General features: G+C 44.2%; 51 protein-coding genes, 1 tRNA gene and 1 riboswitch (1 of these 53 running past the window's edge). Of the genes, 19 read left to right on the top strand and 33 right to left on the bottom strand.

Annotated features, from left to right (window positions below):
* The 9 genes from ABHV44_RS13170 to ABHV44_RS13130 all read right to left on the bottom strand — a co-directional run.
* Window positions 1-80, bottom strand: the start of a protein-coding gene (locus ABHV44_RS13170; protein ID WP_459075166.1) for a hypothetical protein. Its footprint begins 478 nt before the window's first position; the window shows 80 of its 558 coding nt (coding positions 1-80); it begins with the start codon at window positions 78-80; its stop codon lies off the left edge, out of view.
* A 392-nt stretch (window positions 81-472) separates the two neighbouring features.
* On the bottom strand, window positions 473-829 hold the full coding sequence (locus ABHV44_RS13165) for a DUF3127 domain-containing protein (RefSeq protein ID WP_459075165.1): 357 nt from the start codon (window positions 827-829) through the stop codon (window positions 473-475).
* 12 nt (window positions 830-841) lie between these two features.
* Window positions 842-1738, bottom strand: a complete 897-nt coding sequence (locus ABHV44_RS13160) for a flavin reductase family protein (protein WP_459075164.1) — start codon at window positions 1736-1738, stop codon at window positions 842-844.
* A 61-nt stretch (window positions 1739-1799) separates the two neighbouring features.
* Window positions 1800-2291, bottom strand: a complete 492-nt coding sequence (gene purE / locus ABHV44_RS13155; RefSeq protein WP_459075163.1) for a 5-(carboxyamino)imidazole ribonucleotide mutase — start codon at window positions 2289-2291, stop codon at window positions 1800-1802.
* A 63-nt stretch (window positions 2292-2354) separates the two neighbouring features.
* The gene (locus tag ABHV44_RS13150) at window positions 2355-2798 is read right to left on the bottom strand and encodes a tetratricopeptide repeat protein (RefSeq protein WP_459075162.1); all 444 of its coding nucleotides are present in this window, start codon (window positions 2796-2798) and stop codon (window positions 2355-2357) included.
* Between the two features lie 237 nt (window positions 2799-3035).
* The gene (locus ABHV44_RS13145; protein WP_459075161.1) at window positions 3036-4316 is read right to left on the bottom strand and encodes a NupC/NupG family nucleoside CNT transporter; all 1281 of its coding nucleotides are present in this window, start codon (window positions 4314-4316) and stop codon (window positions 3036-3038) included.
* 65 nt (window positions 4317-4381) lie between these two features.
* A complete protein-coding gene (locus tag ABHV44_RS13140; protein ID WP_459075160.1) occupies window positions 4382-4975 on the bottom strand; it encodes a bifunctional nuclease family protein in 594 nt (197 codons plus the stop codon).
* A 78-nt stretch (window positions 4976-5053) separates the two neighbouring features.
* On the bottom strand, window positions 5054-6016 hold the full coding sequence (locus tag ABHV44_RS13135; RefSeq protein WP_459075159.1) for an electron transfer flavoprotein subunit alpha/FixB family protein: 963 nt from the start codon (window positions 6014-6016) through the stop codon (window positions 5054-5056).
* A 48-nt stretch (window positions 6017-6064) separates the two neighbouring features.
* Complete coding sequence (locus tag ABHV44_RS13130; protein ID WP_459075158.1) at window positions 6065-6808, bottom strand: electron transfer flavoprotein subunit beta/FixA family protein; 744 nt, start codon at window positions 6806-6808, stop codon at window positions 6065-6067.
* Between the two features lie 352 nt (window positions 6809-7160).
* On the opposite strand from ABHV44_RS13130, the gene ABHV44_RS13125 reads away from it, so the two are divergent.
* A complete protein-coding gene (locus tag ABHV44_RS13125) occupies window positions 7161-8162 on the top strand; it encodes a pyruvate dehydrogenase complex E1 component subunit beta (RefSeq protein WP_459075228.1) in 1002 nt (333 codons plus the stop codon).
* A gap of 81 nt (window positions 8163-8243) precedes the next feature.
* Here ABHV44_RS13125 and ABHV44_RS13120 read toward each other — a convergent pair whose 3' ends face one another.
* The 5 genes from ABHV44_RS13120 to ABHV44_RS13100 form a co-directional block, all read right to left on the bottom strand.
* Window positions 8244-9416: an MFS transporter gene (locus ABHV44_RS13120; protein ID WP_459075157.1), complete on the bottom strand. Its 1173-nt coding sequence runs from the start codon at window positions 9414-9416 to the stop codon at window positions 8244-8246.
* A 241-nt stretch (window positions 9417-9657) separates the two neighbouring features.
* Window positions 9658-10212 carry a hypothetical protein gene (locus tag ABHV44_RS13115; RefSeq protein WP_459075156.1) on the bottom strand — a complete coding sequence of 185 codons (555 nt, stop codon included), beginning with the start codon at window positions 10210-10212 and terminating at the stop codon, window positions 9658-9660.
* Window positions 10209-11474, bottom strand: coding sequence for an MFS transporter (locus tag ABHV44_RS13110; protein WP_459075155.1), 1266 nt, complete (start codon window positions 11472-11474; stop codon window positions 10209-10211). The genes ABHV44_RS13115 and ABHV44_RS13110 overlap by 4 nt, the downstream gene beginning before the upstream one ends.
* Window positions 11475-11521: 47 nt before the next feature.
* Window positions 11522-11974 (bottom strand): hypothetical protein, encoded by a 453-nt coding sequence (locus ABHV44_RS13105; protein WP_459075154.1) that lies wholly within the window; start codon window positions 11972-11974, stop codon window positions 11522-11524.
* A gap of 157 nt (window positions 11975-12131) precedes the next feature.
* The gene (locus ABHV44_RS13100; protein WP_459075153.1) at window positions 12132-12842 is read right to left on the bottom strand and encodes a hypothetical protein; all 711 of its coding nucleotides are present in this window, start codon (window positions 12840-12842) and stop codon (window positions 12132-12134) included.
* A 304-nt stretch (window positions 12843-13146) separates the two neighbouring features.
* Between ABHV44_RS13100 and ABHV44_RS13095 the strand changes: the two genes are divergently transcribed.
* Together ABHV44_RS13095 and ABHV44_RS13090 are read left to right on the top strand one after the other, a co-directional pair.
* Window positions 13147-15372, top strand: coding sequence for a sodium-translocating pyrophosphatase (locus tag ABHV44_RS13095; RefSeq protein WP_459075152.1), 2226 nt, complete (start codon window positions 13147-13149; stop codon window positions 15370-15372).
* Window positions 15373-15423: 51 nt separating this feature from the next.
* The gene (locus tag ABHV44_RS13090) at window positions 15424-16098 is read left to right on the top strand and encodes a YceI family protein (protein ID WP_459075151.1); all 675 of its coding nucleotides are present in this window, start codon (window positions 15424-15426) and stop codon (window positions 16096-16098) included.
* 146 nt (window positions 16099-16244) lie between these two features.
* Here the strand turns inward: ABHV44_RS13090 and ABHV44_RS13085 are convergent, their stop codons facing one another.
* The 4 genes from ABHV44_RS13085 to ABHV44_RS13070 all read right to left on the bottom strand — a co-directional run bounded on the left by ABHV44_RS13085 (window position 16245) and on the right by ABHV44_RS13070 (window position 19525).
* Window positions 16245-16862: a deoxynucleoside kinase gene (locus ABHV44_RS13085; RefSeq protein ID WP_459075150.1), complete on the bottom strand. Its 618-nt coding sequence runs from the start codon at window positions 16860-16862 to the stop codon at window positions 16245-16247.
* Window positions 16863-16940: 78 nt separating this feature from the next.
* Window positions 16941-17717 carry a hypothetical protein gene (locus ABHV44_RS13080; protein ID WP_459075149.1) on the bottom strand — a complete coding sequence of 259 codons (777 nt, stop codon included), beginning with the start codon at window positions 17715-17717 and terminating at the stop codon, window positions 16941-16943.
* On the bottom strand, window positions 17717-19243 hold the full coding sequence (locus ABHV44_RS13075) for a GH3 auxin-responsive promoter family protein (protein ID WP_459075148.1): 1527 nt from the start codon (window positions 19241-19243) through the stop codon (window positions 17717-17719). The genes ABHV44_RS13080 and ABHV44_RS13075 overlap by 1 nt, the downstream gene beginning before the upstream one ends.
* Window positions 19244-19449: 206 nt before the next feature.
* Window positions 19450-19525 (bottom strand) — tRNA-Met (locus tag ABHV44_RS13070).
* Between the two features lie 165 nt (window positions 19526-19690).
* Here ABHV44_RS13070 and era point away from each other — a divergent pair.
* Window positions 19691-20572 (top strand): GTPase Era, encoded by an 882-nt coding sequence (era, locus tag ABHV44_RS13065; RefSeq protein ID WP_459075147.1) that lies wholly within the window; start codon window positions 19691-19693, stop codon window positions 20570-20572.
* The gene (gene ispE / locus ABHV44_RS13060; RefSeq protein ID WP_459075146.1) at window positions 20569-21447 is read left to right on the top strand and encodes a 4-(cytidine 5'-diphospho)-2-C-methyl-D-erythritol kinase; all 879 of its coding nucleotides are present in this window, start codon (window positions 20569-20571) and stop codon (window positions 21445-21447) included. The genes era and ispE overlap by 4 nt, the downstream gene beginning before the upstream one ends.
* A 186-nt stretch (window positions 21448-21633) precedes the next feature.
* On the opposite strand, the gene ABHV44_RS13055 is transcribed toward ispE, so the two are convergent.
* Together ABHV44_RS13055 and tgt are read right to left on the bottom strand one after the other, a co-directional pair.
* The gene (locus tag ABHV44_RS13055; protein ID WP_459075145.1) at window positions 21634-22716 is read right to left on the bottom strand and encodes an LptF/LptG family permease; all 1083 of its coding nucleotides are present in this window, start codon (window positions 22714-22716) and stop codon (window positions 21634-21636) included.
* Window positions 22717-22727: 11 nt separating this feature from the next.
* Window positions 22728-23858 carry a tRNA guanosine(34) transglycosylase Tgt gene (gene tgt, locus ABHV44_RS13050; protein ID WP_459075144.1) on the bottom strand — a complete coding sequence of 377 codons (1131 nt, stop codon included), beginning with the start codon at window positions 23856-23858 and terminating at the stop codon, window positions 22728-22730.
* Between the two features lie 89 nt (window positions 23859-23947).
* Here tgt and ABHV44_RS13045 point away from each other — a divergent pair, with 89 nt between their 5' ends.
* Entirely contained in the window at window positions 23948-24646 is a 699-nt protein-coding gene (locus ABHV44_RS13045; RefSeq protein WP_459075143.1) for a DUF554 domain-containing protein, read from the top strand.
* Here ABHV44_RS13045 and ABHV44_RS13040 read toward each other — a convergent pair.
* The 4 genes from ABHV44_RS13040 to ABHV44_RS13025 are packed head-to-tail and all read right to left on the bottom strand — an operon-like array spanning window position 24606 to window position 28021.
* Complete coding sequence (locus tag ABHV44_RS13040) at window positions 24606-25556, bottom strand: endonuclease/exonuclease/phosphatase family protein (RefSeq protein WP_459075142.1); 951 nt, start codon at window positions 25554-25556, stop codon at window positions 24606-24608. The genes ABHV44_RS13045 and ABHV44_RS13040 overlap by 41 nt on opposite strands.
* A complete protein-coding gene (locus tag ABHV44_RS13035; RefSeq protein ID WP_459075141.1) occupies window positions 25549-27042 on the bottom strand; it encodes a DUF4153 domain-containing protein in 1494 nt (497 codons plus the stop codon). The genes ABHV44_RS13040 and ABHV44_RS13035 overlap by 8 nt, the downstream gene beginning before the upstream one ends.
* Before the next feature lie 44 nt (window positions 27043-27086).
* Entirely contained in the window at window positions 27087-27386 is a 300-nt protein-coding gene (locus tag ABHV44_RS13030) for a winged helix-turn-helix domain-containing protein (RefSeq protein ID WP_459075140.1), read from the bottom strand.
* Window positions 27383-28021 carry a hypothetical protein gene (locus ABHV44_RS13025; RefSeq protein WP_459075139.1) on the bottom strand — a complete coding sequence of 213 codons (639 nt, stop codon included), beginning with the start codon at window positions 28019-28021 and terminating at the stop codon, window positions 27383-27385. Before ABHV44_RS13025 ends, ABHV44_RS13030 begins: the two co-directional genes overlap by 4 nt.
* Window positions 28022-28249: 228 nt before the next feature.
* Between ABHV44_RS13025 and ABHV44_RS13020 the strand changes: the two genes are divergently transcribed.
* A complete protein-coding gene (locus ABHV44_RS13020) occupies window positions 28250-28696 on the top strand; it encodes an Hsp20/alpha crystallin family protein (protein WP_459075138.1) in 447 nt (148 codons plus the stop codon).
* A 240-nt stretch (window positions 28697-28936) separates the two neighbouring features.
* Here ABHV44_RS13020 and ABHV44_RS13015 read toward each other — a convergent pair whose 3' ends face one another.
* Window positions 28937-29581, bottom strand: coding sequence for a hypothetical protein (locus ABHV44_RS13015; protein WP_459075137.1), 645 nt, complete (start codon window positions 29579-29581; stop codon window positions 28937-28939).
* 142 nt (window positions 29582-29723) lie between these two features.
* Between ABHV44_RS13015 and ABHV44_RS13010 the strand changes: the two genes are divergently transcribed.
* The 7 genes from ABHV44_RS13010 to ABHV44_RS12980 all read left to right on the top strand — a co-directional run bounded on the left by ABHV44_RS13010 (window position 29724) and on the right by ABHV44_RS12980 (window position 40260).
* Window positions 29724-30740 (top strand): helix-turn-helix transcriptional regulator, encoded by a 1017-nt coding sequence (locus ABHV44_RS13010; RefSeq protein ID WP_459075136.1) that lies wholly within the window; start codon window positions 29724-29726, stop codon window positions 30738-30740.
* A gap of 95 nt (window positions 30741-30835) precedes the next feature.
* The gene (locus tag ABHV44_RS13005; RefSeq protein WP_459075135.1) at window positions 30836-31069 is read left to right on the top strand and encodes a hypothetical protein; all 234 of its coding nucleotides are present in this window, start codon (window positions 30836-30838) and stop codon (window positions 31067-31069) included.
* A 311-nt stretch (window positions 31070-31380) separates the two neighbouring features.
* Entirely contained in the window at window positions 31381-31959 is a 579-nt protein-coding gene (locus ABHV44_RS13000) for a SiaB family protein kinase (protein WP_459075134.1), read from the top strand.
* Window positions 31960-32109: 150 nt separating this feature from the next.
* The gene (locus ABHV44_RS12995) at window positions 32110-35379 is read left to right on the top strand and encodes a hypothetical protein (protein WP_459075133.1); all 3270 of its coding nucleotides are present in this window, start codon (window positions 32110-32112) and stop codon (window positions 35377-35379) included.
* Between the two features lie 12 nt (window positions 35380-35391).
* The gene (locus ABHV44_RS12990; RefSeq protein ID WP_459075132.1) at window positions 35392-37347 is read left to right on the top strand and encodes a transglutaminase-like domain-containing protein; all 1956 of its coding nucleotides are present in this window, start codon (window positions 35392-35394) and stop codon (window positions 37345-37347) included.
* A complete protein-coding gene (locus tag ABHV44_RS12985) occupies window positions 37344-39308 on the top strand; it encodes a hypothetical protein (protein WP_459075131.1) in 1965 nt (654 codons plus the stop codon). The genes ABHV44_RS12990 and ABHV44_RS12985 overlap by 4 nt, the downstream gene beginning before the upstream one ends.
* A 4-nt stretch (window positions 39309-39312) precedes the next feature.
* A complete protein-coding gene (locus ABHV44_RS12980; protein WP_459075130.1) occupies window positions 39313-40260 on the top strand; it encodes a tetratricopeptide repeat protein in 948 nt (315 codons plus the stop codon).
* A gap of 37 nt (window positions 40261-40297) precedes the next feature.
* On the opposite strand, the gene ABHV44_RS12975 is transcribed toward ABHV44_RS12980, so the two are convergent.
* Together ABHV44_RS12975 and dnaB are read right to left on the bottom strand one after the other, a co-directional pair.
* Window positions 40298-41557, bottom strand: a complete 1260-nt coding sequence (locus ABHV44_RS12975) for an asparagine synthetase B (RefSeq protein WP_459075227.1) — start codon at window positions 41555-41557, stop codon at window positions 40298-40300.
* A 199-nt stretch (window positions 41558-41756) separates the two neighbouring features.
* Window positions 41757-43346 (bottom strand): replicative DNA helicase, encoded by a 1590-nt coding sequence (dnaB, locus tag ABHV44_RS12970; protein ID WP_459075129.1) that lies wholly within the window; start codon window positions 43344-43346, stop codon window positions 41757-41759.
* Window positions 43347-43527: 181 nt separating this feature from the next.
* Between dnaB and ABHV44_RS12965 the strand changes: the two genes are divergently transcribed.
* Window positions 43528-44850 carry an Ig-like domain-containing protein gene (locus tag ABHV44_RS12965; RefSeq protein ID WP_459075128.1) on the top strand — a complete coding sequence of 441 codons (1323 nt, stop codon included), beginning with the start codon at window positions 43528-43530 and terminating at the stop codon, window positions 44848-44850.
* Window positions 44851-44929: 79 nt separating this feature from the next.
* Here the strand turns inward: ABHV44_RS12965 and ABHV44_RS12960 are convergent, their stop codons facing one another.
* Entirely contained in the window at window positions 44930-45364 is a 435-nt protein-coding gene (locus ABHV44_RS12960) for a TonB family protein (RefSeq protein WP_459075127.1), read from the bottom strand.
* A 53-nt stretch (window positions 45365-45417) separates the two neighbouring features.
* A complete protein-coding gene (gene metK / locus ABHV44_RS12955; protein WP_459075126.1) occupies window positions 45418-46671 on the bottom strand; it encodes a methionine adenosyltransferase in 1254 nt (417 codons plus the stop codon).
* Window positions 46672-46948: 277 nt separating this feature from the next.
* Here metK and ABHV44_RS12950 point away from each other — a divergent pair, with 277 nt between their 5' ends.
* Window positions 46949-47134, top strand: a complete 186-nt coding sequence (locus ABHV44_RS12950; protein WP_459075125.1) for a hypothetical protein — start codon at window positions 46949-46951, stop codon at window positions 47132-47134.
* Between the two features lie 56 nt (window positions 47135-47190).
* On the opposite strand, the gene ABHV44_RS12945 is transcribed toward ABHV44_RS12950, so the two are convergent.
* A complete protein-coding gene (locus ABHV44_RS12945; protein ID WP_459075124.1) occupies window positions 47191-48078 on the bottom strand; it encodes a T9SS type A sorting domain-containing protein in 888 nt (295 codons plus the stop codon).
* A 19-nt stretch (window positions 48079-48097) separates the two neighbouring features.
* A complete protein-coding gene (locus tag ABHV44_RS12940; RefSeq protein ID WP_459075123.1) occupies window positions 48098-49039 on the bottom strand; it encodes a T9SS type A sorting domain-containing protein in 942 nt (313 codons plus the stop codon).
* Window positions 49040-49198: 159 nt separating this feature from the next.
* Window positions 49199-49306, top strand: a riboswitch (SAM riboswitch).
* A gap of 91 nt (window positions 49307-49397) precedes the next feature.
* Between ABHV44_RS12940 and ABHV44_RS12935 the strand changes: the two genes are divergently transcribed.
* Genes ABHV44_RS12935 through metF form a run of 3 tightly spaced genes read left to right on the top strand, consistent with a single transcriptional unit; the run spans window position 49398 to window position 54075 of the window.
* On the top strand, window positions 49398-50414 hold the full coding sequence (locus ABHV44_RS12935) for a homocysteine S-methyltransferase family protein (protein WP_459075122.1): 1017 nt from the start codon (window positions 49398-49400) through the stop codon (window positions 50412-50414).
* 12 nt (window positions 50415-50426) lie between these two features.
* Window positions 50427-53099: a methionine synthase gene (gene metH, locus ABHV44_RS12930; RefSeq protein ID WP_459075121.1), complete on the top strand. Its 2673-nt coding sequence runs from the start codon at window positions 50427-50429 to the stop codon at window positions 53097-53099.
* 22 nt (window positions 53100-53121) lie between these two features.
* Window positions 53122-54075, top strand: coding sequence for a methylenetetrahydrofolate reductase [NAD(P)H] (gene metF, locus ABHV44_RS12925; RefSeq protein WP_459075120.1), 954 nt, complete (start codon window positions 53122-53124; stop codon window positions 54073-54075).
* Here metF and ABHV44_RS12920 read toward each other — a convergent pair.
* Window positions 54072-56189, bottom strand: a complete 2118-nt coding sequence (locus tag ABHV44_RS12920; RefSeq protein ID WP_459075119.1) for a hypothetical protein — start codon at window positions 56187-56189, stop codon at window positions 54072-54074. The two genes, metF and ABHV44_RS12920, sit on opposite strands and share 4 nt — an antisense overlap.
* 45 nt (window positions 56190-56234) lie before the next feature.
* Window positions 56235-57542 (bottom strand): ribosome biogenesis GTPase Der, encoded by a 1308-nt coding sequence (gene der / locus ABHV44_RS12915; RefSeq protein WP_459075118.1) that lies wholly within the window; start codon window positions 57540-57542, stop codon window positions 56235-56237.
* Window positions 57543-57671: the final 129 nt, after the last annotated feature.

Here is a 57671-nt window from a genome sequence, read left to right as displayed (position 1 = left end):
TGATCTTTTTTGCAACTTGAAAAGGCAGCAAAAACTCCAAAAAGTAGGAATAGCTTGAAATGTGTGTGGATGTTTTTCATAATTAGTGTGTTAAAGTTCTCTCAATGTATGAAAATGTGTGGATCTGCTCGTGCTTCTATCAATGTTAACAATTGAAGAATGACGTCATTGTCCATTTTTCATACACTCTTATTTTTGAGTTTACTCACATAGAAATGGGTTGCAAATCCTGCGGAACACCAACCAACCAACAACTCTTCCACTCAGAAAACAAAAACCCCAGCCGGAGTTTCCAACTGGGGTTTCAATGTTTTAAGTTATGCTCTACCACTACACAAAAGTGGCTGAGTTAGAAAGTTCGAGAGCAAGGCTTGTGAAAGCACACATTGTGCAGTTTACGCTAGTAAATGAGCAAATTTGGGCTTGAGTGTAACGCAGCTCTAGAGCTTTCTAGACTTCTAGACAGCCACCTTTAGAAAGGTAAGTCGTCCTCGTCCTCGCTATTGAGATCCACCGGCTCGGTAGAAGGCATCGGAGGAGTTTCCGGTGGGCCATCAGGTCCGGCACTTTGCCCTGCTGCCTCGAGTTTCCAGGCTACGAGGTTGTTGAAGTATTTCCCGTTCCACTCGCGTCCGCGAATGTCAAACATCACTTTGAGGCGGTCACCTTCCTTGTAATCTTTAATGAGCTCAGCTTTTTCTTTGAGCAGTTCAAACTTGATATCGTTGGGATACTGTTCTTCAGTTGTAATCACAAATTCGCGCTTGTAAAATCCGCTGTCGAATTTCTCTTCGTCCATGATCGCTTTGATCTTTCCGGTAATGTCCATATCGTCTCTCTTTTATCCGTTATTAAAAGTCAATAATGTTTTCCAGGCTTCTTCCACTTTCTCCTGCTCCAGCAGTTCGTGGGCCTTTTTGTGAAGTTTTACTTCCAGCTCGGCAGCGCGATCTTCGTATTCCACAAAAAGATCTGCCAGCTCCATGAGCTTGTAGTCGTTCACCTCTGTTTCGTCAGGAAGACCTTCCACGTTTCCGAGTTTGCCAAGATCGTTTCCTGTCAGGTAGCGACTGTTTCGAATATCGGAAGGAATTTGGTCAATCCCAATTCCAAGTCTCGAAATGGGCTTTGCCACTTCGAAGAGCGCTTCGCCATGAGCCCGGGTGTAGTAGTTTCCTCCGTTGCGGCCAACCAGGTCGATTTTCGTCTGGTCGATTTTTCCATCCGCATCGAGGACGTCTTCGTTGATGTGCATTCTTACCACTTCGCAAATGACGAGGTTTCCGGCACCTCCGCCATCTCCGAGTTCTTTTACTTCAATCACTTTGCACTCAAGCTGCACTGGAGATTCTTTTACTCTCAGCGGTTTCACCACTTCCGATTCTATCGGAGTGAATCCAGCCTTGATAAATTCGCTTACACCTTCGGGATAGTCCGTGCTGGCCAGCGACATTTGCTGCACCATGTCGTAGTTCACCACGTTGATCACGACCTCGGGAACTTTTTTGACGTTCTCGTAGGTGTGCTTGGTGGTGTTGTCCCTTCCTCTTCTCGCTGGAGAAAAAATGGCAATCGGAGGGTTGGCGCTAAACACGTTGAAGAAACTAAAAGGCGCCAGGTTTGGCCGACCTTGTTCGTCAACGGTACTCGCAAAGGCGATTGGCCTCGGACCAACTGAGCCCAGCAACAAGCCGTGCAGTTTGGGCGTTTCGAGTTCTTTAGGATCTACTGTGAGCATTGATTTTCCTTTTTTGGGAGAGCAAAGTTAACGAATTGACAGGGGGCTCAAAGAATAGTTTTCAACGCTTTTCCACGTCCGGGATGCTGCTCATCACCTTGTCCTTGAGGCGCTCTTTAAACTCCACAATTCGCTGTAGCAAATCGCTGTCTCCAGCGGCTACAATCTGCGCTGCCAGGATACCGGCATTCTTTGCACCATCGAGCGCTACAGTGGCCACGGGCACTCCCGAGGGCATTTGCAAAATCGACAGCACGCTGTCCCACCCATCGATGGAGTTGCTCGATTTGATCGGCACTCCGATAACAGGAAGTGGAGTCACTGAAGCTGTCATCCCCGGAAGGTGAGCTGCGCCTCCCGCTCCGGCAACGATCACTTTGATTCCGCGAGAGGAAGCATTTTTGGCGTAGTCCATCATCCGCTCTGGTGTGCGGTGAGCTGAGACTACGGTCATTTCGTATTCGACTTCGAGTTCTTTTAGTACTTCGGCAGCCTGTTCCATAACCGGAAGATCCGATTTGCTGCCCATGATGATTCCTACTTTGGTGCTCATTGTTTCTATAGGTTTTTACTATACTGCATTAAAATGCAGTTTAGGTTTCGTTCGGCAACGTCACTATTTACAATATTTTTCGATATAACTTTCTCCGTGTTTCCCTGCCCTTGACCAATCCTCACAGGCTTTATCCATCTCTCCATTTTGCTTAAAAGAAATCCCTCTGTTTTTGTATCTCATTAATTTGCCCTTTTCGTCTTTTGAATAGTCAATCGATCTTTGCAAATCTTTAAAGCCGCCTTCAATGTCAATATTTGAATGTATTTTTATTAAACCTCGTTCATGCAAAATAATAGCATTTTTCGGTTCTATTTGGTCTGCTTTATTTAGAAGTTCAATTGCCTTTTCAAATCCTTCTGATCCTTTGGCGTCTTCCACTTGAGCCTCTTGATACAGTTCTAGAGCCTGTGGACTTTTTATCGCATCAGCTGTCTTGTGCCCGAAAATTACACCGCATGAATTTAATCCAAGGATAATTAGCAAACCTGAGAACACTTTTTTCATCTTACATCTGGTTTTTAAGCTGCCTAACACTTTCAAAAAAAAGCCTCAACTTTTGTTCTATAACTTTTTGGCTTGAACCAAAAAGTAAGAAAAAGTTCAAGGCTGTGACCTCTACTCAAAATTTTGCTTTGTCTCAACTAACTTCGACCGAGTGATCCTGTCGGCTTCTCGGTCTGCGTAAGTCTCGACTTTGAAAAATTTTTGCGCGAGCTCAAGGCCGATCCCGATCTACCTCAATTATAGAAGCATCCCAACGATGCAAGCGGTGAAAAGACAGGCAAGTGTACCGCCAATCAGTGCTCTCACTCCGAGTTTTGAAAGTAAGCCTTTTCGGTTTGGAATCAGCGATCCGATTCCTCCAATTTGAATTCCGATCGATGCAAAGTTGGCGAATCCGCAAAGTACGTACGTTGCGATGATCACCGATTTTTTATCGGCAAAGACCTCAGCCGTTTTCATGTCGCGGAGACTCGTGTAGGCCACAAATTCGTTCAACACTGTTTTCTCTCCCAGTAGCTGCCCAACCAAAAAGACATCTTCAGAGGCCACACCGATCACCCAGGCGACTGGTGCAAACAGGTATCCCATCATCATCTGAAACGAAAGCTTCTCGTAGCGGGTGTGCTCTGCAATCACTTCGTTTAGGGCAGTCCAGTCTCCGAGTTTGAAAAGAATGTAGTTGGCAAGAGCCATCAGCGCGATGAACACCAGGAGCATCCCGGCTACGTTCACAGCGAGTTTGATTCCTTCTGTGGTTCCGTTTACAATCGCTTCGAGGACGTTTACTCCGAGTTTGTCTTTCGGCACTTCGAAATTCTGAGTAAATTTTTCTGTCTCTGGAATCAGGATTTTACCCGCAACAATGGCTGCCGGAGCCGACATCACCGATGCAATCAGTAAGTGCTTTGCAAAGAGCAATTCTTGCTCGGGGTCTCCTCCTCCTAGAAATTGAATGTAAGATGCCAGGACACTACCTGCAATTGTCGCCATTCCACCAGTCATCAGAGTCATGATTTCCGACTTCGACATTTTTCCGAGGTAAGGCTTCACTAAAAGTGGCGATTCGGTTTGTCCCAAAAAAATGTTTCCGGCTGCTGCCATACTTTCCGCACCTGAGATTTTCATGACTTTTCGCATCACCCAGGCGATGGCCTGTACAATTTTTTGCAGCACACCGAGGTAATAAAAAAGACTGGTGAGAGCACTGAAAAAGATGATCGTGGGCAGAACTGTCACCACGAAGTTTATGAGAGCCGAGTCGATTTGACCATCGGTAAAGCTGGCGAAAAGAAACTCAGAACCTTTAGCAGTGAAACTCGTGACTTTGACAAAGACTTTGCCGACAAAATCGAAAGCGTATTCGACAAAAGGAACCTTGAGAATGAGGATTGCCAGAATAACCTGAATAGCCAACCCTTTAAAGACTAGCGGCCAGTTTATAGCTCTGCGATTCACTGAAAAAAGCCAGGCAATTCCCAGCAGGACGAGCATACCGAATAGTCCTCTGATGATGTCCATCAACTAAGGTTTAAAGAGTTGAAATTGGCGGGCAAGATAAAGAAATTTCAATGGGCCGATTCTTTCTATTGCTGGTCGCGTCTGCGATTGATTTCATCTCGCAGTTTTGAAGCTTTTTCGTAATCTTCTTTTTGAATGGCGTTGTCGAGTTGCTTCTCCAGATCATCGATAGACATTTCCGAAGGGCTTTCTTCTTCGGTGAGTTCTTCGATGTCGATTTCCGGCTCCTCGCCCATTCCGGCTTCGGCCTCTTCGGCATTCACTCCGGCAGTGTCGAGAATAAAATCGTAGCAGTAAATCGGGCAGCCAAAGCGAACGGCAATGGCCACTGCATCCGAAGTTCTCGCATCGATTTCCGCCTTGCGGCCATCTTGCACTGCAATAATTTTTGAGAAGAAGATTCCTTCGATCAGGTTGTAGACAATAATTTCTTCAACCTCGATGGTGAAAGCCTGGGAAAAACTCTTGAACAGATCGTGAGTGAGCGGTCTGCTCGGAGTCATTTTTTCCAGCTCAATGGCTATGGCCTGTGCTTCGTGTCCACCAATAACGATTGGCAGCTTTCGAGAGCCGTCAAGCTCGCTGAGCACTAAGGCGTAAGCTCCGCTGGTAGATCCACTCGGAGCGATGTCGGAAATTTCAAGCTCTATCTTCTTCATACAAAAATGTGGGAAGCCTCGCGGCTCCCCAATTTTGACACAATTTAAAAATAAAAGACCTTTTCCTGTTATACAGGTTTAGTTGTCGGCATTAAACTTTTTGAGTGCTTCGGTAAGCTTTGGCACAACGTCAAAAGCATCACCCACAATTCCGTAGTCAGCCGCTTTAAAGAATGGTGCTTCTGGATCTGTGTTAATCACAACAATTGTCTTACTACCGTTTACTCCGGCAAGGTGCTGGATAGCTCCAGAAATACCAATGGCGATGTAGAGGTTTGGACGAATGGTCACACCTGTTTGTCCCACGTGTTCGTGGTGAGGTCTCCACTCCATGTCGGCTACCGGACGAGAGCACGCAGTGGCCGCTCCGATAGTGTTCGCAAGCTCTTCGATCATGCCCCAGTTTTCTGGTCCCTTGAGACCGCGACCGGCAGACACAACGAGCTCGGCTTCCGGAAGTGGAATTCCGTCTTCAGCATCCATTGTTTCAACTTCTTTCACTTTTACCGTGGCTTCACCAGTATCGGCACTGTAGCTTTCAACTTCGGCTGTGGCATCCGATACTTCCGCCTGAATAGAGTTAGGAAGAAGTGTGATCACCTTCTTGTCTGAAGTAATTGAAACGTTGGCCATGGCTTTACCAGAGAAAACGTTTTTCTTCACCACAAAACCATCACTCATATCGGGCATTTCTACCGCTCCGGTAACGAGACCGCAGTCGAGTTTGGCCGCAACGCGAGGCGCAACGAGTTTGCCTGTGTGATCGTGTGAGAAAATGATTGTATCGGCACCATTGTCTTCAGCGGCTTTCACCACCAATTTGCTCAGGCGGGCAGAGTCGAGCGCATCGATAGAAGAATCTACCAACACTTTTGAAACCCCTCTAGATCCCAAACCTCCGTCACCTTCGAGGTTTCCGAATGTGAGCGCAATGGCTTCCGTGCCCATCTCTTTGGCGATTTTGCTTGCGTAAGCTGCCGCCTCGAGACTCGATTTTATAATTTTTCCGTCTTGATTATCTGCAAAAATCAGTACTGACATTTCTTAACTTTTAATTCGTTTGAAATAAATTGACTCGGGCAGGCCTGGTTATATCACCTTGGCATCGTTGTGAAGCAAGTCCACAAGTTCCTGCACGTTTTCGGGATCGATGAGTTTCACGTCACCTTTTTCCGGTGGCAATTCGTAAGTTTTTACTTCTGTGTGCTTTGAAGCTTCTACAGGCTCTACCACGTTGAGTGGCTTTTTACGAGCTGCCATGATCCCGCGCATATTCGGAATGCGTTGTTCGGCCATCCCTTTTGCAGCGCTCATCACAAAGTTGCCAGAGATTTCTACTGCTTCGCTACCTCCCTTGATGTCGCGCTCGATGGTGGCTGTGTCGCCATCCATTTCGAGTTTTGTTGCAAGTGAAACATAAGGCCAGTCGAGCAGTTCAGCGATCATTCCGCCAACCTGCGATCCGTTGTAGTCAATTGTTTCTTTGCCGGCAAACACCATGTCAAAGTCATTCTCTTTTGCGTAGTTGGCAATTTGCTTGGCTACAAAAAGTGCATCTGTCGGTTCCGCATCAACGCGAACTGCATCGTCAGCACCAATTGCAAGTGCCTTTCTGATTATCGGATCGTTGTCTTCTTTACCCACCGTGATGATGGTCACGTTGCCATCGCCTTTGGCCTCTTTCAATTCGAGGGCTCTCACCAGGGCGTACCACTCATCGTAAGGGTTTACGATAAACTGAATGCCGTTGGTATCAAACTCGGTGTTGTTATTGGTAAATGCAATCTTGGAGGTTGTATCCGGAGCTTTGCTGATACAAACTAATATCTTCATGCGTTTTATTTTTTATGTGCTTCGACCTGTAAGAAATGTGTTGATCGCATGAGCGAAAAACGTCTGCCGGGCCGATAGCTCGTTCATTTAATGGTTTCTACAGCGTCCTTTTCAGGGTTGCAAACTTAGCCATTTTTGGCTCAAATGCTAACAGATAAAGTCAAAGAATTGTTTCTCAAACTCGTATGCGTGCATAATAAATTAGTTGTCAGTTTTTTCTTGAGGTCACCGATTATCAGATTCGATAATAAAGGCACCTGACTTTTGCTCAGGTTCAGGCTGAACAAAAACCTTTTCCGAGACTTTCGACACTCATGTGGAGTGAGAAAATTTTATTTCTAATTTTGCTCACCTGAAAACAAAGAGAAACATGCGAGAGATACAATTTAGAGATGCCATTCGCGAGGCGATGACAGAAGAGATGAAAAGAGACGAGAGCGTCTTTTTGATGGGAGAAGAAGTTGCCGAATACAATGGTGCGTACAAGGCCAGTAAAGGCATGCTGGACGAATTTGGCGCTAAGCGCGTAATCGACACTCCTATTTCTGAGCTCGGATTTGCCGGAATTGGCGTGGGAGCTGCAATGAATGGTTTGAGACCGATTGTAGAATTCATGACCTGGAACTTTGCCATTCTCGCAGCGGACCAGATCATCAACTGCGCGGCCAAAATTTACCAAATGTCTGGTGGACAGTTTAACATTCCTATCGTTTTTCGCGGACCAAACGGTCAGGCAGGCCAACTCGCTGCAACTCACTCGCAGGCTTTCGAATCGATGTACGCTCACATTCCCGGATTGAGAGTAGTAACTCCATCGAACCCTTACGATGCCAAAGGACTATTGAAATCAGCTATCCGCAACAACGACCCTGTTTTGGTGATGGAGTCTGAAAAAATGTATGGCGACAAAGGTGAAGTGCCAGAGAGCGAATACCTCATCCCAATTGGGGTAGCTGATGTGAAGCGCGAAGGAACAGACGTAACGATTGTGTCTTTCGGGAAAATCATGAAAACAGCTCTCGCAGCTGCCGAAGAACTCGCTAAAGACGGTATTCAGGCAGAGGTGATCGACCTTCGCACCATCCGTCCGCTCGACATCGAAGCAATTGTAAAGTCGATTAAGAAAACGAACAGGCTGGTTATTCTCGAAGAGAGCTTCCCGGTTTCTTCAATCTCTACGGAAATCACTTACCGAGTTCAGCGACACGCATTCGATTATCTCGATGCGCCAATCAGAAGACTGACACAAGCCGACACGCCATTTGCGTTTGCCAAAACCCTCATCGATGAGGCACTGCCAAATGAAGGCGATGTGGTGAGAGCTGTGAAAGATGTGATGTATATCAAGCAGTAAATCTCAATAAATTATTTTAGAGAAGCCTCTCCTGATTGGAGGGGCTTTTTTTTTTGGGGCTATGAGATTATTGCCCATTTTTCACTCACCTCCACTCCTCTTCAAAAAGAAAAGAATTAGGAAGAACATAACCACTGCCAGCACTGCACCGATCCAATAAACCGAGTCGATTCCAAATTGGTTGAAGAAAAATCCCATCACTACTGGCCCGAGAGTTTGACCGACACGCAGCACCATACCGTTGATCGACATGAAGGCAGCCCGATTTTCGAGAGGAGCAAACCCTGTCAGCAAGGTCATGAAGCTCGGCAGGTTCATTCCCTGAGCCACTCCAAAAATCAAGATTGGAATTAAAAGAAACCACAGGCCTGAGACATAAGGAATGATCGAAAGTGAAATTGCATAGAGCACAAAGGCGAACAGCAACAACTTTCGCTCAGAGAAACGCTCAGTGAGCTTACCAATCATTGTGGAAGTAACAGCTGTGCTCAACGACATGGAAGACATCAAAATACCGATCTGAAAAGAAGTGGCGTCAAATCGCTTTCCAGAGATAAAAGGGAAATAAGTGATCACAGCACCGTAGAGAATAATGAAGGTAATCACGCTCACCGTAAACAAAATATAAACTGGTACCTGATTGATACTCCGCCAGGTGTCACCGAGATACTTCTTAAAATTGCCATTGCCGTCCGGCTCTGGGTTGTCGAGACTAAAAATCACAATCAATCCGATAGGTATGGCAAGTAATGGCAAGAGAAAAATGTAGTTCCAACCCAACATAGCCAGGGCACCGCCAACTGCCGGGTAGAGTGCCGTACCGATGCTGAGCACACTCGAGTTGTAGCCCATGGCGGCAGTTCTGTTTCGCCCTTCATACAAATCACCAATTAGTGTGAGATTGAGCGCGCCCAATGCAGCTGCCCCTACTCCCTGCAGACTTCTAAAAATAAGCAACGACTGAAAATCAGTTGTAAAAAAGCAAGCCGCTCCGCCTAGTCCAAAAAGAAAGAGTGACGGCACCAGAATTCGTTTTCTTCCCAGTCGGTCGGCAAGCACACCAAGCAGAGGGGTCAGCAAAACTCCCGGAACAGTGAAAACAGTAATCAATAAGCCAACTTGCTGAGTGGAGACTCCAAGAGCCTTTTCGATTTGTGGGAATGCCGGAGCAATGCTTGACACGCCCATTACCGCCACGAGGGTAATCCCAAATATGATGTGCAGATTGGTCTGCGTTAGCAGCTTTTTTGTCACGATAAAATCCTTTGAAGAATTAGGCTTGTGAAGCTTTTAGAAAAACTCATGAAAGGACAACAGGGAAAACAGAAAAGTGTTTTTGATTCAAATGGAATTATGGATTAGATAATTATTAATTACTTCTCCAATGAGCTACCTCCCTGCTTATCATAACATAAAGACCTGAAATGCAGCAATTTCCGGACGAAACCTTGATTCTCACTGCGGTTCTCACTGCGTGAACCTATGCTATTTCAACTTATTCGAAACCTCCCCTCTCCTCATAACGCCTATCAATCTTTTCCGGATCCACTCTTTCAAAGCCGTTTTCTCCCCTGTGAAATCTAAAGTGGCGGATGGTGTCATTAGACAAAAAGAAGCAAATAAGTGCTACTGCCAAAAACGGGACAGCTCGCTGTGAGATGCGTTTAAACAATGGCGTATTTCCTTTTGCCCTCGCGATTAAAGCAAAGACGAACACCAGCAAAAGTCCAATCAAGCCTCCACCAAGCAACACTTTGGAATTTGGCCATTGCATAAGTCGAAACTCAATCCCCACTACAGTGACCGACAAAACCAAACCAGCGAAAATGGCCAGGAGTATTAACCAGGCTCCGACTCCTTTAAAAGAACCTTTCTTGAATATCTCTTTGAAGCCGACACCGTTGAAAAGTGCAAAACCAAAATATGCGTAAACCAGAGCCAGAGAGCCCGATGAAAAAACGAAAAGCGTTGTACCAAATGGCAAGACCAGTACACGCATGATGAATGACATTACTATAAGAACTATTAATGTTTTTTCTAGTTTTTTCATCCTACCTCATTTTTCCTAGTTGTCAAAAGATAAATCAACAATCCTACACTCGCAATGAGCATGGTTATCGCTCCAATGTAAGAACCAAATGACGGTCGATAGAATTGTGAAACGTCAGCCAGTAAGCTTACTATTTTATAAGCCATTGAAGACGCCACAAGCAAAAGGCTCAATATCATGGCCAGGTATTTTGGATGGGCGTATCTCGTCAAAATTGAATAAGCAATGGGGGCAATGTGAATTTCTGCCAGGCTAAAGAAAAACGCAGCCAATAAGACAATGAAAGTGTCACTATCAGAAATTGATCCCGAAATGAGGTAGATTAGTCCCAGGCCAATTGCACCAGAAACAAAGCCGATAAACAGTTTTACAAAATGCCCCTGTCGAAAGATTGACCAAATAATGACAGCTATGACAATTAATGGTAACAGGAAAATTGTGCTAACCGATCTAGCCATGCTTTCTGGTAGGTCGAGTGAATTCGAAAGCTGTTCAAATCCTTCATATAGATCGGAATAACTTATTTCATACACACCCCAAAAAATTCCAGCCGCAATACAAGCTATTACTATCTTCAAAACTCTATTCGACAAGGGAATACTCAACTGCACATTTCGGAAATTGGCCTGCCCCCTCAAAGCCAAGGGCAAAATGGCCGCCACGAGCATTAGAAAACCGCCACATGCAAAGCCAATCGGATAACCTACCTTTTCAGCTATTAGGCTCAAAACAGCTATACCCAAAAAGGCCCCCATATTAACAGCTGTATAAATTATCCCGAAGCCAGCATCGAGTAAATGCTTCTTATTGAGATAGTGCTTACCAAAACTCGCAAGGAGATTAGGCGAATAGAGTCCTCCCCCTATTACTATCAGCACCATACCAGCATAAAGCGCTCCAATTGAAGGGATGCAAAGAACAAACGCCCCAATAGCCTGAAGAACTCCACCAATGATTAGTGCTCCGCGGTTTCCGAGTACCAGATCCCCCAGGACAGCACCTAGAATCTGAGCCAAAATGATGAAAGCCGTGAAGTAGCCATAAACACTAAACGCACTTTCCTGGCCCATCTTTAGAGCGCCATCGATCATATAGAGCACCAGTATCCCACGAATACCGTAGTAGGCTGCTCGCTCAAACATTCTGGAGATAGAATAGATAAAAGTATGAAGGTCGTGGCCTTTTGAAGATTGTTCTTCAACAATATTCGGCCGTTCGTAATCTAGAGGAGTGTTGGAGCTGGAGTAGCTTGTTTCGCTCATGAGTAGTTAAGGTTTCTTTAAAGTGAATCTTTTCTGTTCGACTAGAATTAAAATGAAGGGAAATAGTAAAGTCCCACAACGATAAACAACAACGCTCTGAGTAGCATCGTCAGGAATATCCTTTCCTTTTCCTGTTTTATAAAGAAGAAAATAAGCAGAGCAGCAGCCAAAAGCATTGTCATGCCAAGCCCCACTGTAATCAAAGCACCGCCATTGGGCCACATCTGGCCCATAAACAAAACACCATTTAGCAACACGGCCAGCGACACTCCAAGGGCAAATCCCAAAACAATCTGAAGCGGACTTTTGGATTGAATGGCACCCGATTTAAAGAGTTTCCGAATTCGGAAATTACTAAAAAGGGCAAAACCGAGAAAGAAATACAGATTAGTCAACAGTCCAATAGAAAAAACAAAAAGCAAGTCTATTCCTTCTAGCTGTTGTTTGTAGTAAATCGAGGCAATCACTATAATTAAAAGAAGGATTTCTACAATTTTCAAAAGACGTGGTTTTGGTTAAGGTCCAGATTTAAATTCGAGTTGAATATACAAACTCGAAAAATAACCACACGCAAAATTCTTTCGAGGAAATAGAAAGGGCTGGGATTTTGAAAAAATCCCAGCCCTTTCAAAACATTATCTTTTATCAGATGAGGAGTTATACCTCAGCGTCATCCAGTGATCCGCAGGCAACGGGCAAGGTTACGTGGGCAGGCACCTCAGGCAGTGATTGAACGCTTTCTGGAAGTTCGGCATCCGAACTCACCCCGTGAAGAAAAATGATATGCTTATTTAAGTTAAGCGTGTCTTTCCCAAATTTCTTGTTGTAGGCCGCACCAAGCTCAGCTAAGTCAACCGTTTTCTTGTAGCTCATTTTTCCATTTTCATCTGACACTGGATAAGTTTCTGTCTTGATGGTAAGCGAACTTGGGTTGTCGTGAAGTGGTATCATGGTGATACCAGCACTCTCTCGTGTTTCTATAAGATCCACAAATCCGTCCTGGTTCTTGTCTGCTTCAAGTCCGTCCGGGCAGTTGGCAATTCCAAGCTCTTCCAGCCCATGTAAATGTTGAAGGTGCATGGTGTTTGGCTCAAGGCCTTCCGCCTGAATCGTGATGTCGAGTGTACCGTTGTAAACTACAAATTTGGCCATCCCGCTCACAGTACGGTCACCGTTAGCTTTTTCATTCATGCCATTTAGCGGCACTTCATAAATCAACTCCTTGTCTGTTTCCTGAATAATATCTCCAACAGGCTCGGTGTCTTCAACTCCTCCTTTTTTCTGCTGGTCGCAAGAACTCATTAAGCCTACTACTAATAATGCTAAAAAAATAATATAAGATCGAAATTGCTTTGAAGATCGTGTCATTGATTTTGTTTTTAAGGGTTTCAAAGTCAACAGCAGCACGGAAGAATTGTTGATACAAATCAAAAACAGTCACCTACCAGTGGCATTTTCTACAATTTCTCACAATCTGAAAATTTTTACTTGCAGGCATCAAAGAGTCTATAGTTCATCAGGGGGAAATAACGAGGCCCTCACTCAGCAATTAAACTCTACTTTTACCGCGGAATTCCCCAAGCTTGTAAACCATTGACGAAACAGCTATTTTTGCCCTCGTTTTTGAAAATCATTTCATAACCGAGACTATTAATCAAACAGATATTTAGACATGGAAAGTAACATGATGTATTTGGTTCCGATCCTGGGACTGGTGGGCCTTTTGGTGATGATCATCAAGGCTGTTTGGGTAAATAAGCAGGATGCCGGAGATGCCAATATGAAAGAACTTGCAAAGCACATTTCTGATGGTGCGCTTGCTTTTTTGAAAGCCGAATGGAAAGTATTGTCCATCTTCGCTGTAGTCGCTGGTGGTGTTTTGGCCTGGTCTGGAACGCTCGTTGAGCACTCAGAATGGCTCATCGCAGTAGCTTTTATCATTGGAGCATTTTTCTCTGCTTTTGCCGGATGGATCGGTATGAATATCGCCACAAAAGCAAACGTAAGAACAACTCAGGCTGCACGTACCAGCCTCAAACAAGCTCTAAAAGTCTCGTTTAATGGAGGTGCTGTGATGGGCCTCGGTGTGGCAGGACTCGCAGTTCTTGGACTGGGTTCGCTATTCATCGTGTTCTACTACATGTATGCCGAAGGCTACAGCCCAAATGGTGCCGAAATGGAAAAAGCGCTAGAAGTGCTTGCAGGATTCTCCCTCGGTGCTGAGTCGATTGCACTTTTTGCTCGTGTGGGTGGTGGTATTTACACCAAGGCAGCCGATGTAGGTGCCGACCTCGTTGGTAAAGTAGAAGCAGGAATTCCAGAGGATGACCCTCGCAACCCAGCGACAATTGCCGACAACGTTGGAGACAACGTAGGTGATGTTGCAGGGATGGGTGCCGACCTTTTCGGTTCTTACGTAGCCACTATCCTTGCATCGATGGTTCTTGGCCGTGAAGTTATCAGCATGGACAACTTTGCCGGAATGGCGCCAATTCTCTTACCGATGGTAATTGCTGGTCTCGGTTTGATTTTCTCAATCGTTGGTACGCTTTTCGTTCGCATCAGCGGTGAAGATTCAAGCGTTCAAAAAGCTCTGAACCTCGGAAACTGGGGCTCAATAATTCTCACCGGAATTGCTTCATTTTTCCTTGTAACCTGGATGCTTCCAGCTGAGCTCAACTTCGAGCGTGGTGCTGTTACTTTTGCATTTACTAACATGGATGTATTCTACGCAATTCTCACTGGACTCATCGTGGGTGGATTGATGAGTATCGTAACGGAATACTACACAGCCATGGGAAGACGCCCCGTTCTTTCTATTGTTAGACAATCTTCTACCGGACACGCAACCAACATCATTGGTGGACTTTCTGTAGGTATGGAATCTACTGTGATTCCAATCTTGATTCTCGCAGCTGGAATCTACACTTCTTACGAGTTTGCAGGACTTTACGGTGTGGCCATTGCCGCTGCCGGAATGATGGCCACAACTGCCATGCAGCTCGCGATCGATGCTTTTGGACCTATTGCCGACAATGCCGGTGGTATTGCCGAAATGAGTGGATTGCCTGAAGAAGTTCGCGGAAGAACCGACAATCTCGATGCCGTTGGAAACACCACTGCCGCTTCAGGTAAAGGGTTTGCAATAGCTTCTGCAGCTCTCACCGCACTTGCGCTCTTTGCAGCTTACGTTGGTCTCGCTGGCATTACTGCCATCGACATCTACAAGGCCGAAGTTCTTGCCATGCTTTTCGTTGGGGCGATGATTCCTTTCATCTTCTCTGCACTTGCTATTTCTGCTGTAGGCCGCGCTGCCATGGCAATGGTAAAAGAAGTAAGACGTCAGTTCAAAGCTCTTCCTGGAATTATGGAAGGCACAACGAAGCCAGAATACGAGAAGTGTGTTGAGATTTCAACTCAGGCTTCTATTCGCGAAATGATTGCTCCGGGTGCGCTCGCTTTGCTCGCGCCAATTGTAATCGGATTCACCATGGGAGCTGAACCACTCGGTGGACTTCTTGCCGGAATTACCGTTAGCGGTGTGTTGATGGGTATTTTCCAAAACAATGCCGGTGGTGCATGGGACAACGCCAAAAAATCTTTTGAAAAAGGTGTTGAAATTGATGGCAAAATGGAGTACAAAGGTTCTGAAGCTCACAAAGCTTCTGTAACAGGTGACACTGTTGGTGATCCTTTCAAAGACACATCGGGACCATCGATGAACATTTTGATCAAGCTCACCTCCATTGTTGCTCTGATCATTGCACCACACATTGTAGACAGTAATGCGCACTCTTCACATCTTGATGCGGAAGATTCGCAGAAAGAAATTAACTTCGAAGAAAATTTGACAGAAAAAATTGATGACGCAACGGTGAACATTTCAGATATTCAATAGTTGTAGCGACATCAAAAATTAGTTTAATCAACCTCTAAAAAACCAACAAAAATGAAGTTTAAGTATCTCTACGTACTTGCTTTCGCATTCATCCTTGCAGCGTGCAACAATGCAGGAAACGAAGGTGAGTCAACAACCAAAGAAGAAACCACCAGCAACGAAGAAATGGAGTCAAATGACTCTGAAAAAGCTGCTGTAGATGGTGAATACAAATTGATGGCTTCTGAAAGCGTAGTCAACTGGAAAGGTGAAAAAGTAACTGGTGAGCACACTGGTACTGTTCAAATGGAATCTGGAATGGTGACAATCAAAAACGGTGAAATCGCATCTGGTGAAATCGTGATGGATATGTCTACTATCTCTAATGAAGATTTGAAAGACGATCCAGACAGTCAGGCTAAGCTTGAAGGTCACCTCAAGTCTGACGACTTTTTCAGCGTTGACAAGCACAAAACTGCCTCTTTCAAAATTGAAGGTTCAGAAAAAGTTGACGGTGTAACTATGGTCAATGGAATTTTGACCATCAAAGGAATGTCTGAACCAGCTGTCCTTAAACTAGAGAAGTCAATGATGGAAGATGGAAAAATGACTGCAAGCGGAACAATGACTGTTGACCGCACTAAGTATGACATCAAATTCCGTTCAGGTAAGTTCTTCGAAGATCTTGGTGACAAGTTGATCTACGATGATTTCATGCTCGACTTTAAAGTGATTGCTCAGAAGTAAGAACTTTAGACAGCACTAAAAAAATAAAGCCCATCCGGTTCGTCCGAGATGGGCTTTTTTAATGTCCTTGGGGGTTGAGCTTTTTTGTATGCCTTTTGAATTAAAGGGCTAAGTCGTCAGCAATTATTAGGTCTTTAACTTCCGGCCTATTCAAAAAGGCCATGAATTTCACCATCAATAGCATTTATGATCTTACCCAGGTCCTCAGCGTCTTCGTGGAAGTTGTTGTCATCGATATCGATAATCAAAAGCTTGCCCTTGTCGTAGGTACTGATCCATGCTTCGTAGCGCTCGTTTAGCCGCGTTAAGTAATCGAGTCGTATTGCCTCTTCGTAATCTCTACCTCTTCGCTGAATTTGCTTTACCAATGATGAAACGCTTGCTCTCAAATAGATCAATAAGTCGGGCGCTTCCACATGCTCATCCATAGAGTTGAAGAGCGAAAAATAGTTCTCAAAATCTCGTGTAGTCATGAGCCCCATAGCATGCAGGTTGGGTGCAAAAATGTAGGCATCCTCGTAGATCGTTCGATCCTGAATAATGTTCTTGCCACTCCTTCGCAGCTCCTGAATTTGATTGAAACGACTATTCAAAAAATAGATCTGCAAATTGAAAGACCAACGCTGCATATCCTTGTAAAAATCATTGAGGTAAGGGTTGTCATCAACATCCTCGAAATGAGGTGTCCACTTGTAATGCTTGGCGAGCAGCGTAGTGAGGGTCGTTTTCCCGGAACCAATGTTTCCGGCAATGGCAATATGCATATCTATCTGAGTTTTTTAATTTTTTGAAGTCTTCAAAGTTATTGACAAAAAGAACAAAGTCAAGCGCCAAAAACGGCCTTAATTCCCGCTTTTGTAAACCTTGAGTAATTTGCCATCGAGCACGTATAATCGCCTCGAATTGACGCGAAGATCGTCAAATTCTTTTACCGGCAAATCGATCTTTTCTTCAGAGAAACTTTTGGTATCGTAAACGTGAAGTTCACTATTGTTCACGTAGTAGATCTTCCCGCTTATCACTTGAAAAAAGTCAAGACCTTTCACCGGAATTGTGCGTGCGTAAGTGCCGTAAATATCGAAAATAAAGATCCCTTTTTGGGGATCATTCACGTAGAGCCAATTATCAACTTCCACCATGAAATTGGGCATCACGTTTTCACCTACTACCTGAGTGAGATTTCCACTTTTCACTACTGTTTTAAAAGAACGGTCAGTTCGTAAAAGCTCAAAATTATTCAGGTTGAAAAGCCAAAAATGATCATCCACTGAGACGCATGCTGCAGTGATCTGCCCCACATCTTTCGAAAACAAATCAATAGGAGCACCCTGTACACTCAGTGTGTTATCTAAAATAATTATCTGAGAAAGATCGCTGTAAAATAACATTGGCTTCAAAGGGCGAGTGACATCAATGGTCGTGATGTTTCCGTAGCGCTTGGCGTTAAACTCGTAGTTAATCGTCCCGCCAGAACTCAGCTTGTGAATGTTCTGACCTTTTACTAAATAAATATTATCGAGCTGGTCGGTGTAGAAAGTGTCAGCTTCGACCTTAAGCTCTCTCTCGAAGGTGAAGCCGGCTACAAGAAAAATTGCTACTAAAAGAAAGAGATACTTCATTAAACGAGATCTGTTGGTTTGGGCAGTATACTCAGCACATCATCCAAATACTGCCTGTTGTTTGCAAGCCTCGGTACCTTGTGCTGCCCACCAAGCTTATTTTTCCGTTTCAACCAGTCATAAAATGTGCCATTGGGAACAGCTTTTACCAGCGGTGGCCGCAGAGTTAGATCACTGGAACGCTTGGCTTCGTAATCGGTATTCAGCTCTTTTAGTTTATCGTCAAGAGTGTCTCTAAAAACCTCCATCGAATTGGGCTCTTTTTCAAACTCGATGAGCCACTCGTGTCCCCCTGTAGAGTTATTGTCCATGTAGATGGGGCCTGCTGTAAATTCCTTTATTACAGCTCCGGTAGCTTCGCAGGCCACTTCCAGACCAGATTCTGCATTTTCAATAATCAGCTCCTCACCAAAAGCGTTGATAAAGTGCTTAGTTCTTCCGGTGACCTGAATCCGATAAGGGTCAGTGGAAGAAAATCGTACTGTATCGCCAATCAGGTATCGCCAAAGCCCGGCATTAGTGGAAATCACGAGTGCGTAATTTTTTCCAATCTCAACCTCTTCAAGTGAGAGAGCCTGTGGGTTTTCTTTTTCGAGCTCTTCCATCGGCAGGAACTCGTAAAAAATGCCGTAGTCGAGCATCAACAGCATATCGTCTGCAACCAGTCTGTCCTGAATTCCAAAGAATCCTTCGGAGGCATTGTAGTTCTGCAAATAGTGCATTTTCCCTGAAGGAATCAGCCTCTCGTATTGTTGTCTGTAAGGAGAAAAACTCACTCCACCGTGCATAAAAAGTTCCAGGTTTGGCCAAACCTCCAGCATATTGCTGGCACCTTTTAGCTCCATAATCCGTTTCATCAACACCAGGCTCCATGACGGCACCCCGGCAATCATTCGCACATCCTCATCCATGGTAGCCCGGGCCATCACCTCAATCTTCTCTTCCCAGTTGTCCATGAGCGCAACCTCTCTGTTAGGAACGCGCTTGAGCTCTACCCAAAATGGCAGGTTCTTGATGATAATCGCACTAAGATCGCCACTGTAAGAATCTTTGCTAAACGTATTGATTTTGGAACTTCCTCCTAAAACGAGTGACTTCCCTCCATACACATCAGCCTCGGGGTAACTGTCGTAGTACATCGCAAGCAAATCCTTTCCACCTTTGTAGTGGCAATCTTCCAGAGCTTCTTTGGAAACCGGCAAAAATTTACTTCGGTGATTTGTAGTTCCTGAAGATTTCGCAAACCATTTCAACCTGGTAGGCCAAAGTACATTTTGCTCTCCTTTGCGCAGCTTGCTAATGTACTTCTCGTAATCCTCATAGCGTCTGATCGGCACGGCTTTTTGGTAATCTGAGAAGGAGCGAATCGACTGAAAATTGTGCTCACGGCCAAACTCCGTTTCACGTGCAATATGCAGCATACGATGAAACAGCTCGCTCTGCACCTCGTGAGGATACTTCTTAAAAAGTTCTATTTGATGAATTCGCTTTTTGATAAACCACGAAAACACAGAATTCAAAGCCATCGGCAAGAGTTGTTAATTGAATTCCTAAATGTAACAAGAAGCGATGAAATCTGGAAACTTTTCAAACTTCAGGAAGCCAGCACCCTGACCACTGCCAGAAGGAATTAGAAAAACCTGCCACAGGTTTAAATATTCAAAATAACATATTTGGCTGTCGCAAAAAGAAAAAGCCTTCTTCGGATTAACTCCAAAGAAGGCTTTTTGAATGGTAGCGGGGGCAGGACTCGAACCTACGACCTTCGGGTTATGAGCCCGACGAGCTACCAACTGCTCCACCCCGCACTGTATTTTGTTTTCATCGCACTCAGCGAGTGCGTCTGAAAATGGTAATCTAAAATTATTTTCTGTCAGTTTTGACAGCTGGTCATCGCTACGACCTCCCGTTTTGGGGACCGCAAAGATAGATTTATTTTGTTCTTTTGCAAAACAGAAAAACAAAAAAATACATTGAAGCACAAAGCAGGTTTTGTAAACATCATTGGCAGTCCAAATGTGGGGAAATCCACTCTCATGAACGGCCTTGTGGGCGAGCGACTTAGCATCATCACATCCAAAGCACAGACTACACGTCACCGAATAATGGGAATTGTAAACGGTGAAGACTTCCAAATTGTCTATTCGGATACTCCCGGAGTGCTCGATGCCAAATACAAACTGCAGGAGTCGATGATGAATTTTGTGGGCTCTGCTCTTGCCGATGCCGATATCATCTTGCTGGTCACCGACCTAAAAGAAAACGAACTCAATCACGAACAGACACTCCAACGAATTGAGAAAGTAGAAATTCCTGTGTTGGTACTGGTAAACAAAGCCGACATGGGCACTCAGGACGAAGTGGCCGACCGGGTGGAATACTGGAGAAAACGCCTTCCGAATGCGCAAGTAGCCCCTATCTCTGCTCTGCACAAGTTCAACCTCGACATGGTGCTCGAAAAGATCAAATCGCTGCTACCCGAAAATCCACCGTTTTTCCCCAAGGACGAACTGACCGACCGACCAATGCGATTTTTTATGTCGGAAATTATTCGTGAAAAAATTCTTCTGCTCTACAAGCAAGAGATTCCCTACGCCTCGGAAGTGCTCATCGAAGAGTTTAAAGAGGAGGAAAAAATCATTCGCATCAGTGCTGTCATCATTGTAAACCGCGATTCGCAGAAAGGAATTCTCATTGGCAAAAAAGGCTCGATGCTAAAACGAGTGGGAACTGAAGCTCGAAAAGACATGGAGGTATTCCTGGAGAAAAAAGTCTTCCTACAGCTCTACGTGAAAGTCGACAAGGACTGGCGCGAAAACGAGAACAAACTGAAAAAATACGGTTACCTGGAATGATCAGTTTTCCCAACGCCAAGATAAATCTAGGTCTCAACATCACTAAGAAGAGAGAGGATGGATTTCACGAAATAGAAAGTGTTTTTTATCCTGTGAAATGGCAGGATGCACTGGAAATCTCACCCCGAGAGGATGAAAAGGTCCACTTTCGAGTGGAAGGGATGAAAAAGATTCAGGAGTGGGAAATTGGCGACCTGGCTACTGAAGAGGAAATCGCTGACTACCGGCACATTGATGACCTAAACCCTCCAAGAAATCTCTGCGAAAAAGCCTATTCGCTGATGCAGGAAAAATTCGACATCCCCGGAGCTGACATTTTTCTCAAGAAACATATTCCAATAGGTGCCGGCCTGGGCGGTGGAAGCAGCGATGCATCCTTCACTCTGAGAATGGTCAATGACCTCTACAACCTGAATTGCAGCAACGAAGAATTGAAAAACCTCTCTGCAAAGCTCGGTAGCGACTGTCCCTTTTTCATTGAAAACCGCCCCATGTATGTGTCAGGAAGAGGCGATGAAATGGAACCAATTGATCTCAAACTGACTGGCTACCACATTGTTTTAATCTATCCAGGAATAAAAATTTCTACAAAGTGGGCCTACAAAAACATTTCACCACAAGAGTCTGAGATGGATTTAAAAACCATTGTAAAGCTAGATTTCACGCAGTGGAGAGAACATCTCAAGAATGACTTTCAGAGTGTGATTGTGAAGGAGCGCCCGCACATCAAGAAACAAATTCATCAGCTTTATGACCGTGGAGCTGTGTATGCGGCCATGTCCGGCAGCGGCTCAACAGTTTTTGGAATATTTCGGGATTTCCCGGAAGGAATTGAATACGGCCCTGACGACATTCACGTGACCTTGCCTCTTTAGTCTTCTGGCGAAAACCCTTAACCGCTCTACTTCGGAGCTCTTTTGCAAAGGATTAACCCAAAAATCAGGAACATGAAATTCGGCATCCACGCTTTCTCGACTGAGCTCGAGAACCTTCCATCGCGCAAGCCGTTTTTCGAGATAAAAGGCGAGGGTTTTGAAAAGAAAGTGAAGAGCTAAACCTAATTACTTCGGTGCTCTTTGATATAAAATAAGTCCGAAGATCAAGAAAATGAAATTCGGCATCCACACCGCGAGCATCGGGGGAATGTCCACACTAACAGCCGCTACGTTAAACATCCGCTGAAAAAATATAAAGAGAAAACCGATCAGAACCGCCATCAGCAGGTGAACTCCCATCCCTCCCCGCTTTTTGCGAGAAGCAATAGAAAATCCGATGAGAGTGAGAACGAGAATGGAAAACGCATTTGACGTTCGCTGGTATTTTTCAATTTGCCACTGCGGCACCTTATCTGAACCTTTCGCCTTTTCATCCTCAATAAACTGATTCAGCTCAAAGTAATTCATGGCAAATACATTCTCGTCACGTTGTCCAAAATCAGAAATCCTGAGGTTCAAAGTCGTATCGACCTTTTTATGTGTGACCAATTCTTCAGTTCCGTCTGGCAGGTATTTTCTCACCTGCACATCGTAGAGCGTCCAGATTGTATCTTCTGGATTGAAAACAGCCTTTGACGCAAAGAGCTTTTCTTTGAGTTGCTCGCCTTCAGTCCAGTGCTCGATAGAAAAATCATGACCTCGATTAGCACTCGCCCTGATGGTTCGGAAATAATAAATCGTACCCGGTTGGAGCTCACGATGCAAGTTGGTCTGCTCGATATTGAAAGTGTGCCGAATGTGCTCATCCTCAAAAGCCAGCCTGACTTCGTTTGCTTTGGGCAAAACAAAATGTACAATTAGCAATGAGAACACGACCAAAAGAGAGGCAGCCATCATGAAAGGCACCAACAATCGCTGAAAACTAACACCACTACTTAGTATAGCCACCAGCTCCGACTTTTGAGCGAGGTTGCTAGTCACCAGAATGACGGTGAGAAAAATCAACAAGCCGCTTAACAAGTTGGCGTAAAAGAAAATAAAATTAATGTAGTACTCTGTAATGATCTCCCAAACTGTTGCCTCTGCCGTAATCAGGTCGTCAATGCGTTCTGAAACATCCATCACCACAGCAATCACAATGAAAGCTCCAATCATGAAAAAGAACATCTGAAGGTACTTCCTGATGATATATAGATCGAGTGTTTTCAATCAGCTGCCGTTTAGAGTCTCTCTGTTAGTTTAGGAACCATCTGATTCTTCCAACTCGCAAACGTTCCTTCTTCAATTTTCTTTCGTGCCTCTTTCACCAAAGCAAGATAAAAGGACAAATTGTGGAGCGAAGCAATCTGCATTGCCAACAATTCATTGGCGGCAAAAAGGTGTCTCACATAGGCTTTTGAGTAAAACTGATCTACGTAAGAATCGCCATCTGGGTCCAGGGCTGAAAAATCGTTTTCCCACTTTTTGTTTCGCATGTTCATAGTCCCGTTCCACGTAAACAGCATTCCATTGCGTGCATTTCGGGTGGGCATCACACAATCGAACAAGTCCACTCCAAGCGCAATGCATTCAAGCAAGTTGGCGGGTGTTCCGACACCCATCAGATATCGCGGCTTGTCTTCGGGCAGAATATCGCAGACCAACTCGGTCATGGCGTACATATCTTCGTGAGGTTCTCCTACAGAAAGTCCACCAATGGCATTTCCATCCGCATTTTTCGATGCGATCACTTCAGCGCTTTGCTTTCTGAGCTCCGGATAAGTGCTTCCCTGGACAATTGGGAAAAGCGACTGATTGTAGCCGTATTTCGGATCCGTTTCTCCTAGTCGGTCAATGCACCTGTCGAGCCAGCGGTGAGTCATTTCCATACTCTTTCTTGCGTACTCAAACTCGCACGGGTAGGGAGTGCATTCGTCAAAGGCCATGATGATGTCAGCTCCGATTGTTCGTTGTGTATCCATCACATTTTCCGGAGTGAAGAGATGAGTTGAGCCATCGATATGCGACTTAAACTTCACTCCCTCTTCCTTAATTTTTCTGTTGTCTGAAAGTGAGTAAACCTGATAGCCTCCACTATCTGTAAGAATCGGCCGATCCCAGTTTATGAACTTGTGCAAACCTCCAGCCTGTTCCAAAATATCCAGTCCAGGACGCAAGTAAAGGTGGTAGGTGTTACCGAGGATAATCTCCGCCCTCACGTCCTTTTTCAGGTCTTGCTGAGTCACAGCTTTCACCGAACCGGCCGTGCCAACGGGCATAAAGATCGGTGTTTGAATTTCACCGTGGTCGGTAGTGAGTTTGCCAGTTCTGGCTTTAGAATTAGGGTCCGTTTTCTGAAGTTCGAATTGCATATTTGTGGCTTTGACGGTGGCAAAAGTACGGAATTCAACTGCGGTGGTGGCAACCTCGATTTTTGCTATTTTCGGACGATTTTGAACCGATGATAGGAACTTTAGTAAATACCGGAACCGTAGCTCTAGGAGCCACCATTGGTCTGTTGCTCAATAAGAGATTGCCCGAGAAATACACCTCCATCATCTTTCAGGTGCTCGGGCTGTTCACGATTTTTATCGGCATTTCGATGGCCATGAAATCCGGCAACTACCTCATCCTGATTTTTGGTTTACTAACCGGTGGAATAATTGGAGAAGCCCTGAGATTGGAAAACAGAATTAACAACCTGAGTGACAAACTGAAAAATCGCACCGCTAAAAATGATGACAAATTTACCCAGGGTTTAGTGACAGCATTCATGCTTTTTTGCGTAGGCTCGATGACAGTCATCGGCACCTTTGAAGAGGGACTCACCGGCAAGCGCGACACAATTCTCACCAAGAGCTTGATGGACCTTTTCTCCTCAATTGCCCTGGCTTCAGCTTTCGGACGAGGAGTCATTTTTTCAATAATTCCACTATTTCTCTATCAGGCCGGACTCACGCTCGGTGCTGAGTTTTTCAAAGATTTTCTTTCTCCTGAAATGATTGACGAGCTCTCTGCAAGTGGCGGAATTATGCTCGTTGGCCTCGGGATTTCCATTCTCGATCTCAAAAAAATCAGAGTCATCAACATGCTACCAGCTTTGGTAATGGCAGTCTTACTCACCTGGATTGCTCAGCACTTTGGGTTCTATGCGATTTAATTGCTAAGGTAGCCATCACTCCTCTGTGGTCCGAACCCGGAATCGATAGTCCTTTCATTGATGCACAGGCAAACCCTTCACTGTAGTAAATTTGATCAATCGGAATCAGCGGAAAAATATTTGCCGGATAAGTGGGAATCCAGCCTCCTGAAGCTCTCGACAAATTAGCTTCGGTTTCGAGGCTTTTGAGATTGCTGTCCCAGGAGACTGTGTTGTAATCGCCAAACGTAACTACCGGACCTTGCTTCTCCTTTGCCCAAGTGGCAATCATTCTTAAATGCTGGTTTCTCAATTTATAATTGAGCGGGGTGGTAGGTACGTGCAAATGACTTGATAAAAAATGCACCTCTCCTGTCGGCAGTTCGATAGTTCCCTCGATGTTCTCCAGACCTACCATTTCTGATTTTTTGAAAGTAGCTGGACGTTTGGAAAAAACGGCTACACCATAGAATCCACTTTCATCTGGCAGTCCATAGCTCCATGGGTATTCTTTTCTCAATCCGGCTTCCAACCTTCTCATCCATTGGCTGTCGAGTTCCTGAACGCTCACGAGTTGCGCCTCATTGTCTTTTATCATCTCTACTACTTTCTCGTAGCTCTGATTGTTTCGCTTCAAATTAAACTGAGCTACCTTTAGCGAATCCTTTGGAGAAAAGTCAGTTTGATCATTTGAAACGAAAGGAATCATGAATTGCAATAAAATCAGGGACGACAAAAAACAGCCTGCAGCCAGGCCTTTCCATTTGAACAAAAGAAAAATCAAAGCCAGGATAGGCAGTGCAGTGAGAGCTTGAAACAGAAAAGCCTTGGCCAGACTGATGATAAAAAGCTCATCTGGCAAAATCAACCAAATGGTGAAGACTAATGGCAAAATCATAGCCGCCAGAAAACGAATGGAAACTCTATTCATCGTAGTTCAGTTTTGAGAGTCGATAGTCTCGCAAATTCCAGGAAACCCAACTCTCGGATTTGTTCCTGTTGATGCGCCCTGACACCTTGTATCGAATATGATGCTTTAGCTCCAAAGCTCTTTCACGATTCATTTCTCCCCCCTCTTCAAGCAGCATTTCTGCATGATCATGAATTGCTGGAAGTGCTCCAACGGAAAGTCTACGTAAGTAATTGTAGTTTATTTCTTCAGGGGGCGCTGCAGACAAATTGTAGCGGGCAATCACACCATCCCAGTTAAAAACAGAAAGAAGTGAGAGCACAGTGAAAACCGACAAAAAGTTGACCCTAACTACTTGAGTGATCGTTTGTTTGTTTTTGATCTTGAAGTAGACGGTCACCAACCCGATGATTACCAGAATCAAAAAGACGAAAACACCGATTCTTTTGTAGGTAATTGCATTGTAAGCTGCGATATAGTGCCAGTTTCTGATTGCAATTGAAATGACCAAAATGAAGTTTTGAAGGAGCCACAACCCTGCGAGAACCCTGAGCTTCTTGTTTTCAGGATAAAAATTGAGATTTCCTCTGAAGTAGAACAAAATCAGAGTCATGGAAACCAGAATGCTCAAAATCAAAATGTAGGTCCCTTCGTGAACAAACTGCGACAGATTTTCGACATCACTCCGGTCGAACGAAAACCACACCCACGAGACATCAATTGTGTTTATGATCAGCAATAAAAAATTCATTGCACCGAAGACAAGCAGAGCGATTAAATACTCCTTTTTCAGGTCCGTAATTTTATTGAAGAGAGCACTTTGCTTTGGCTTTCTGATCCTTTTCAGGTTCAGCTTTAACTGACTGTCAAATCCACCAAAAACTTTGATTCCTCCATAAACGATGGCAAAGCTGCCTATCCAAAATCCGAGAATCAAAAACAAGAATTTCAAAAAGGAAAGGTTCTCTAATTTCTTCTCGATGAAAACTGCCACATCTTCCACTACAGCCTCGACCCAGCTACCAAATACCGGATTGCCGGCAGAGTAGAGAATCGTAAAAAAGCCGACAATTACAATCGGAACAATCGCTACCTTAATAGCAAACTTTCTTTTGCCTGACTTACCAGACAAACGATTTGGAAGCTTTGGAAGAGTTAAGGTGCGAAATGGAGAAACCAGCAAATTGACAAGAATCGATGGAAAGAGAAAAATCATAGACTTTCTTTCTCCCTCGTGGTAGCTGGCCAGAGCAAAGCTAAAAGTGAGCACATACATAAAAATGCTCCATGAAGAATTCACGAGCACCACTCCAAGAGCAGCAAATCCGTGGCAACAGATTAGAATCAGTTGAGGTAGTTCGGGCATTTGTCGATCTCTCAAAAACAGATAACCGAAAATGCCAGAAGAGTAGATCAGTGTATTGAGGCCGTCTGATTCTCCATAAAACATCAGATAATGTAGAATCGTGAAGACAAGGACAATCAGAAATGGATTAACTTTTTTCATTTTTCAAAGTGCTTTGTTTTTCAAAGTGTATTTTCAAAAAAATATTATTTGTTGCTTTTCAATAATTTTTCGAGGGCATCGAGGTGATCAGAAAAGGCCTTTCTACCTTCCTGAGTTGCCCGGTAAGCTGTATTGGGCTTGTTTTTCACGAATCGCTTTCTGACTTCCACATAGTTCTTTTTGGACAGATTACTGATATGACTCGCCAGGTTTCCATCAGTAAGGTCGAGCGTTTCTTTCAATTCGCTGTACTCCACCCAGTCATTCACCACCAGCACGCTCATGATGCCCAGCCGCACGCGGTTTTCAAAAGCCTTATTTAATCTAGCCAGATACTTTTTCATTGTTCGTGGCGAACATACATTACAATTCCGTATAAAATGTGCAGCACCCCAAAACCAATGGCCCAAAACAGCAAGCCATAGCCAATTACTGCAGTGGCTGCGATGCCGAGAATAATCTCCAAAATTCCGAGATAGCGTACTTCGTTGAGCGTATAGTGACTTCCGCTTACCAGAGCTAATCCATAAAAGATGAGCATCGAAGGCGCAATCAATCCAACCCATCCGTGGTAAAGAAGAATCATACAAAACGCACCCCCTGCAGCAAGCGGAATTAGCAAGCTTACCGCGAGTCGCTTTGCAGGTCCTCCCAGAAGCTGTTGTCCATCTTTTTTTGCTTTCTTTCTGGTCAGATACATCCCGGCAGTCAAAGAAATAAGCAACACAAGAGCAGCATCAATCAGGCAAAACCAAAGCGCATCGGATGTCCAGTTTATTCCTGAACTATCTACAATTGAATACCTCTGAGACAACAGAGGCTTAGCCATGTCCAAATAGAAGTACGCGGCAGCGGCTCCCAACAGAGCAGTCAGTCCTGCAACAACTCCCGACAATCCGCTAAGTGAAATAAATCTGGAGGAACGCATCATCAACGTGCGGATCTCATCCAATTTTTCTAGTTCGTTTGATTTATCCATAGAAAGTACTTTGTGTTACAAAGCTAAAATAAAAGTTGAATATTGATCTCTTAAAATCTGTCAAAAATTCAGTCCCGGACAATTGCAAACTGCCTTAATGTCTGTTTTTCAGTTGTTTAAGGTCATTTTGACACAGTGAAATTGAGATCGAACATGAATTTGTCTTTTGGCATTTGAGTTGAAAAGGATTGGTCAAACAGAATTGAAAACCCTAAAAAATAAGAAACTATGTCACTTGTAAAATTCAGAAACAGACCCACAAAACCTTCATTGTTTGATGTGTTTTTCGATGATTTCCTGGATAAGAACGTAACAGGCTCTGGCGGTTTTGGACTGATGAACGCCAGTACACCAAAGGCCAATATCCGAGAAGAAGAAAATCAATACACTGTTGAGCTTGCCGCTCCTGGTTACGACAAAAAAGACTTCAATGTAGAGGTTGAAGACAATCAATTGATTTTGTCAGTTGAGAAAACAATGGAAAACGCAGAAGAACAAGAAAACTTCAAACATCAGGAATATCGCTTTGAAAGCTTTTCCCGCTCCTTCAATCTTCCTGAAGATATTGATGAGGAAAAGATCAAAGCCAATTATCACGATGGGATACTGAAAATTGAAATTCCTCGCGACACTAAAAAACTCGAAGAAAAGAAGAAAAGAATCGAAGTAGCCTAGTCTCATTTTTTGTGAATGAATGACAAATCCGAAATCGTTACCCACGGTTTCGGATTTCTTTTTAGCCTAGTATTCAAAGGGGATACAGATCAAAACTACAGGCGTGTTTAATCTTTTTTTGATTTGGTTGAACAACACTGCGTGGTCACTGTTCTAAAAGTGATCATTGAGGCGATTAGCTGATTTGACGATTTTGTTTTCATTATGGCCCTGCCGGTTTCCGGTGGGGCCATTTTGATTTTAATCGTCTGTGGAAATTGTAGCTGTAGCGAAATAATCCATGTACTTCAGACCTCTTTCAACGTAAAGAGGATCATGAGTAAAAGGCTTTCCGAAAAGCGGGTATTTTCTCCCGGTGTTATGCAAATGAAATGCGTCTTTAAACTCCCTCTCGCGGAGTGAATGCCCATAATTTTGCTCGATCCACTCTATTCCATATTTCACTGCCTCTTCCCCTCTTATGTCTGCTATGTTGGTTCCCAAGCCGATGCACTTATAGCCCATGAGCTGAAAAGGGCCCCAGGAAGTGGCGAGGTTTTTCAGAGCGGCATCTGTTGAGTTGGCGACATCCGCTTTTCTGAGGTCCTCAAGCTTTTTCCTCTTTCCGGATTTCAGGTTTTGAAGCCTTCGATAAACTACGGGTTCGAATCTGGTTCCCGCAGGATTGCGGCCACTGCACTCAAGAACAATCAGTGCCATAAAATACTCACGGGGCAAACTCTTTTCCTTGGCAATTTTAGTTACCAATTCACCATAGTTTCTCTCTGCCAGCTCGAGTTGTCCAATGTCCGATTGCATTTCACGCTGAAGCTTTCGCCTCAATTCCTCTTTGCGATTTTGCTGGAAGGCCTGCCAGGCGAAGACCAAAAGGACAACAAAAAACATAGCCGAAAAAAATAGCCAGTTTATTCTCCTCTTTCTTTTCCTCGCTCTTCTTCCTGCCATTACTTTTCTGACTATCCGTTAGATTTCTTTTTTTCGCTTACCTTTTCAAATTTAGCATTTCAAAGAAAATTCATTTAACACGATGGCTGCAAACAAATACGCCCTCCTCCGCTACCGCATTATCGATCGTTGCCTGACAAACTCCGCACGGCCTTTTCCTTCTAAAGAGGATCTTCGCGAAGCATGTGAAGAATCGCTTTTTGGCAGTTCCGGAGAGAATGTCTCCATCTCCACCATCGAAAAAGACATGTGGGCCATGAAAAACGAATCGGAGCTGGGGTTCTATGCCCCCATAGCCTACAATCCGCAGGAGCGAGGCTACTACTACGAAGACCCTGAATACACCATTCAGAATATCTCTCTCAACGATGAAGACCTCAACGCCATTCGCTTTGCAGTAAACACGCTTGAGCAGTTTAGAGATATGCCCATTTTCAGTCAATTTGGAAATGCCATTGGCAAAATCACCGATCGCCTCAAGATTTCACCGGATGTGCAGGACGCAGCTATTGGTAAGTATGTCCAGTTCGAACAAGCCCCGGAAGTAGGTGGAACGGAGTTTCTCGCTCCCCTACTCGATGCCATAAAGTCCAGAAAATCCGTAAAATTCAACTATCAAAAGTTTTCTACGGACGAGTTGAAAAGCTATCACCTCGATCCATACCTCCTAAAGGAATACCGCAACAGATGGTACGTGATTGGTTACTCACCAGCACGCGAAGACTTTCTCACTTTCGGGCTAGACAGGTTGAGCAATTTGGATGTGGGTGATCAAAAATTCGAAGTAATGAAAAGCTTCAACGCGGATCGCTTTTTTCGCCACAGTATAGGTATCACCGAAGGCGGCAAAGAACCCGAAGATATCGTTCTCGAGTTTGCACCCGTTCAGGGAAAATACATTCTGAGCAGTCCGCTTCACCACTCTCAGCAGGTGATAAACGAAGATTCCATAGGAATTACCATCTCTCTGCACGCACTCATCACTTTTGAACTTGTTCAGCAGCTGCTGAGTTTCGGTAGCTCAGTTAAGGTGAAAGAGCCCAGTGAGCTCCGTGAGAGACTGATTAAAGAGCATAAAAAAGCCATCTCTATTTATTGATATACTGATAGCTATGGATTTTTCTGAAGGTCCGTAAATAGATTACGAACCGCAATTGGTACTTCGTATCGTCAAACAATTAAAAACGATACGCTATGTACACAATCGCAGACGCCAAACGATACATCGATTCTTTTTCAAGACCGAACGGATACAATACCTACGCCTGGAATGTGACCAAGAAGATGGCACTCGAAGTGTGGGATTGCTACTTGCACAACCGTCCATTTAGAAAACCTATTAATTACCTCTGCCAGGAATTCTATAATATGATCAAAAAACCTGACGGTCAATACATTGTCCCCGAACAATCTTTCAGAAAACTCTAACAAGTTGATCTGCAGGAATTCAAGAGCTCCGATTTCACAATAACCATGTGACTTCGGAGCCTTTTTACAATTAAAAACCTATCACAATCTTCTCGTTTTGAATCAAGTAATCGGATCTTATCTACACAATTGTGTTCAAAACTAGCAATCGAAAACAGCCGAAAATCCAATCGATCCAGTACTTTTGATAAGCTTGCAAATTTTAAGCGATTGAAATCAGACATTTACCGACTTTTTAACGTCATTCGTCTGGTTTTTCAAGGGATTAGTCGTATTTTTACTAACTTTGTCGCAAATTATATAACCTTGTCATGAGTTCTATTTCGGATTACACATTGCCAGATCTCGCTGCCGTTATAGAACAGTTGTATGCTCAAAACTTTGAATCTGAGCACCCTCACAAAATCATCTTTTCTTATCAAGGCTCGTTCAGCACCAGAAAGGTGGACTCTACACTGGAACTGGTGGAGGAGGGAATTTTAGAATCTGGAGGCAAGCGCAAAATCATGAAGCGCATTTGTAGTGTGCTAATCGAAGTTCTTCAAAACGGCACAGTTCATTCGGCAAAAGACAAGGAGGGTCGTCCTCACAACACACTTATAATTAACTCCTCCACGGAACATTTTCAAATTATTGCCGGCAACCTCATCTTAAACGAAGAGGCCAATCCAATCAGAAAAAAGATTGAGGCGATGAACAAGCTCAGCAGAAGTGAGCTCCGAAAACTCTACATAGAAACGCTTTGTAATGAGGAATTTAGCACCAAAGGTGGTGCTGGACTCGGATTCCTCACCATGGCAAAAAAATCTGAATCCCCTATCGAATTCTCAATAGACGCTCTCAACGACACTCTTTCCTATTTTGTTTTAAGGCTATCTTTCAATAGATAAGTCACTTACCCTCCATCTTTTTCTCCACTCAATTTTCATCGAGAATCATTCGTTATCAAAATCGACATCAGCTTTAACATTTTTTTGTAAGTTCAAGGCCGATTTAAATCTTTCATATCAATTCAGGACTACCCAATCAACTCTCATTTTATGTTTTTTAGAATCACTTTGGCAGCCTTCTGCTTGCTGACCTTAACTGCTCAGGGGCAACGCAACCCCGAGCTTATCCATTCTGGAGAAGAAATAGAAAAAGGAATAGAAGACCACGATGAAGGTAATTACGAAGAAGCCCTCGAGCACTATCGAAAGGTGCACCCGGCCGACACCAATTACCTCACCGCAGTCTACGAAAGGGCACTCACGAACCTCGAAATGGAGAATTACGAAAAAGTCTTCGAGCTTTGTGAAAAAGCCATCGCCCTTAACTACCACGAGCCGGAGGTCTACAACACTTACGGTTCGGCTCTCGACTACAGCGAGAAACAAAAGGAGGCCCTTGAGATCTACGACCGCGGACTCGAAGAATTTCCTTACAACATGTCTCTTCAATTCAATAGAGCCCTGGTTTATGAAAACATGGATCAGAGGAAAAAAACCATCGAAGATCTACAGGACCTGGCCCGTTTCAACCCTTTTCACGCATCGAGCCACTTCCGACTGGGAATCATGTCTTCTATGGAAGGTTTGCGAACACAGGCAATTATTTCTCTGGTCGTAGGTATGGCTGTAGAGCCTGGCAGTGGCCGAAGCCTTATGATGCTTTCTTATGCTGATCAGGTAGCTTCAGGCGGAGCTGAAGACATCGGAACAGACGACAAAGATGGCATTGAGTCCGAATTTGAAGAACTCGACCTCATTGTGAAAAACCGACTTGCCATCAACGATAAATACGAAACACCTTCAGACCTCGGTTTCCCGGTGATAAAGCAGGCTCACCTCATTATGACTCAAATCCAAAAAGGCGAAGCCACAAGTGATGGCTTCTGGGGTAGTTACTACTCTCCTATCCTAAAGTGGATCATGGATTCCGGTAATTTTGAAAACTTCGCAATGCTGATTTCCATTAGTGTAGACGACAACTACGTTCGCAATCTGATAGAAAGAAATATTGACGACATAAGAGATTTTAGAGGCGAATTCATTACAAAGATGCGCGAGCTCTATGGAGCGCACTCAATCACCCGAAACGGTGAAGAGCTCGCTGTAGAAAAGTGGTTTCACGATGACTTTTCACTTCAGGCATTTGGAGCCGAAACCAGCAATGGAAAAAATGATGGCTACTGGGAGTACTACTACACCACAGGTCAAATTGAAACTATCGGAGAATTTGACAAAGGCGATCGTATTGGAACCTGGATATCATTTAATCCTCACGGAGATACCTCACAAATTCACCACTTTGAAAATGGCAAACTCAATGGACTTTACAAAACATTTCACGACAACGGTACGCTGAGCGAAATGGGAATGTATGAAGATGGCGAGCTGAATGGAGAACTCGAAGGTTATTTTGATACCGGTCAACTAAGAGCAACAATGACTTTCAAGGACGGTAAACGAGAGGGATCCGTAAAATTTTTCTACAAAACCGGAGAGCTTGAACGTGAGTTCAACATGGTTGGTGGCGAGCTACATGGCGAAATGATTGATTACTATCCCAGCGGGCAGGTTAGCAGCAGACTTGTTTACGAAGACGGTGAAAGAGAAGGTGAATCCGAATCTTTTTATCCGGATGGAACCTTGCAGCAAAAGACCGTTTATAAGGACGATGAGATAGAAGGGCCTTATGTTACCTATTATCAAAACGGCCAGGTAAAGAGCTCTGGTAATGCCAAGGATGGCTCAGTTGCAGGAGCATGGAAATACTTTTACATGGATGGCTCACTTGAGGAAACGAGTGACTTCTCAGAAAATGGAAAAATCAATGGTGAATCTATCAGTTATGATCTCGAAGAACGCCCTTATCAAATTGAGGAGTTCAAAAACGGAGACATCAAAAGAATCACCTTTTTAGACGAAGAAGGTAACGAGATTGCTTCAAATAAAGAAAGGCGAGGCGAGTTGACCACAGAGTTTTACAATTACCACAGAAAGGTAGTTTCAAAAGGAACTTTCAAAGATGGAGAGCGCACTGGCACCTGGCAATATTTTGAAAATGGCGAATTAGAAGAAGAAGAGAACTATGTTGATGGCGATCTTCACGGACCCAACACATCCTGGTTCCCCAACGGAAATATCGATATCGACCGTGAATTCAAATACGGTGAAGCCACCGACTACTACCTCTCAAAATACCGCAACGACACGGTTTATGCTGAAGGGAACTACTATAAAGACAACAGAGAGTGCACCTGGTACTACTATCACCCGAATGGAGAGGTGGAATACGAGTACTGGTATGAAAAAGGTCAGCGAAAAGGTGAACAGAAGACATTCTCTATCACCGGAAACCTGACAACAATCTCTATTTACGACAAACCCGGAGTACTCAGCGGCTACATTTCGTTTGACACTCTCGGAAATGCAATCGACACAGTGATGCTCAAAAATGGAACGGGTAAGGTTGTGCTAAAAGGAAACTCCGGCAAAGACTATTTTAAAGGAGAATATCGCGGTGGAGAAGCTCACGGAATTTTTCAATGGCTCTATCCCGATGGATCTGTAGAAACAGAAGGAAACTACCAGCACGATGAGCGCACTGGCACCTGGAACTATTATCACCCTAACGGGCAAATTTCCAGTCAGGGAGACTACGAGAAGGGAAGCCGCCACGGCACCTGGAATACTTACGACTACTTCGGCAATCCTATTACGGAGCGCGAGTACTTCCATGGTGATTTGCACGGCCAATCTATTTTTCACTATCCCGGAGGTGGCAAGAGATCTGTCAACAACTACGAATACGGAGAGCGCCACGGGCCGTCAACTTTCTACACACCAGATGGCACGATCATCATCCAACGCAATTACGACAAAGGGAAACTCGTTTCTTACACCTACCTCGGTGAAAATGGCGAACTAAAAGCTCCGATCGAAATAGAAAATGAGACCGCTAAGATTGAAGCATTCTTCCCGAATGGGAACAAAAGCGCTGAATATGAAATTGTGCGTGGCTGGTTTCAGGGCGACTATAAACTCTACTACGAAGATGGCACCTTGCTCAAGGAAGTCAACTACATCGATGATTATGCTGCCGGAGGAGATTTTTACTACTACCCTGATGGGTCTGTTTGGCAATCATCAGACAACAAATTCGGAGAAGTGGATGGAGTGGAAAAAGAATTCTATAAAAACGGACAGATTAAATCTGAAATAAACTACATCATGGGTCAGATGCATGGAAAATGTGAGTATTTTGACAAAGCTGGTAAGTCACTAGATCGACTGACTTACTACAATGACGACCCGGTGAAAATGTAATGACCCCTGATTATGAAACTTGTTTTTTGCAATACTCTGATAGCATTGTTCCTGCTATCAACATCAGTAAGTTTAGCTCAAAAACCAGCAGACGAATTTAGAACCTACAAGGAGCGCTATCCGGATGATCCGTATGTGGTTTTGAAAACAGAAAAAAACCTGGATATCGAAATTAACAGTGGCAAACCTGTTATTTCGTATTCGAACGCATACAAGAAGTTTTACCTGTCGGAAAATGCGAGCCGATTTACCTCAGAGTCGGTTTCACATTCCGACTTCAGGAAGCTGGAAAACATTGAGGCCTATACCCTAATCCCCAAAAAAAGACGCTACAAAGAAGAGGACGTAGGGAATTTTCAGGTGAGCGATCTCAGTGGAGGGAGTATTTTTTATGATGACAGTAAAAAAACCTCTTTTGATTTTCCGCTGGTGGGCAAAGGCTACCAATCCTTCTACAGGGCCAACTTTACTATCACCGATCCTCACATGTTGCCTATGTTTTACATCGGCTCATACACTCCTGTTGAAAAAGCTGTTTTCACTGTTCGCTATGACAAGAATGTTGAAATGGAGTTCACTCCTATCAACATGGAAGGCCTTGATGTTGAAATGACAGAACAGGACCTGAGTACAGAGATGGTTCGTACCTGGACAGTGAAGAATGTTCCAAAAATGGAGTATGAAAGCGGTGCGCCAGGTGCACTTTATTTTGCACCACAAATTTTGGTGCGAATGAAATCATACAAAAACCAGTCAGAAGAGGTTCGAGTCCTGGGGGATGTCAATGATCTGCACAACTGGTATTGCGACTTCATTCAAGAATCAGAAAAAGACAATCCCGAGCTGCAAGCTATTTCGGATAGCATAGTGGCTGGACTTGAAGATGAGATCAGCAAAACTAAAGCACTCTACTCCTGGGTAAAAAGTAACATCAAATACATTGCTTTTGAAGATGGCTACAACGGATTTATTCCTCAGAGTGCAGCCGAAGTTTGTCACAATCGCTATGGCGATTGCAAGGGCATGTCTAACTTACTGTTTCAGTTAATGCGCCTTCAGGGAATAGAAGCTCAGCTGGCCTGGGTCGGCACTCGCGAATTGCCCTACAAATACGAGGAAAACCCCAGTCCCAGTGCCGATAACCACATGATTGCCGCACTAAAGTCGGATGGACAGTACTACTTTCTGGATCCTACACACAGCAACTTGCCCTTTGGTCTTCCTTCACCATTCATTCAAGGTAAGGAAGTAATGGTAAATAAAGACTGTGAGTCTTTCGAGGTTGTGGAAGTCCCGATGATCGAAAGTGAAAATAACCTGACTAAAGATTCTGTTTCTGTAAAAATTGAAGGAACAAATCTGACTGGTACAGGTCGCCTCGAACTAACCGGATTCAGCAGAATGACTTTCATGGATAGAATGAGTACCATGAGCAAAAGTGAACTTCGAAAATACTGCCGCAACTACTTGTTGAAAGGTAGCAACAGATTTATTCTCGACTCTATGTCGATCAGCAATACTGACAACGCACAAATGCCGCTTTATCTGGATTACACCTTCCACATCCCCGACTATGTGATTGAGGTAGATGGTGAAGCATTTGTAAACCTCAACCTCGACAAGCTGGATCAGCCTACAAAGTTTGAAGAAGAAAGAAAGCTTCCCTACGAATCGCGATTTAAGTCTCTTCGTGAAGAAATTGTGGTCTTCGAGACCGATCCATCTCACCAAATTAGCGAGATTCCAGACTCGAGCAGTTTTAGTCACGAACAGTTCGAATTCACCAACAATTACAAACAGCATCAAGGTGTTTTGGAACGTAGAATGCGCTACGACAACCGTTACATAAAACTCGAAGGTGAAGATTTTAACGCCTGGAACGAATACGTCAACAAGCTGCAGACAAGTCACTCTCAGCAAATTGTGATAAGAAAACCGTCTAACCAAATTATATCAGAAGAAGAATGAGACTATTTGCCACAACTCTCTCACTGATGCTCATTTCGTTCATGAGCTTCAGTCAAAATGAGCTATTGAATTATTCCTGGCAGGAAGACCCAAATTATGACTCACTAATTGCTGATGTAGCCGATCTGGAGGTGGCTACAATTCTCGACAAACGCATTGTAGACATGGTCTACGAAGGGTCTGAACAAGGGCTCACTGAGTATTTTCTGATGCATCAGATGATCTATGTGAACTCTGAAAGCTCTATTGAAGAAAACAACAAAGTCTACCTGAACCTAAATCAGTCTACCGAATTGGTTGACTACGATGCGCGGGTGATTACCCCAGCAGAAGTTAAAGTTCTCGGTGAGGATGCCTTGAAAAAAGGAACTACTGAAGAAGGAGACACCTACAAGTACTTCGCTATGGAAGGTGCTGAAAAAGGATCTATCATTGAGTTCTATTACATCATGAACCGATACCCGAGACTCACTGGCATTTATCTTCCATTCCAGTCAGATTACCATGTGGTAAAAAACGAATTCGGCATTTATTCACCAGAGAATTTAATTATCGCGACCAAAAGCCTAAACGGCTACCCAGAGTTGGAAAAAGACACTGCGATTTCTGACTACAATGCACTCGAAGTGGAAATGTCTAACATTCCCGCACTTTCGGACGAGGAGTTTGCAAACATCCAGGGAAACCGAATGGGCGTGCTCTATCATCTCAAAGAAAATTACGCCACGGGCAACAGCAATGTTTACAACTACGGAGATGTAAGCCAAAGAATTTTTGAGTCTCTAAACCCAGAGATATCGAATAGACAACAACGAAAACTCGAGAAGATTCTAAAGAATGCACAGGTTGCGATTTCCCTCGGCAAACGAGACGAAATTCTGAAAATCGAGAACTACGTGAAAACAAATTTCGCCATTGTAGAAGCAGGCGCTCCTGAACTAAGCGACCTCGATTTTATTCTTGAAAACAATGTGTGCAACGAGACTGGTGCGACAATGCTACTTTACCAGCTGTATAAAATGGCAGACATTTCTCCAGAAATCGTGCTCACCTGTAGCAGATACGATGTTCGATTTTATAAGGATTTCGAATCTTACGTTTACCTCGACACTTACTTGCTCTATTTCCCAGAGATAGACGAATACCTAATTCCCTCCGGGACACTCTACCGCCTGGGACTTTTACCCTTTGGATACATCCACAACAATGGTCTTTTTATTAAGTCTGTAGAAGTGGGCGGGATGCGATCTGGCCTCGGACGTGTGAAGTTTATCCCGGCTCCTCCGGCAGATCACTCTCAACAAAACATGAAGATCGATGTGGCCTTTGCCGAGGACATGTCGAAACTTGAAATTGACTACGACCAGGAGCTAACAGGCTATTATGCATTCAACTTTCAACCTTACTTCACTTTCATGGAGTCTGAAAGCGACAAGGACGATTTGAAAGAGGGTATTGCTAAATCGATTAATGAAAACATCGAAATCAAAGAAGTGAAAACACGCAACGAAGGTGTCGATAAGCTGATGAAGAAGCCTTTCATCGTGAATTGCAGTTTTAGTTCTGCTGACTACCTCGAAAATGCCGGTGATAAAACTCTCTTTAAAATTGGCCAGCTCATTGGAGAGCAAGCGGAACTCTACCAGGATGAGGAGCGAATCAATCCGGTTGAAAACACTTACAACCACATGTATTCGCGAGAAATAACATTCACGCTGCCCGAAGGCTACGTCTGCAAAAACCTGGATGATCTCAATCTGAGCGTAACTCCATTCAAAGATGGAAATGATGGAGCCGGTTTTACTTCAACCTATTCGGTAGACGGTAATAAGGTTACAGTTACGGTTGATGAATACTACACTCAGATGGAGTTCCCAGTGGAAGAGTATCAGCCCTACCGGGAGGTAATTAATGCCGCTGCCGATTTCAATAAAATCACTCTGGTACTGGAAAAGTCATAACAACATGAAATACCTAGCATCAATTCTCACAGTCGCCACATTACTCGTGGCCTTCTCATCGTTTTCTCAAAATGACGACTCTCTTGAAGAGGTCAGGGAAAAATTCAAAGGGGTTGAGGACCCTCAAAAAATTATGAACATTGCCAATAGCCTCAACGTGGAAGGTGAAGCTTTAAACTACGCTGACTACGAAAAGGGAATGGCACAGCTTGACCTTAACAGGGTACAGGATGCTTTTCAGACGTTTAGCACAATTGTAGAGCGCGATCCAAATAATTATTTCGGCTATCTCGGTCAGGGAAGCACCTTACTAAATGTTGGACAATACGACAATTGCATTACAGTGTTGACCAGAGCCATTGAAGTAGCCGAAGCAGATTCACTGAAAGCCGTTGCAAAATTTAATAGAGCCACTTGTCACAACCGTGTTGGCAATAAGGATCTCGCTCTGGCAGACCTCGAAGAGGCTTATGCCACCGACACTAATGACGTGGGGTTTATCAACAACCTTGCAATGCACTACGGAGACATCGGACGAAATGAAGAAGCTCTTGCATTGGTAAAAAGACTCGTGGAACTAGACCCCGATTTTGAAGGTGCCTATTCAAACCTCGGATTTCAATTGTCAGAAATGGAACGCTATGAAGAGGCTGAGGATGCTTTCAAAAAAGGCCTGGAAAGACATCCCGACAGCCCTTATATTTTGAATAATTATGGGTTCGTTCTTTATAAGCTCGGGAAAAACCGACAGGCCAAAAAGAACATTAAAAAGTCGCTCAGAAAAATGGAGACCAATGCTTACGCCTATCGCAACCTCGCGATTATTGCCATTGATGAAGAAGATTTTGACGATGCCTGCGAAAACATTCAACTCGCTCTTAAATACAACTTCACAGAGCTCTACGGCCCGGAAGTGGAGAAACTAAAAGAAAAGCACTGCATAAACGATTAATCAAATCATCGCACAGAAAAAATTGAAAGCAGAAGATTTATGTCTTCTGCTTTTTCTTTTTAGCAGCTGGGAATAAAATGTTGTTCAGAATCAAACGGTAACCCGGTGAGTTGGGGTGCAAATTCAAATCAGTTGGTGGGTCACCAACCCGGTGAGTGTAATCTTCCGGATCGTGGCCTCCGTAAAAAGTCCAGTGACCTTTACCCATGTTCCCGTGGATGTACTTTGCAACTCCGATGCTCTTGGTTTCGCCCATCACAAGCACATCAGGCTTCAGATACTCTGTGTGAAAAGATGTGGTTTGCCCCATGAACCCGGGAATCACCTGTTCGTGCGATTGAGTGAGGAGCGTTGGCACGATGTCCCATTTGGCGGAATACTCGAACAAGGTGAAAAAGTCATTGATCTGCCCGAGCTTGCTGTGAGCTCTTGTGGCATCGATCGATGAGAACTCATAGACCATTGGATCCTTTTCCAATTGGAAGTCTGTGAATGCAAAAGTCCTGTCGAATTCCAGAGCGGACTGAGCATTTGGCGCCATCGGATCTCCGTCAAACATGCTTTCGCAAATGTCTGTGTTTTGAGCAGCCAGCGCAATGTCGAACGAATCCGTACCTGAACACATCGTGAAAAGGAAACCGCCACCGAGTACAAAGTTTTTTATCTCCTTCGCCACAGCGCCCTTCATTTCCGAAACCTTGTTGTAGCCGAGCTGAGCGGCCATTGCCTCTTGTTGGCGCACTTCTTCCTGATACCAGGCGGCATTTCTAAAGCTTCGATAAAATCGGCCGTACTGTCCAGTAAAATCCTCGTGGTGCAAATGCAGCCAGTCGTATTTCGGCAATTCCATCCCAAGCACATCGGGATCGTAAACCATGTCGTAGGGAATTTCTGCGTACGTCAAAACCAACGTCACGGCATCGTCCCACGGCAGGGCGCTTTTGGGCGTGTAAACTGCAATTTTGGGCGCCACTTCCAGCTTAACCTTTTCCATGTTTACTTCCGGATCGGCAATTTGGGCGTAGATGCTCTGTGCCTGCACATCGGCAATCACCTGGTAGGAAACACCACGAATGGTGCATTCTTCAGAAATATCTCCGTAGTTGTCGATCAGGAAACTCCCTCCACGATAGTTGAGCAACCACTCTACTTCAATTTCATTTTGCAAAACCCAGTAGGCAATTCCATAAGCTTTTAGGTGATTGGACTGATCATCGTCCATTGGAATGAGAATCTTCGACCCTTGCATTGAAAAAGTGATTAGTGCAAAGAGCAAAAGAGTAAGGATCCGTTTCATCATATTTCGTGTACTTTCTTTCAGTTCAACTCCCAGAGGATACAAATATTACCCGAACGAGCAAATTTGCCCGAAGTTACGAATGCAAAAAATCATAACAGCCTACTCCTTCCGGTCGTCTCGTTTTTGAGATGGAGGTTGAAAGTTAGCGCTAATTCATCAATTGAAAAAGCAAAAAGAGTAAAGCTAAAAGAGATGTTTAGAATGGAACATCGTCATTAGAAAAGTTGCCTCCCGAATTGCCAAAGTCATCGTCATCATCGTCATTCATACTTGAGCTCACAGTAATGGTAGTCGGCTCGCCTTCACCCTGATCAAATTCATTGCTGGGTTTCATTGCAGAACCGTATCCGTCACTGTTATCGAAAGAAGCGTTCAGGTCAGTAAATTTCGCCAGATGGCCAATGAACCTGAGCTGCACATCTTGAACCGCACCATTTCTGTGTTTGGCTACGATCAACTCTCCCACACCCTGAGTTGGCGTTCCGTGGATGGGGTGTTCGGTGAAGCCGTAATATTCCGGACGATAAATGAAGCTCACGATATCGGCATCCTGCTCAATCGCACCAGATTCACGCAAGTCGGAAAGCGTTGGTCGTTTGTCACCACCGCGGTTTTCAACATTTCGCGAAAGCTGAGAAAGCGCGATAATCGGAATGTTCAACTCCTTGGCAATCCCCTTGATCGAGCGAGAAATCTGGCTGATTTCCTGCTCGCGGTTCCCACCTTTATTGTCTCCCCCACCGGTCATCAACTGAAGGTAATCGATAATCACCATGTCGATACCGTGCTGTGCTTTTAGTCTTCGGCATTTTGCACGAAGCTCAAAAACAGAAAGCCCCGGAGTGTCATCGATAAAAATCGGAGCTTCGGTGAGTTTACCAATTCGCTGGTGAAGCTGCTGGTACTCGTAATCTTCGAGCGATCCTTTTCTGAGCTTTTCTGCTGAAATCTCTGTCTCGCTGGCAATCAAACGCTGAACAAGCTGAACCGAAGACATCTCCAGTGAAAACAAAGCCACAGGTACGTTGTGATCCACAGCCATATTTCTCGCCATAGAGAGAACGAAGGCCGTTTTACCCATGGCAGGACGCGCGGCAATCACGATCATATCGGAGCGCTGCCAACCGGAAGTGAGTCTGTCGAGATCTTTAAATCCTGATGGAATTCCAGAAACGCCATCAGTGTTTTTTCTGGCCGCTTCAATCTGGTCGATCGCCTCTTTCATCACGTTGTTCATGCGGTCGTAATTCTTGCGAATATTTCCTTCCGCTACATGAAAAAGGTTGTTTTCTGCTCGATCAAGCAAATCGAAAACATCGGTCGTTTCTTCGAAAGCTTCCTTGATCACATCACCGGAAATGCGAATCAACTCGCGCTGAATGTATTTTTGGGCTATGATACGAGCGTGAAACTCGATGTTGGCAGTCGAAGCCACCTTATTGGTGAGCTGCGAAATGTAGTAAGGTCCACCGACAAAATCGAGATCTCCGGCCGACTTCAATGCGTTGGTCACGGTGAGGATATCGATCGGGTCACCGGTCTGAAAGAGTTTCTGAATGCACGCGTAAATCTTCTTGTGAGCTTCTTTGTAAAAGCTCTCCTCGTGAAGGATGTCAATGGCCTGATTGACTGCTCCCATCTCGAGCATCATTGCACCGAGAACAGCCTGCTCGAGATCAACGGCTTGCGGCTGTAACTTACCGTGTTCCATTGTATTATCCGACAACAGATTTCTCACCGCCTGGGTGCGATTTTTGCGCGAATTATTTGATTCAGTTTCTTTCATGGGGCGTCAAAGATAGTATTCGGTAAACGCTGAGAATGGATTGAACTGTCCTTTTTAAGTCAAAAGTTTTCAATGGGAGTTATGAACAATTGTTGATAGCTCTGAAGTCGATTTTCAATCAGAGAGTTACCTCCAGAATTTGCTTTTTCTCATAACTTTTGACCATATTTAAACTATGAAAATGTCTCCTTTTAAGATAGGATTTTTCCTCCTCACTACCACTCTGTTTTGTGCATTGATATCAACAACCGGTTGTAAAAAAGAGGATACCGAAGCGCCCTCGGTAGATATCACTTTCCCGACTGGCAACCCGACTTACAATGTGCTCGACACTATCGAAGTAGCTGCCCAGGTAGAAGACAACGAAGGAATAGAATCCGTTTCATTTTCACTGACGAATTCGGGAAATGCCACAGTTGCTTCCGGCACTTTTATCTCTGCTGGCGGCAATGCCTCAGATGAATTCGTTGGTGTAATTCCTGTCACAAATATTCAGTTGTCCAGTGGAGTTTATTTTATCAATGTGGTGGCCAGTGATGGCAAAAACGAAGGAAGAGACTTCCTGGAAATTCAACTCAATGAAGTGCCGCTTGAGAGAGAAGCGGTATTAGTTTTTAGCCGATCGGCAACCTCCGATTTGCAAGTCGATACGCTGGGAGAAAACAACGAACTGGCCACAGCCACCAACTTCTCGTCAGACTTCACTTTTGGAGCAGCAAACTCACACAGCCAAACAGTTTTGATCACCGGAGAACAGTTTGACGGAGCCTCAGTTCTGAACTTTCCCGACTTCGAGCTGATCTCTCAAGCTCCTTCGCTGAACGAGTCGAGCGAACCGTTCTACAACGACCTCTACTTATCTTCTTTTGACAACGATTTTTACGTAACCTCTCGAGACGATAGGATTAGAAGCTACAACGGAGTCGGCAATCAGCAACTGATCATCCAAACGCAAAACAATTTTCGGCCATTTGAAATTGCAGCCAACGAGGATCACATTTTCGTTGAAGAAGTGCAAATCGGAAACGGCAACAGAAGACTCTCGATTTACAATCGCTCGAGTGGAACTTTCTTTCAATCTGCACCCACCCAATTTGATTTTGTAGACATTGAAACGGTTGACTCAGATCGAACTCTCTTAGCTGCAAACGACCAGGACGGAAACGGCCGCGTGATCTTCTACATTTTCAATGGAAACTATTTTGACGAAATCAACTCAACTCTGCCCGATGGAGCTATCCACGATCTTTGCAAGGTTGATGACAACAACTTTTTGATCGCCCACGATGACGGTATTTTCCGCTACTCACTCGTCAACAACAACATCTACAACGTGAGTCCTGGAATAGCTGCAGAACACCTCGCCTACGACCGGGCAACTGGCGCCATCTTCGCATCTGAAGGAAACGAGTTCCACGCCATTAGCTACCAAACCGGCAGCACAGTCGCGACATACTCCGTGGACAATCCAATTGAGGGAATTGATGTGATGTACAATAAATAGAAAAAGCCCGTCCTCTTTCGAAAACGGGCTTTGAGTTTTTCCTTTAATTCTCTTTAATTATGGAGATTGATAATAATCTTCAATCATCGCTCTTTTTCAACCTAAACGTAACAGGTAAGGTAGTACTGGTTGGTACTGGTTTTGAATCCATTGTGCTAGGTTCAAACCTTTTCTCTAACGACTTAAGCGCCTTTATGACCGCCTTGTTAAATATTCTGTTTGACGATTTAACAATTTCTATTTCTTCTATTTCACCAGATTCTGAAATTGTGAATTTAACGTGGACGTCACCTTCGATTCCCTTCTTAGTGGCTTTCTTTGGATACTCCAAACTTTGCATTAAATCACTCAGAAATCCACTGTAGCCTCCTTCATAGACAGGCAGAGTATTAATGTGCAGCTTCCCATCTGGAGTGTACACCGAATCCACTGCTCCAGTGAACCTTTCATTCTGAGCATGAGTCAACAATGCACACGAACTCATGAAAAACATTAACAATACTACTCTCATCATGAAGTGATTATAAGTCACGTAATCAATTAAACAACCTCAAAGAATCAGACTGTTTAAAGCTGAAATGCTTCTTTCACTTTGTCAACGTAGTCGAGTTTTTCCCAGGTGAAAGTTTCCACCTCTTTTTCTACTACAGTTCCGTCAGGCGATGTGAAAGCTACTCGTTTTTTCTCAGGAGTTCTTCCCATGTGTCCGTAAGCGGCTGCCTCTTCATAAATCGGAGAGCGGAGATTCAATCTCTTCTCGATGGCGTAAGGGCGCATGTCAAAAACTTCCATCACCTTTTTGGCGATTTCTCCATCGTTCATGTCCACCTTGGAAGTTCCGTAAGTGTTTACGTAAAGCCCCATTGGCTCCACCACTCCGATGGCGTAAGAAACCTGAACGAGCACTTCGTCACAAACTCCGGCAGCTACAAGGTTTTTGGCGATGTGGCGAGTGGCATAAGCTGCACTTCTATCAACTTTCGAAGGATCTTTTCCGCTGAAAGCTCCACCTCCATGGGCGCCTTTTCCACCGTAAGTGTCCACGATGATTTTTCTTCCTGTAAGGCCGGTGTCTCCGTGAGGACCACCAATCACAAACTTCCCGGTCGGGTTGATGTGATATTTGATTTCTCCGGTAAACAACTTCGCCACGCGGTCGGAAACTTTCGCCTTCACGCGGGGAATCAAAATCTCAACCATGTCCTTGCGGATCTTGTCGAGCATTTTTTCGTCAGAGTCGAACTCATCGTGCTGGGTGCTGATCACAATCGAGTCGATGCGCAGCGGTTCGTTGTTGTCTGAATATTCGATGGTCACCTGCGATTTTGAATCTGGTCGCAGGTAAGTAATGTCTTTGTTTTCTCTTCTCAGTGCTGCCAGTTCTTGCAACAAAAGGTGAGCAACGGCTAGTCCGATGGGCATGTAGTTGTCGGTTTCGCGGCAAGCGTAGCCAAACATCATTCCCTGGTCTCCGGCTCCCTGCTCTTCAGGGCTTTCGCGATCAACACCGCGGTTGATATCGTCACTTTGCTCATGGATGGCGCTCAGTACTCCGCAGGAGCTGGCGTCAAACATGTAGGCGCTCTTGTTGTAGCCAATGCGTTCGATGACTCCGCGGGCGATTTTCTGCACATCGAGGTAAGTGTTCGATTTCACTTCTCCCGCAAGCACCACCTGTCCGGTAGTTACCAGCGTTTCGCACGCTACTTTAGAGTTTTCATCAAAGGCCAAAAAATTGTCGATCAACGCATCGGAGATCTGGTCAGCCACCTTGTCGGGATGTCCTTCAGAAACGGACTCTGAGGTAAACAAATACGGCATTTTTTTATACGTTTTAAAAGATTAAAAAAAGATGGCCAAGCCGCAATGAAGCGCTTTTTTAGCATTTTTTTCGGTGGTTGCAATAGGCCAAATCCTTCCACGCATAGCGTGCAAATGTAAAATTTTCAGTTGGATTTAAATACGAGGTCAAAACTTGTCAATTCGAAGCTTCAACACCGGCAATTTCTACTGTCCGAGAAATCAATTCCAAAAAGGTGGCAAGGGAACAATTGCCCGGTGCACCTGTTCTATAGACAGAATCAAAAACAAAATCAAAATGGGTATTAAAGAAAAAGCAAAAGAAGTAGTTGATAGAACAGATGATTTTATAGCCGAAAAAGGACTTGGAAGCAGCTATCTGGAAAAAGCCAGAACAGCTCAGCGCAATTTAAATTTTGCGGCAGCGGCAGCAAGTGTTGTTGTAATTGCCGGAGTGGCAATTTGGTTGGTAGCAAGGAAATAATCCTTGTTGCTAACAGCTATTATCAAATTCATTCATCGGCTTCAGAGCCTCACCTATCATTTCACAACAAACCTCTTCAATCGGGAATCATCTCCATTGCCTAGTTTTGAAATGTAAACTCCACTGGAAAGATCGGAAACGTCAATTCTATTTGGATATGAATTAATAGTTCCGATTTTCACTATTTCACCAAAAGAATTGAATATCACAAATTTGGTGTCCTTATAAATGTGTAGAGGAGCTGAGATATTGAGTATTTCAGTTGTAGGGTTAGGAAAAATATTGACTTCCGGATCAATTGGGCAAATGGTGGTTACTGCAACAATAAAATCACAAGGCGTTTCGGGATCGACCGTGTAGGCAAATCCCGTGTTATCCGAATAACAGCGGAATGGACCACCTTCATTCACATCTGTCACACAATAAGGTGTTGGAAACATATAAGTTTGCGATCCAAGTTTTGCTATAATTTCATCCCCTAAAAACTGATTGTTCTCAGCTGAATGGATGTAAAGCTTCTTGAGCATTTCACCATCGATCTCGACCATTTCAACGCTGTCCACTACGACCTGATCGGCTTCACAAAGATCCTCTCCAGGTAAACTCCAAATGTCCCCAGCTTCAGCCGTAAAATCGTAAAGGGTATAAAACTCGCCTTCGTGGTAGAAATAAACAACACTATCTTCCTCGTAGGTGAATTCCAGTCCGGTGACTCCCGAAGAGTATTCTTCATTGACAAAGTCGTAGGTGTTACTTTCCCTTTGAAGCTTGTCGCAGCTAATGCCATTGATCAAGGTGTCACCAACTCGTTCGATTTTAACGTAGCCCTCGACAGCAAAGCCATTGGTAAAGTTGTAGTGCCACGTGGCTCCTTCTGGCGCCCAGGTTTGGGCGGTTGTGAATAAAGATGCTGAGATAAAAATGAATAGTAATACATGTTTCATAATGTCAGTGTTTTGGGGTCTAATGTTGAACAAGGAGCCTTTGAGTTGAGTTTCCAATTGCACTTTTCAGCTTCAAAAAGTAAACTCCGTTCGGAATGTCGCTGACGTAAATCTCGAATTCCTTGCTTGATGAATTCAACAATTTCTCTTTAAGAGTCCGGCCCTGTAGATCGATGATTGAGATACTTTTTAGTACTTCTGATTGATGGTTTTCAAACTTGACTTGAATCCTTTCATTTGCAGGGTTTGGAAAAATTTGAAATTCGACTGATTCGATTTCGTCAATTCCGACCGGGACCCAATTACAATTTTCGTAGTCGATTAATTCATCTATTCGATCGGTTTCGTAGACCAGGGTTGAGGCGCTATGCCCGCAAACCAAAAATGCTCCTATATCCTGCAAGGTCGTTCCTGATGCATTGGTCAAAAATTCAGTGATTGAACCTACGCCTTCTACCCAAACAATTGGATAAGACAAATCGAAGTCCAGATTCGTCAGGTGAAAAACTTTACGTTCTGATCCATCTAAAAAATTCTCCATCAAGACACTATCCACTCGAAGACTGAAAGTTTCCTGATCCCAGAACTGGCCTGACGACACAGACTGAATGGTATCTCCTACTTCTGCAGTCCAGTCGTAGAGAATGAACTCATCAGCTTCGTATTCTTCCCAATCGGTGTTTTTCAAATACCAAACGCCAGCTTCTTCTCTTACCAGAAAATTCAAATCATCTTCATCCTCTGAGTAAGGTTGCGGATGTTCTCTCCAAACTTCACCGTCCAATTCAATCTCTCCTCCCCAGACATGCTGAACAGGAGTATGAATGACCTTTCCAAAACCTGAGACACTTGTTAGGGAATAGGTGTAGACCGATCCTTCGGGCGGCAATTGCCAAATTTGTTGAGAGAATCCAAATGAAACAGCAAAGACAAACAATAGAGAAATAGTCAGTTCTTTCATAAATTTTGATCTTAGTTAAGAAAGGTAAGTTAACTAACTTACAAGACATCACTCCATTCCCCTACTCAACACGTCTCTAATTCTGAGCACACTTCTAAAATCCATGATTATTTTACAGTCATTCACTTTCACATTCATTTATTATTACATTTGTTTCGAAACTTATCAAGAAAGACGGAGGGACTAGGCCCTGTGATGTCTTAGCAACCCGGAAAAGCCGGGTGCTAATTCCTAACCCAATCCAACACGGCTTGGGAAAGATGAGGTAAGCGACTCAAACTGTCCTTTTACACATCCCCCGCAATTTCCTGATAAGTTCATTTTTTGAAAACCGGCTGCGGCCAAATTTTTATCAGGAATGAACCAATCCCTTCGCGAAGCTGCTGAAAAGCGCATTTTGATTCTGGACGGTGCAATGGGCACGATGATCCAGCGACATAAACTCACGGAAGAAGACTTTCGGGGCACTCAATTCGCCAATCACCACATGCCGCTCAAAGGCAACAATGATTTGCTTTCCATCACTCAGCCGGAGATCATCCGACAGATTCACAAGGATTATGCTGCTGCTGGAGCCGACATTTTAGAAACAAACACCTTTAGTAGCACGAGCATCGCACAAGCCGATTACGGACTCGAAGATCAGGTGTATCAACTCAACTTTCAGTCAGCCAAAATTGCAAAAGAAGTCGCTGAGGAATTCACAGCAAAAAATCCTGGAAAGCCTAGATTTGTGGCTGGTTCGATCGGCCCGACCAACAAAACCGCATCCCTTTCGCCCGATGTCAACAATCCCGGCTTCCGAGCCATTTCTTACGACCAACTCGTAGAAGCCTACGAGGAACAAACCCGAGGTTTAATCGATGGCGGAGCCGACATTCTTTTAGTGGAAACCGTCTTCGATACCTTGAATGCAAAGGCTGCGCTTTTCGCCATCCAACAGGTTTTTGACAAAAACGGAGTTGAGCTACCAATAATGGTTTCGGGAACCATCACTGATGCTTCCGGCCGAACCCTCTCAGGACAAACAGCTCAAGCTTTCTTGATTTCGCTCAGCCACGTTCCGCTCTTTAGCATCGGTCTCAACTGCGCCCTGGGAGCCGAACAACTAACACCTTACCTATACACATTGGCTACGGAAGCACCATTCTTCATCAGCGCGCACCCCAATGCAGGATTGCCTAATGAAATGGGTGAGTACGATCAGTCACCAGGAGAAATGGCCGAACAAATCAAAGGATACCTCGATCGAAATCTCGTGAACATAATTGGCGGATGCTGCGGAACCACTCCCGAACACATTGCAGAAATTGCACAAACAGCTGCTCAGTTCTCTCCTCGAAAGCTGCATCACACAACTGAAACTACAGCCTAACATAACCTGCAAATGACCTACACTACAGAACAGGCAACACTCAAACTGTCAGGGCTCGAACCGCTGATCGTCACTCCTGAATCCAATTTTATCAATATTGGAGAGCGCACCAATGTGACTGGTTCCCGAAGATTTTTGAGATTGATCCAGGAGGATAATTTTGACGAGGCTTTGGAAGTGGCCCGCGAACAAGTGGAAGGCGGAGCCCAAATCATCGATGTCAACATGGATGAAGGTATGATCGATGGAAAAGCAGCCATGGTGAAGTTCCTCAATCTGATGGCGGCAGAACCAGACATTGCCAGAGTGCCGGTGATGATCGATTCCTCTAAATGGGAAATCATTGTGGCTGGACTAAAAACCGTACAGGGAAAGTCGGTAGTAAACTCGATCAGCCTCAAGGAAGGTGAAGAAAAATTTATTCAGCAAGCGAAAACAGTTCTTCGCTACGGTGCAGCTGTTGTCGTTATGGCATTTGACGAAAATGGACAGGCAGATTCACTCGAACGCAGAATCGAAATCTGCGAACGCAGTTACAAGGTGCTCACTGAGAAGGTCGGGTTTCCGGCCTCTGACATCATTTTCGATCCGAACATTTTCCCTGTAGGAACAGGCATGGACGAGCATCGAAAAAATGCAATCGACTTTATTGAAGCCACGCGTTGGATTCGGAAAAATCTGCCAGGAGCTCACGTTTCAGGAGGAGTCAGCAACATCTCGTTTTCCTTTCGCGGCAACACTCCCGTGAGAGAAGCGATGCACGCTGCTTTTCTCTATCACGCCATCAAGGCAGGAATGGACATGGGGATTGTGAATCCAACCTTACTGGAGGTTTACGATGAAATCCCAAAAGACCTTCTAGAGCATGTTGAGGATGTGCTTTTCGACAGAAGGGAAGATGCCACAGAGCGCTTGCTCGAATTCGCAGAAATGGTAAAAGGCGGTGAGAAGAAAAAAGAAAAAGATCTGTCGTGGCGAGAAACCACCGTTGAAAAACGCCTTGAACATGCTTTGGTGAAAGGAATCGCTGAATTCGTTGAAGAGGACACAGAAGAAGCACGACTGAAAATCAAGAGCCCGCTGAAAGTAATCGAAGGACCCTTGATGGCCGGAATGAACGTGGTCGGTGACCTTTTTGGTTCCGGGAAAATGTTTCTTCCACAAGTGGTGAAAAGTGCCAGGGTGATGAAAAAATCTGTGGCCTACCTCCTTCCCTACATGGAAGAAGAAAAAGACGAAGCTTCACGAAAAGCCGGAAAAGTACTACTGGCCACTGTAAAAGGTGATGTCCACGACATTGGGAAAAATATTGTTTCGGTAGTTCTCGCCTGCAACAACTACGATGTCATCGACCTGGGCGTGATGGTACCGGCAGAAAAAATTCTGGAAACAGCTCAGAAAGAAAAAGTGGACCTGATCGGCCTCAGCGGGTTAATCACGCCTTCACTGGATGAAATGATTCACGTTGCCGAAGAGATGGAGCGCAGAAAAATGGACGTTCCGCTGCTAATTGGCGGTGCCACCACTTCTCGTGTTCACACTGCCGTGAAAATCGACCAAAAGTATTCCGGACCTGTGGTTCACGTCAACGATGCCTCAAGAGCCGTAACCGTTGCAGATAAACTGCGCCATGCTCACAGTCGCGGGGATTTTAGTGCCGAAATCGACAAAGAATACAAAAAGGTAAGAACCAACTACGAGAATAAATCGAACACGAAGAAATACCTGAGCCTTCAGGATGCTCGCGATAACAAGCCTAAACTGGACTTTTCGGAGAAAACCATTGTCGAGCCGAAAAAAATCGGTGTTACAAACCTGAATGATTTCCCAATTTCGGAGCTGGTGCGATACATCGACTGGACTCCATTTTTCAGAACCTGGGAACTGGCAGGTAAATTCCCACAAATTCTTGAAGATGAAGTTGTAGGCGAACAGGCGACACAGGTTTACGAAGACGCTCAAAAGCTGCTCACCGAAATCCTCGAAAAAAATCTTTTGAAAGCCAATGGCGTGGTGGGGCTTTTCCCCTGCAATGCCGAAGAAGACGACATTTTGGTGGATACTAAAGCTGGTCAGGAAAAGCTGATTACTCTGCGGCAACAGACTTCTAAGTCGGCTAAGGCAAGCAACATAGCTCTGGCTGATTTCATCGCCCCAGCAGACTACGGAATCCAGGACTACATTGGTTGCTTTGCAGTCACCACCGGAATCGGTCTTGACAAGCTCGTAAAGAAATTCGAAGCCGACCACGATGATTACAACTCCATCATGGCCAAAGCTCTGGCTGATCGACTTGCCGAGGCTTTTGCAGAGTTTCTTCACGAAAAGGTCCGAAAAGAAATTTGGGGCTACCAACCGGATGAAAAACTCACGAATGAGGAACTGATTACTGAAAGATACAAAGGAATTCGCCCGGCACCGGGTTATCCTGCTTGTCCCGATCACCTCGAGAAAAAGACACTCTGGAAACTTCTCGATGCCGAAAAGAGTACCGGCATCACACTCACCGAAAGTCTGGCAATGTCTCCGGCTGCGTCAGTTTCCGGCTATTACTTTGCCCATCCCGAAGCGAAATATTTTGGCCTCGGAAAAATTACAAAAGATCAAATTGAAGATTACGCAGTGCGAAGAGGCATTTCTGTTGAAGATGCAGAAAAATGGCTGAGGCCAAATCTCGCGTACTGATCACAACGATAAAATTATTTGAATGAAAGTCACAGACCACATCAAAAACGCAAAGTCTACACTTTTTTCAGTGGAACTTCTACCTCCACTCAAAGGACAAAACATAAATTCCATTTTCGATACCATGGACGAGCTCATGGTGTTTGATCCGGCCTTTGTCGATGTGACTTACCATCGCGAAGAATACGTTTACAAGGACAGAGGAAATGGTCTGCTCGAAAGAAAAACCGTTCGAAAGAGACCTGGAACCGTAGGGATTTGTGCTGCGCTTATGAACCGCTATAAAATAGACACGGTTCCTCACATCATCTGTGGTGGGTTTAATAAAGAAGAAACCGAAAACGCCCTCATCGATCTGGACTTTCTCGGAGTTGACAACGTGCTGGTTTTGCGCGGAGATCCAATCAAGTCCGAAGGGCGTTTCAAACCCGAAAAAGACGGCCACAGTTTTGCAATCGACCTGCTAAGGCAAGTGGACGAGCTGAACAAGGGTAAATATTTAGACCCTGATCTGGAAAACCCAAACTCTACCGACTTTTGCATCGGTGTAGCCGGCTATCCCGAAAAGCACTACGAAGCTCCCAACATGAAGTCCGACCTTCGCTATCTCAAGCAAAAAGCCGATGCCGGTGCAGAATACATCGTCACGCAGATGTTTTTCGATAATCAAAAATACTTCGAGTTCGTAGATCACTGTCGCGATGCTGGAATCAACATCCCGATTATTCCCGGATTGAAGCCGATCACAACCAAAAAACATCTGAGTATTCTTCCGCATTATTTCTACACCAACCTCCCTGACGAGCTGGTGGATAATGTTGAAAAAGCGAAAGACAATAACGAGGTTAGAGAAATTGGCACCGATTGGTGTATTCGACAATCCAGGGAGCTAAAAGAGGCAGGAGTGCCTGTACTCCACTACTACTCAATGGGACGATCAAAAACGATTTCGGAAATTGCAAAAGCTGTTTTCTAATCAACCGGAATAGGCCTTCTTTGAAAAAGAAATGAAAGATCATCAATTCTTTCAGTCTCTTGATAGAGCGATTTTACCTGATCAAAATCGTCAGGTGCCACCATGGATTTGTCAATTGAGAAATGAATAGAGATTAAAAACTTTCCAGTATCAAGCTCTGTAACTTCCGTTGAAATCGAGCCAAAGGAATTCTCGAATAAACTTTCGAACTCACTGATGTTGGTCCATTCAAATCCTTCGGGGAGCTCCACCATTACATTAAAAATATCGTCATACTGAAAGTCTGGGTAATAAGGATCTATCCTGTCTTTGATCTCAAATATTTCGGGGAAAATGATCAGGTTAGTCCAGCCGTCAAACGGTACTTCCACAATTCCATTTCGATTTCCAGCAATCGGACTCGCAGCCTCATCCAAAACTCGATTGAAGTTCAATTCGAAACTGCTTTTGTAGGGGTAAACTCTTTGAAAGTTTGTGAGTTTCGCTTCTAAACCGTCACGGCCTTCAGCACTCTCAAAAAGATCCGTGTAGTAGTTATCGTGAATCCATTTGTCTTCATCTCCATAGCGCAGGTAATTCCGCAAAACAGTAGACATTTGACCCGAAAGCCTGATATCCGTGTTAAATCGTGTACTTGAAAAGCTAGAATCAAAACTTACCTTCATATTCGTCATCCGCATGTTCTCGTACTTATTGTAGTAAAAGAGCGTGTCGATGTTAAAGTCGCAATCATAACGAGACCACAAGTCAAATGGATTTACGTTCATGGCCGTGGATCCTTCCAGGTAAAAAGGGTATTCGCTCACTTCCAATCCACCTCTATTGCTTTTGGGCCAAAGCAAAAAAGTGCCGCCCTTTCCATAAATTTCGAACATCAAATCGTTGTTCATTGCACGAGGCAGGTATTTTTCAGAGAATCGGAAATAACGAGAGTCGTCAAGAAGAACAATCCTGAAAGGTACTTCCATGCGCATTAAGATCTTTGCATAAAGGTGGAATCTACTGATGTCTCTCAACTCATCTTCTGCTACGTGAAGTCCAATATTCTCCAGCGACATATCTTCCAAATCATAATATTCCTCGTCAGCCAGGTACTCGAATGAATCATTTATCTCCTGATGAATGAGCATCGCTTTTACTGCAGGATCTGATATTTTATTCCTGGACGATACTTCCTCGATAAAGTCATCAATCATCTGATTTTGACGGTCAAGCAAGATCCTTTTTTTACTAATGCGATAGAACATTGGCAGTTTGTAAAACCGTCTTTGAAGCACTTCTCGCCAATAAGGCAAGTAACGATATCCACCTCCGCGATAAAAGTCCTTGAAAATCTCTCCGTTAGTATTGAAACGAACTCCGATCCAGTCAATATCTTTGTATGGTCGGCCATTAAATGCATATAGATTCTCCGCAAGAGCTTCCCTGCTCCATCGATAAACATTTTTTGATCCATCTTTAAACGAAGTGTCCGGTTCAACACCAGATAGCTCAAGTCTGCGAATGTCTTCATGTGAAAGCTCAAAATAAAATTCTTTCTTAGGGTTTTCGTCACCAAGAAAAACTCGAAATGAACTGAACGCGATCCAGTTTTCCTCATATGGCACTTCGTATTTGTAATGAACTTGAAGAATGTCTCCAGGCGTCAGATCCAATAGCTTAAAGTCATATGTAAAGTTCGGTTCATCCCGATTGAATATACGCAAGGAATCATCTTCGAAAACTGCTGTCTTCAAAACTCTTTCGGTGTTTCCATAGCCTGTCAATTTTCTGGCCTGAAAACGAATAATGCGCACATTAAAATATTGAGCTGGGAGTGGAGTATCTAATTCTTCAAGACTTCTAGCATCTGCAAATGGATCTGTAGAAACAGGGATAGGAAGCTTCAAATTGCCATCTTGCAATTGTTCACTGCTTACCCTAAAGCACATTTTACGCTCAACGAAAAGTCTTATAAACCTTTCCTTTTTCCATTTAAAGTCATACGAAAGTGAATCGTATAGAAAAGTACCAGGCAACAACTTATCTTGAATTACAGGCACTGGAGTGCTGCTCCAGTCATCGGGCGTTTTCAAAAAATCCTGATACTGACCAACTGCAAATTCTGCAATCAATAGAAATAGTGTTGCTATAAAAGCAATTCGCACAAGGGGGTGTATTTATTTTTTCCTAAAGAAAAGTCTTAGAGGAACACCCTTAAAGTTAAAGTTTTTTCTTAATTGATTTTCTAAGAACCTCTTGTATGGGGCTTTCACATACTGAGGTAAGTTGCAAAAAAAGGCAAAAACAGGAGCCGAAGATGGCAGCTGCGTCACATACTTGATTCGAATATACTTCCCCTTTATTGCAGGAGGAGGGTTGTGATTAATGGCTTCCAACATAATCTCGTTTAGCTTCGAAGTTGGAATGCGCGTCTTTCTGGCCTCATAAACCTCCAGGGCTGTCTCTAGCGCCTTGTGAATTCTTTGCTTCGTGACATTAGATGTGAAAACAAGTGGAATGTCAGTATATGGCTCAAACTTCTTTAGAATGGTCTTTTCAATAGCCCCATAAGTTGAGTCGTCTTTATCAACCTTATCCCACTTATTGACCAACACAACAACTCCCTTATTTCGCTGGTGGATATAGTAAAATATACTCAGGTCCTGCTTCTGAACGCCTTCTTCTGCGTCAATAAGCAGCAAGCACACATCACTTTGGTCAATTGCCTTAATAGTTCGGACTGTCGAGTAATACTCAAGATTCTCGTGGACCTTACTCTTCTTCCTTAAACCGGCTGTGTCTGTAATAATGAAGTCAAACCCGAAGGCAGAGTAGCGACTATTGACACTATCCCTTGTGGTCCCAGCAATATCTGTCACTATTGCTCTGTCCTCTCCAATAAGGTTGTTGATCAATGATGACTTACCAACATTCGGACGACCAACTACTGCTAATTTAGGAAGATCTTCGTCATCCTTCACAGGTTCTACTGGTAACTGATTGACAATAGCATCAAGCAAATCTCCAGTTCCATAGCCATTATTGGCACTTATAGAATAAATTTCAGAATCAATTCCCAAGGAATAGAATTCAACCGATTGAAACTCTTTATCTCCAGTATCTACTTTATTGGAAACGAGTAGTACAGGCTTCTCTGAACGTCTGAGCATTTTTGCAATCTGTTCATCGTCCTCCGTAATTCCCGTTAAAGAATCCACAACGAAGAGAATTAAATCTGACTCCTGAACTGAAATTTCAACTTGTGCTCTGATAGCATCATCGAATGCCTCGGTAGAATATTTTAGGTAACCTCCCGTATCAATAATATTGAACTCGCGATCTCCCCAATGAACAGATCCATATTTCCTGTCACGGGTCACACCACTTGTGGGGTCGACTATCGCTGCATTTGATTCAGTAAGTCGATTAAAGAGAGTGGACTTACCCACATTGGGCCTTCCTACTATTGAAACAAGCTTTGACATAACAGTTAAATATATCTTAAAACAGGTATATACCAACAAAAAAAGCCCCTATTTGGGGCTTTTAAAAAAGTGGCAACGACATACTCTCCCAGGTTTAACCTAGTACCATCTGCGCTGGTGGGCTTAACT

Source organism: Halocola ammonii, assembly GCF_049334165.1.
Classification (GTDB): Bacteria; Bacteroidota; Bacteroidia; order Flavobacteriales_D; family Sanyastnellaceae; genus JBEGHD01.
Note: the sequence above shows the minus strand (reverse complement) of the source record. Positions and strands in the feature narration are given on the sequence as shown.

What these genes read in the sequence shown, in the direction of transcription:
- ABHV44_RS13035 (WP_459075141.1), bottom strand. Translation starts at nt 27,042, where the DNA reads ATGAAAAAAGTTAATCCATTTCTGATTGTCCTTGTCTTCACGATTCTA.
- ispE (WP_459075146.1), top strand. Translation starts at nt 20,569, where the DNA reads ATGATCAGTTTTCCCAACGCCAAGATAAATCTAGGTCTCAACATCACT.
- dnaB (WP_459075129.1), bottom strand. Translation starts at nt 43,346, where the DNA reads ATGAAAGAAACTGAATCAAATAATTCGCGCAAAAATCGCACCCAGGCG.
- ABHV44_RS13085 (WP_459075150.1), bottom strand. Translation starts at nt 16,862, where the DNA reads ATGCATATTGCCATTGCCGGAAACATTGGTTCCGGGAAAACGACCCTC.
- ABHV44_RS13000 (WP_459075134.1), top strand. Translation starts at nt 31,381, where the DNA reads ATGAGTTCTATTTCGGATTACACATTGCCAGATCTCGCTGCCGTTATA.
- purE (WP_459075163.1), bottom strand. Translation starts at nt 2,291, where the DNA reads ATGAGCACCAAAGTAGGAATCATCATGGGCAGCAAATCGGATCTTCCG.
- ABHV44_RS13150 (WP_459075162.1), bottom strand. Translation starts at nt 2,798, where the DNA reads ATGAAAAAAGTGTTCTCAGGTTTGCTAATTATCCTTGGATTAAATTCA.
- ABHV44_RS13135 (WP_459075159.1), bottom strand. Translation starts at nt 6,016, where the DNA reads ATGTCAGTACTGATTTTTGCAGATAATCAAGACGGAAAAATTATAAAA.
- ABHV44_RS13045 (WP_459075143.1), top strand. Translation starts at nt 23,948, where the DNA reads ATGATAGGAACTTTAGTAAATACCGGAACCGTAGCTCTAGGAGCCACC.
- ABHV44_RS13020 (WP_459075138.1), top strand. Translation starts at nt 28,250, where the DNA reads ATGTCACTTGTAAAATTCAGAAACAGACCCACAAAACCTTCATTGTTT.
- ABHV44_RS12985 (WP_459075131.1), top strand. Translation starts at nt 37,344, where the DNA reads ATGAGACTATTTGCCACAACTCTCTCACTGATGCTCATTTCGTTCATG.
- ABHV44_RS13115 (WP_459075156.1), bottom strand. Translation starts at nt 10,212, where the DNA reads ATGAAAAAACTAGAAAAAACATTAATAGTTCTTATAGTAATGTCATTC.
- ABHV44_RS13130 (WP_459075158.1), bottom strand. Translation starts at nt 6,808, where the DNA reads ATGAAGATATTAGTTTGTATCAGCAAAGCTCCGGATACAACCTCCAAG.
- ABHV44_RS13145 (WP_459075161.1), bottom strand. Translation starts at nt 4,316, where the DNA reads ATGGACATCATCAGAGGACTATTCGGTATGCTCGTCCTGCTGGGAATT.
- ABHV44_RS13095 (WP_459075152.1), top strand. Translation starts at nt 13,147, where the DNA reads ATGGAAAGTAACATGATGTATTTGGTTCCGATCCTGGGACTGGTGGGC.
- ABHV44_RS13030 (WP_459075140.1), bottom strand. Translation starts at nt 27,386, where the DNA reads ATGAAAAAGTATCTGGCTAGATTAAATAAGGCTTTTGAAAACCGCGTG.
- tgt (WP_459075144.1), bottom strand. Translation starts at nt 23,858, where the DNA reads ATGCAATTCGAACTTCAGAAAACGGACCCTAATTCTAAAGCCAGAACT.
- ABHV44_RS12965 (WP_459075128.1), top strand. Translation starts at nt 43,528, where the DNA reads ATGTCTCCTTTTAAGATAGGATTTTTCCTCCTCACTACCACTCTGTTT.
- der (WP_459075118.1), bottom strand. Translation starts at nt 57,542, where the DNA reads ATGTCAAAGCTTGTTTCAATAGTAGGAAGGCCCAATGTGGGTAAGTCC.
- metH (WP_459075121.1), top strand. Translation starts at nt 50,427, where the DNA reads ATGACCTACACTACAGAACAGGCAACACTCAAACTGTCAGGGCTCGAA.
- ABHV44_RS13100 (WP_459075153.1), bottom strand. Translation starts at nt 12,842, where the DNA reads ATGACACGATCTTCAAAGCAATTTCGATCTTATATTATTTTTTTAGCA.
- ABHV44_RS13010 (WP_459075136.1), top strand. Translation starts at nt 29,724, where the DNA reads ATGGCTGCAAACAAATACGCCCTCCTCCGCTACCGCATTATCGATCGT.
- ABHV44_RS12945 (WP_459075124.1), bottom strand. Translation starts at nt 48,078, where the DNA reads ATGAAACATGTATTACTATTCATTTTTATCTCAGCATCTTTATTCACA.
- ABHV44_RS13140 (WP_459075160.1), bottom strand. Translation starts at nt 4,975, where the DNA reads ATGAAGAAGATAGAGCTTGAAATTTCCGACATCGCTCCGAGTGGATCT.
- ABHV44_RS13075 (WP_459075148.1), bottom strand. Translation starts at nt 19,243, where the DNA reads ATGGCTTTGAATTCTGTGTTTTCGTGGTTTATCAAAAAGCGAATTCAT.
- ABHV44_RS12940 (WP_459075123.1), bottom strand. Translation starts at nt 49,039, where the DNA reads ATGAAAGAACTGACTATTTCTCTATTGTTTGTCTTTGCTGTTTCATTT.
- ABHV44_RS12990 (WP_459075132.1), top strand. Translation starts at nt 35,392, where the DNA reads ATGAAACTTGTTTTTTGCAATACTCTGATAGCATTGTTCCTGCTATCA.
- ABHV44_RS13005 (WP_459075135.1), top strand. Translation starts at nt 30,836, where the DNA reads ATGTACACAATCGCAGACGCCAAACGATACATCGATTCTTTTTCAAGA.
- ABHV44_RS12950 (WP_459075125.1), top strand. Translation starts at nt 46,949, where the DNA reads ATGGGTATTAAAGAAAAAGCAAAAGAAGTAGTTGATAGAACAGATGAT.
- ABHV44_RS13025 (WP_459075139.1), bottom strand. Translation starts at nt 28,021, where the DNA reads ATGGATAAATCAAACGAACTAGAAAAATTGGATGAGATCCGCACGTTG.
- ABHV44_RS13160 (WP_459075164.1), bottom strand. Translation starts at nt 1,738, where the DNA reads ATGCTCACAGTAGATCCTAAAGAACTCGAAACGCCCAAACTGCACGGC.
- metF (WP_459075120.1), top strand. Translation starts at nt 53,122, where the DNA reads ATGAAAGTCACAGACCACATCAAAAACGCAAAGTCTACACTTTTTTCA.
- ABHV44_RS12960 (WP_459075127.1), bottom strand. Translation starts at nt 45,364, where the DNA reads ATGATGAGAGTAGTATTGTTAATGTTTTTCATGAGTTCGTGTGCATTG.
- ABHV44_RS12935 (WP_459075122.1), top strand. Translation starts at nt 49,398, where the DNA reads ATGAACCAATCCCTTCGCGAAGCTGCTGAAAAGCGCATTTTGATTCTG.
- ABHV44_RS13110 (WP_459075155.1), bottom strand. Translation starts at nt 11,474, where the DNA reads ATGAGCGAAACAAGCTACTCCAGCTCCAACACTCCTCTAGATTACGAA.
- ABHV44_RS13040 (WP_459075142.1), bottom strand. Translation starts at nt 25,556, where the DNA reads ATGAATAGAGTTTCCATTCGTTTTCTGGCGGCTATGATTTTGCCATTA.
- ABHV44_RS13015 (WP_459075137.1), bottom strand. Translation starts at nt 29,581, where the DNA reads ATGTTTTTTGTTGTCCTTTTGGTCTTCGCCTGGCAGGCCTTCCAGCAA.
- metK (WP_459075126.1), bottom strand. Translation starts at nt 46,671, where the DNA reads ATGCCGTATTTGTTTACCTCAGAGTCCGTTTCTGAAGGACATCCCGAC.
- ABHV44_RS13080 (WP_459075149.1), bottom strand. Translation starts at nt 17,717, where the DNA reads ATGAAGTATCTCTTTCTTTTAGTAGCAATTTTTCTTGTAGCCGGCTTC.
- ABHV44_RS12980 (WP_459075130.1), top strand. Translation starts at nt 39,313, where the DNA reads ATGAAATACCTAGCATCAATTCTCACAGTCGCCACATTACTCGTGGCC.
- ABHV44_RS13090 (WP_459075151.1), top strand. Translation starts at nt 15,424, where the DNA reads ATGAAGTTTAAGTATCTCTACGTACTTGCTTTCGCATTCATCCTTGCA.
- ABHV44_RS13165 (WP_459075165.1), bottom strand. Translation starts at nt 829, where the DNA reads ATGGACATTACCGGAAAGATCAAAGCGATCATGGACGAAGAGAAATTC.
- ABHV44_RS12975 (WP_459075227.1), bottom strand. Translation starts at nt 41,557, where the DNA reads ATGAAACGGATCCTTACTCTTTTGCTCTTTGCACTAATCACTTTTTCA.
- ABHV44_RS12995 (WP_459075133.1), top strand. Translation starts at nt 32,110, where the DNA reads ATGTTTTTTAGAATCACTTTGGCAGCCTTCTGCTTGCTGACCTTAACT.